The sequence below is a fragment of the Nitrospira marina genome, from assembly GCF_059568365.1.
Genome location: NZ_JCANTH010000001.1, coordinates 3,517,959 through 3,575,629 on the forward strand (window position 1 = coordinate 3,517,959; position 57,671 = coordinate 3,575,629).

Annotated in this window: 47 protein-coding genes, 1 tRNA gene and 1 riboswitch (1 of these 49 only partly in view); of the genes, 16 read left to right on the forward strand and 32 right to left on the reverse strand. The window is 50.9% G+C overall.

The annotated features are described in order from the left end of the window. The 8 genes from LX98_RS15010 to LX98_RS15045 form a co-directional block, all read right to left on the reverse strand. Positions 1-100: the 5' end (the start) of a hypothetical protein gene (locus LX98_RS15010; protein ID WP_496429674.1), read on the reverse strand. 329 nt of this gene lie to the left of the window's left edge; only the first 100 of its 429 coding nucleotides appear in the window; its start codon is at positions 98-100; its stop codon lies beyond the left edge, outside the window. A gap of 26 nt (positions 101-126) precedes the next feature. Beyond that, entirely contained in the window at positions 127-1,626 is a 1,500-nt protein-coding gene (locus LX98_RS15015) for a secretin GspD/PilQ domain-containing protein (RefSeq protein ID WP_496429675.1), read from the reverse strand. A gap of 46 nt (positions 1,627-1,672) precedes the next feature. Continuing rightward, positions 1,673-2,515 carry a Flp pilus assembly protein CpaB gene (gene cpaB, locus LX98_RS15020; RefSeq protein ID WP_496429676.1) on the reverse strand — a complete coding sequence of 281 codons (843 nt, stop codon included), beginning with the start codon at positions 2,513-2,515 and terminating at the stop codon, positions 1,673-1,675. Positions 2,516-2,694: 179 nt separating this feature from the next. Continuing rightward, positions 2,695-3,222 carry a prepilin peptidase gene (locus LX98_RS15025; RefSeq protein WP_496429677.1) on the reverse strand — a complete coding sequence of 176 codons (528 nt, stop codon included), beginning with the start codon at positions 3,220-3,222 and terminating at the stop codon, positions 2,695-2,697. A gap of 1,113 nt (positions 3,223-4,335) precedes the next feature. Then, positions 4,336-5,445 carry a TadG family pilus assembly protein gene (locus LX98_RS15030; RefSeq protein ID WP_496429678.1) on the reverse strand — a complete coding sequence of 370 codons (1,110 nt, stop codon included), beginning with the start codon at positions 5,443-5,445 and terminating at the stop codon, positions 4,336-4,338. A 50-nt stretch (positions 5,446-5,495) separates the two neighbouring features. Further along, the gene (locus LX98_RS15035) at positions 5,496-5,921 is read right to left on the reverse strand and encodes a TadE/TadG family type IV pilus assembly protein (protein ID WP_496429679.1); all 426 of its coding nucleotides are present in this window, start codon (positions 5,919-5,921) and stop codon (positions 5,496-5,498) included. A 330-nt stretch (positions 5,922-6,251) separates the two neighbouring features. Then, the gene (locus LX98_RS15040) at positions 6,252-6,455 is read right to left on the reverse strand and encodes a Flp family type IVb pilin (RefSeq protein WP_496429680.1); all 204 of its coding nucleotides are present in this window, start codon (positions 6,453-6,455) and stop codon (positions 6,252-6,254) included. Between the two features lie 121 nt (positions 6,456-6,576). Beyond that, positions 6,577-6,747 (reverse strand): Flp family type IVb pilin, encoded by a 171-nt coding sequence (locus LX98_RS15045; protein ID WP_496429681.1) that lies wholly within the window; start codon positions 6,745-6,747, stop codon positions 6,577-6,579. Between the two features lie 95 nt (positions 6,748-6,842). Next, a riboswitch (cyclic di-GMP riboswitch) is annotated at positions 6,843-6,923 on the reverse strand. Between the two features lie 543 nt (positions 6,924-7,466). On the opposite strand from LX98_RS15045, the gene LX98_RS15050 reads away from it, so the two are divergent. Next, positions 7,467-8,390, forward strand: coding sequence for a hypothetical protein (locus LX98_RS15050; RefSeq protein ID WP_496429682.1), 924 nt, complete (start codon positions 7,467-7,469; stop codon positions 8,388-8,390). Next, complete coding sequence (locus LX98_RS15055; protein ID WP_496429683.1) at positions 8,387-9,430, forward strand: DUF362 domain-containing protein; 1,044 nt, start codon at positions 8,387-8,389, stop codon at positions 9,428-9,430. The genes LX98_RS15050 and LX98_RS15055 overlap by 4 nt, the downstream gene beginning before the upstream one ends. Positions 9,431-9,707: 277 nt before the next feature. Here the strand turns inward: LX98_RS15055 and LX98_RS15060 are convergent, their stop codons facing one another. The 6 genes from LX98_RS15060 to LX98_RS15085 form a co-directional block, all read right to left on the reverse strand. Continuing rightward, on the reverse strand, positions 9,708-10,850 hold the full coding sequence (locus tag LX98_RS15060; protein ID WP_496429684.1) for an acyltransferase family protein: 1,143 nt from the start codon (positions 10,848-10,850) through the stop codon (positions 9,708-9,710). A 290-nt stretch (positions 10,851-11,140) separates the two neighbouring features. Beyond that, positions 11,141-12,571, reverse strand: a complete 1,431-nt coding sequence (gene ybgF, locus LX98_RS15065; RefSeq protein WP_496429685.1) for a tol-pal system protein YbgF — start codon at positions 12,569-12,571, stop codon at positions 11,141-11,143. Between the two features lie 54 nt (positions 12,572-12,625). Continuing rightward, positions 12,626-13,372, reverse strand: coding sequence for an OmpA family protein (locus LX98_RS15070; protein WP_496429686.1), 747 nt, complete (start codon positions 13,370-13,372; stop codon positions 12,626-12,628). A gap of 624 nt (positions 13,373-13,996) precedes the next feature. Beyond that, entirely contained in the window at positions 13,997-15,943 is a 1,947-nt protein-coding gene (locus LX98_RS15075) for a diguanylate cyclase domain-containing protein (protein WP_496429687.1), read from the reverse strand. A 213-nt stretch (positions 15,944-16,156) separates the two neighbouring features. Continuing rightward, the gene (locus tag LX98_RS15080) at positions 16,157-16,882 is read right to left on the reverse strand and encodes a sugar phosphate nucleotidyltransferase (protein ID WP_496429688.1); all 726 of its coding nucleotides are present in this window, start codon (positions 16,880-16,882) and stop codon (positions 16,157-16,159) included. Positions 16,883-16,901: 19 nt separating this feature from the next. Further along, complete coding sequence (locus LX98_RS15085; protein WP_496429689.1) at positions 16,902-18,011, reverse strand: phosphotransferase; 1,110 nt, start codon at positions 18,009-18,011, stop codon at positions 16,902-16,904. A gap of 341 nt (positions 18,012-18,352) precedes the next feature. On the opposite strand from LX98_RS15085, the gene LX98_RS15090 reads away from it, so the two are divergent. The 4 genes from LX98_RS15090 (at position 18,353) to zwf (ending at position 23,194) form a co-directional block, all read left to right on the forward strand. Beyond that, on the forward strand, positions 18,353-18,550 hold the full coding sequence (locus LX98_RS15090; protein WP_496429690.1) for a hypothetical protein: 198 nt from the start codon (positions 18,353-18,355) through the stop codon (positions 18,548-18,550). Between the two features lie 264 nt (positions 18,551-18,814). Continuing rightward, positions 18,815-20,665 carry a glycoside hydrolase family 15 protein gene (locus LX98_RS15095; protein WP_496429691.1) on the forward strand — a complete coding sequence of 617 codons (1,851 nt, stop codon included), beginning with the start codon at positions 18,815-18,817 and terminating at the stop codon, positions 20,663-20,665. Positions 20,666-20,728: 63 nt separating this feature from the next. After that, the gene (gene gnd, locus LX98_RS15100) at positions 20,729-21,622 is read left to right on the forward strand and encodes a phosphogluconate dehydrogenase (NAD(+)-dependent, decarboxylating) (RefSeq protein ID WP_496429692.1); all 894 of its coding nucleotides are present in this window, start codon (positions 20,729-20,731) and stop codon (positions 21,620-21,622) included. Positions 21,623-21,643: 21 nt separating this feature from the next. Next, on the forward strand, positions 21,644-23,194 hold the full coding sequence (gene zwf, locus LX98_RS15105) for a glucose-6-phosphate dehydrogenase (protein ID WP_496429693.1): 1,551 nt from the start codon (positions 21,644-21,646) through the stop codon (positions 23,192-23,194). Positions 23,195-23,354: 160 nt separating this feature from the next. Here the strand turns inward: zwf and LX98_RS15110 are convergent, their stop codons facing one another. Continuing rightward, complete coding sequence (locus tag LX98_RS15110; RefSeq protein WP_496429694.1) at positions 23,355-26,216, reverse strand: bifunctional transaldolase/phosoglucose isomerase; 2,862 nt, start codon at positions 26,214-26,216, stop codon at positions 23,355-23,357. Between the two features lie 34 nt (positions 26,217-26,250). Continuing rightward, positions 26,251-28,332, reverse strand: a complete 2,082-nt coding sequence (gene tkt, locus LX98_RS15115; RefSeq protein WP_496429695.1) for a transketolase — start codon at positions 28,330-28,332, stop codon at positions 26,251-26,253. 242 nt (positions 28,333-28,574) lie between these two features. On the opposite strand from tkt, the gene LX98_RS15120 reads away from it, so the two are divergent. Then, positions 28,575-28,769, forward strand: a complete 195-nt coding sequence (locus LX98_RS15120) for a MoaD/ThiS family protein (protein WP_312744649.1) — start codon at positions 28,575-28,577, stop codon at positions 28,767-28,769. A gap of 4 nt (positions 28,770-28,773) precedes the next feature. After that, entirely contained in the window at positions 28,774-29,709 is a 936-nt protein-coding gene (locus LX98_RS15125) for a PP-loop family protein (RefSeq protein ID WP_496429696.1), read from the forward strand. 225 nt (positions 29,710-29,934) lie between these two features. Here the strand turns inward: LX98_RS15125 and LX98_RS15130 are convergent, their stop codons facing one another. From LX98_RS15130 to LX98_RS15160, 7 genes are all read right to left on the reverse strand, one after another. Continuing rightward, on the reverse strand, positions 29,935-30,369 hold the full coding sequence (locus LX98_RS15130; RefSeq protein WP_496429697.1) for a hypothetical protein: 435 nt from the start codon (positions 30,367-30,369) through the stop codon (positions 29,935-29,937). A gap of 123 nt (positions 30,370-30,492) precedes the next feature. Continuing rightward, positions 30,493-31,473, reverse strand: a complete 981-nt coding sequence (locus LX98_RS15135; protein WP_496429698.1) for a flippase-like domain-containing protein — start codon at positions 31,471-31,473, stop codon at positions 30,493-30,495. Continuing rightward, a complete protein-coding gene (locus tag LX98_RS15140) occupies positions 31,466-32,950 on the reverse strand; it encodes a CDP-alcohol phosphatidyltransferase family protein (RefSeq protein WP_496429699.1) in 1,485 nt (494 codons plus the stop codon). Before LX98_RS15140 ends, LX98_RS15135 begins: the two co-directional genes overlap by 8 nt. A 10-nt stretch (positions 32,951-32,960) precedes the next feature. Continuing rightward, a complete protein-coding gene (locus tag LX98_RS15145; protein WP_496429700.1) occupies positions 32,961-33,722 on the reverse strand; it encodes an NTP transferase domain-containing protein in 762 nt (253 codons plus the stop codon). Then, positions 33,719-34,807, reverse strand: coding sequence for an aminotransferase class V-fold PLP-dependent enzyme (locus LX98_RS15150; protein WP_496429701.1), 1,089 nt, complete (start codon positions 34,805-34,807; stop codon positions 33,719-33,721). The genes LX98_RS15145 and LX98_RS15150 overlap by 4 nt, the downstream gene beginning before the upstream one ends. 63 nt (positions 34,808-34,870) lie before the next feature. Further along, positions 34,871-35,452 carry a thiamine pyrophosphate-dependent enzyme gene (locus tag LX98_RS15155; protein ID WP_496429702.1) on the reverse strand — a complete coding sequence of 194 codons (582 nt, stop codon included), beginning with the start codon at positions 35,450-35,452 and terminating at the stop codon, positions 34,871-34,873. A 151-nt stretch (positions 35,453-35,603) separates the two neighbouring features. Further along, the gene (locus LX98_RS15160; RefSeq protein ID WP_496429703.1) at positions 35,604-36,116 is read right to left on the reverse strand and encodes a thiamine pyrophosphate-binding protein; all 513 of its coding nucleotides are present in this window, start codon (positions 36,114-36,116) and stop codon (positions 35,604-35,606) included. 261 nt (positions 36,117-36,377) lie between these two features. On the opposite strand from LX98_RS15160, the gene queF reads away from it, so the two are divergent. Next, positions 36,378-36,782 carry a preQ(1) synthase gene (queF, locus tag LX98_RS15165; protein WP_496429704.1) on the forward strand — a complete coding sequence of 135 codons (405 nt, stop codon included), beginning with the start codon at positions 36,378-36,380 and terminating at the stop codon, positions 36,780-36,782. Between the two features lie 59 nt (positions 36,783-36,841). Here queF and LX98_RS15170 read toward each other — a convergent pair whose 3' ends face one another. The 3 genes from LX98_RS15170 to LX98_RS15180 form a co-directional block, all read right to left on the reverse strand. Further along, the gene (locus LX98_RS15170; protein WP_496429705.1) at positions 36,842-37,960 is read right to left on the reverse strand and encodes a DegT/DnrJ/EryC1/StrS family aminotransferase; all 1,119 of its coding nucleotides are present in this window, start codon (positions 37,958-37,960) and stop codon (positions 36,842-36,844) included. Between the two features lie 143 nt (positions 37,961-38,103). After that, positions 38,104-38,541 carry a YqaA family protein gene (locus tag LX98_RS15175; protein ID WP_496429706.1) on the reverse strand — a complete coding sequence of 146 codons (438 nt, stop codon included), beginning with the start codon at positions 38,539-38,541 and terminating at the stop codon, positions 38,104-38,106. An 11-nt stretch (positions 38,542-38,552) separates the two neighbouring features. Beyond that, a complete protein-coding gene (locus tag LX98_RS15180) occupies positions 38,553-38,783 on the reverse strand; it encodes a DUF2835 family protein (protein WP_496429707.1) in 231 nt (76 codons plus the stop codon). Positions 38,784-39,005: 222 nt separating this feature from the next. Here LX98_RS15180 and LX98_RS15185 point away from each other — a divergent pair, with 222 nt between their 5' ends. Both LX98_RS15185 and LX98_RS15190 read left to right on the forward strand, forming a co-directional pair. Then, on the forward strand, positions 39,006-39,794 hold the full coding sequence (locus LX98_RS15185; RefSeq protein ID WP_496429708.1) for an inositol monophosphatase family protein: 789 nt from the start codon (positions 39,006-39,008) through the stop codon (positions 39,792-39,794). A 367-nt stretch (positions 39,795-40,161) separates the two neighbouring features. Then, entirely contained in the window at positions 40,162-40,614 is a 453-nt protein-coding gene (locus LX98_RS15190; RefSeq protein ID WP_496429709.1) for a response regulator, read from the forward strand. Here the strand turns inward: LX98_RS15190 and LX98_RS15195 are convergent. The 5 genes from LX98_RS15195 to LX98_RS15215 all read right to left on the reverse strand — a co-directional run bounded on the left by LX98_RS15195 (position 40,607) and on the right by LX98_RS15215 (position 45,501). Further along, positions 40,607-41,794, reverse strand: a complete 1,188-nt coding sequence (locus tag LX98_RS15195) for a THUMP domain-containing protein (RefSeq protein WP_496429710.1) — start codon at positions 41,792-41,794, stop codon at positions 40,607-40,609. The genes LX98_RS15190 and LX98_RS15195 overlap by 8 nt on opposite strands. 109 nt (positions 41,795-41,903) lie before the next feature. Beyond that, a complete protein-coding gene (locus LX98_RS15200; protein ID WP_312646569.1) occupies positions 41,904-42,215 on the reverse strand; it encodes a HesB/IscA family protein in 312 nt (103 codons plus the stop codon). Positions 42,216-42,325: 110 nt separating this feature from the next. Further along, on the reverse strand, positions 42,326-43,432 hold the full coding sequence (locus LX98_RS15205; protein WP_496429711.1) for an NAD(P)-dependent oxidoreductase: 1,107 nt from the start codon (positions 43,430-43,432) through the stop codon (positions 42,326-42,328). A 54-nt stretch (positions 43,433-43,486) separates the two neighbouring features. After that, positions 43,487-44,491 (reverse strand): calcium:cation antiporter family protein, encoded by a 1,005-nt coding sequence (locus tag LX98_RS15210; protein WP_496429712.1) that lies wholly within the window; start codon positions 44,489-44,491, stop codon positions 43,487-43,489. 236 nt (positions 44,492-44,727) lie between these two features. Continuing rightward, positions 44,728-45,501, reverse strand: coding sequence for a SprT-like domain-containing protein (locus LX98_RS15215; protein ID WP_496429713.1), 774 nt, complete (start codon positions 45,499-45,501; stop codon positions 44,728-44,730). A gap of 121 nt (positions 45,502-45,622) precedes the next feature. On the opposite strand from LX98_RS15215, the gene tadA reads away from it, so the two are divergent. From tadA to LX98_RS15240, 5 genes are all read left to right on the forward strand, one after another. Further along, entirely contained in the window at positions 45,623-46,111 is a 489-nt protein-coding gene (gene tadA / locus LX98_RS15220) for a tRNA adenosine(34) deaminase TadA (RefSeq protein ID WP_496429714.1), read from the forward strand. A 13-nt stretch (positions 46,112-46,124) separates the two neighbouring features. After that, positions 46,125-46,213 (forward strand) — tRNA-Ser (locus LX98_RS15225). A gap of 267 nt (positions 46,214-46,480) precedes the next feature. Continuing rightward, positions 46,481-47,131, forward strand: coding sequence for an IS6 family transposase (locus tag LX98_RS15230; RefSeq protein WP_496429715.1), 651 nt, complete (start codon positions 46,481-46,483; stop codon positions 47,129-47,131). Positions 47,132-47,227: 96 nt separating this feature from the next. Continuing rightward, positions 47,228-51,604: a hypothetical protein gene (locus LX98_RS15235; protein WP_496429716.1), complete on the forward strand. Its 4,377-nt coding sequence runs from the start codon at positions 47,228-47,230 to the stop codon at positions 51,602-51,604. A gap of 32 nt (positions 51,605-51,636) precedes the next feature. Continuing rightward, positions 51,637-54,738, forward strand: a complete 3,102-nt coding sequence (locus LX98_RS15240) for a pentapeptide repeat-containing protein (protein ID WP_496429717.1) — start codon at positions 51,637-51,639, stop codon at positions 54,736-54,738. Positions 54,739-55,671: 933 nt separating this feature from the next. On the opposite strand, the gene LX98_RS15245 is transcribed toward LX98_RS15240, so the two are convergent. After that, a complete protein-coding gene (locus LX98_RS15245) occupies positions 55,672-56,760 on the reverse strand; it encodes a class I SAM-dependent methyltransferase (protein WP_496429718.1) in 1,089 nt (362 codons plus the stop codon). Positions 56,761-57,671: the final 911 nt, after the last annotated feature.

Sequence of the window (57,671 nt, forward strand, 5' to 3'; positions counted from 1 at the left end):
CATTCTCCTCCGTCATGACCGGCCATACACCACAGCCCCCCATCCCCACCAGAATCAGGCCGATCAAACCGGCCATTGTCACAATTGATTGGCGTTGCATGCTCTGCTCCTTTTTCATCAAATTTCCTATGGGGCCAGATGGCCAAACATCCCTTCCATCCCACCTTTACGGTACGGCATTCTTCCTGCCACCCTCGGTGACTCAAGCGTGTAGGCCTCGCTCGGCCTGGCGACATTTGGTTCTGGAAACACCCCTTCCATATAGCCCATCAGCATCAGCTCAAAATCATTGGGTTCTAAATAATGATCCGTGGGCAAGGTCTGTTTCACCATGTCCAGAGGTTTCACCAAATGAGGGGTCACAATCACAATCAGTTCGGTCTCATTTTTTTGGAATGCGGTGCTCCGGAATAAGGCTCCCAAAATCGGAACATCACCGAGGACCGGGTATTTCGAAACCGTTTCCTTGATATTTTCCTGGAGAAGACCCGCAATGGCAAAACTTTGTCCATCACCTAATTCCACTACGGTCTTCACCCGTCGAGTGGTCAAAGCGGGAATCTGAAATCCTTGTATGACAATACCATTGGCAAAATCTAATTCTGACACCTCAGGGTTCACAATCACTGAGATACGACCCTCAGAAAGAACAGTAGGGGTAAATTTCAATCCAACACCGTACTCTTTAAATTTCACCGTCACCTGGCCAAGTTGTTGCGGAATTGGAATTGGATATTCTCCCCCAACCAGGAATTCGGCGGCTTGTCCACTCTCGGCAATCAACGTCGGTTCGGCCAAGGTTTTCGAGAGAGAATGTTCCTTCAGCAGGTCTAAGAAGAGGGTCCATAAATCATCACCAATCCCGAATCCTAAAATGAGGTTCGAGGCCAGGGTTCTCACACTCGGAAACTCCAGTGTTGTAGTTTGTGAGGATTGGGCATGTGCAAATGGGTCGAAGGCATCAACCGTGGACAAATCATTAATGAGTCCAATGGAAAAATCACGGTGATTTTTTTGAGCCCGTTTGAAATTGACTCCGAGACGCTTCATCAGCCCGCGCTGCATTTCCGCGACTTTGACTTCCATCATCACCTGTTGCACCCCACCTACCTGAATCAGATTAATAATTTTATTCGGGGCATAGGGCTCGGCCAGGGTGAGGGCTTTGGCCAAGGACTCCATATTGGTGACATTGCCGGCCAGAGTAATATGTTCATGACTGTTCATCACTTGAATGCCGGGCTCATGAGGCAACATCGTATAAAGCTGCTCCTTCAAGCGAGTCACATCGGGAGAAACTTGGACTTGAAAAACATTTGCCACCTGACCATCTTGCCCCCATAGGGTCAAGGTCGTGGTCCCGACTTCAATCCCGGTCAGATAAATTTGCTTACTGGAGAGCACAATTTGATCCGCCACTTTAGGATTGGCGACCGACGCACGTTTAAACGCCGTCTCCCGTTCAACAATTTTTGATTCCCCGACCGTGAGTCGTAGGTTTTGAGGCTCATTGACGTGGATCGCCTGAGTGGTGAGACCTTCCCCCAAGGCTCCCGTGTAGCCCACAAGGACCAGGCCTAGAGCCAACACCATGCTCCTGAATGGAAAACCGTGAGTCTGATTCATATCCTTACCTTTCCTAACGATCATCGCGTCACTCTCGACGACCCTCTTAAAATTTCATCGTTTTTCGCGCTGTCCCCTGGATCACCTCAACTTGCTCTTTCGGCTTTCCCCCTCTAGGCGGCGGCGGAATGAGTTGGTGGGAACGCATCAAATCCTTAAAGTCGGCACCTTTGGTTTTCTTCACCTCAGGATTCAGTGGACTCCGTAAGGCCAATCGTAACTTCCCACCATTTTCGGCCATGGCCAACCTTTCGGCTTCCTCCAAGGACACCTCCAGCGTAATGACTTTTACGGGAGTGGGCTTTTCCTCCCCAGCCGATCGTTCCATTTGCGTATCGATGGCCAACACGAGTGTGTTCTCCAGGACGACCTTGGTTACTTCCTCTTTCGCACCGCCATTACCTTTCTTTTTAGCTCTGGGATCCTCAAAGGTCGCCATCACATCGACGCGATCACCTGGCTGCACAAAACCCGGAAGCCCGACCACTTCATTCACTTTTACGGCCATCGCCCGTTTATTGGGATCCATGACCGCGGATACTCCGCCCGTTTTCACATCAATAGGAGCCAATTTCGATTCTAATATGGGCTCATTTTTTTTCAGATTCGTCAGCACTACTCGACCATTTAAGGAAGCCGTATCCTTAAAGTGTCCCACGGGGACGCCTTCTTCAGGGTACATCATCACTCGAACGGCTTTTTCACCAAGTGGGGTCCCCCAGGGGATATCGGCACTGGCCACTGCGACACTCACACCCTCCATCACCACTTCGGGGGCATCGACTTCGATCATCCGTTGTCCCTGTAGCCACCGATACACCATGACGGTGGTCACCAGGGCAATAATCATCGCAATTCCTAAAAATACGAGTGGCCGTTTTTGTCCCATGAGACTTCCTCCCCCTTCTTCACCAAATCCAGAACAAAATTTTTATTCATGTTTATCAATCCTGAGGTTTCAATTTGTCTACCTCTGCATATCGGATGGCAAATGCCATTCTTAATAGACAACGAAAAGAATCTTCGCTGATTGCTCATTTTCGACTCGTAGACCTACACAAACACGAGTTACAACACATCATAATAGAACAACGTTTTGGCGATCACGGTTCCCAGTCCTAAAACGAGGGCATACCGTAACTTAGGTTCGTTGGGAAATGGTGCATCAGAAACCGGCATCGTCCTGGTCACCTTAAGGGTTGACAGAAGGAGAAACATCCGATCCCAGGCATGGCGCATGCCACCCTGATTGGACAATAGAGCCAGGCTATACAGCCCACCCAACATGGCTGCAAATGCAAAGGCAAAGACCACCTGTCCCGGACCCAGGATTGTTCCAATGGCTCCAAGCAATTTCACATCTCCGGCGCCCATCCCCCCTTTTAAATAAAAAAATATCAAGCAGACCAACCCCATGATCAGACCTCCGAGACCGAATAGGAAGCCGTCCCAACCATACTCCAGACTATTCACTCCAATTCCAAAGACTGCCAGCGACCCCGTCAGCCAATTGGGAATCCGCCCTTCCCGAACATCAATGACCGCTGCCACCACTAAACCTATCGCTAATCCAAATAATGGAAGAAAGGTCTCCATAATCAATGAACCCTAATTTAGGTTTCTATCAGGTCATCTACTGTAACGAGAAGAGTGACTCATGGACGGGATATGTCGCTTTTCATTCATGTTAGAAGCATTGAAGAACCACGATTACACAAACAGTTCCTGTTTCGGTCAGTTTCCCGACTTTCTGAAGGTTTGTGCCCGAAAGGTATCCATAAACCCTAGGAGAGTTGAATTTCATTTATTAAAACTTTGATTTCACGTTTCAGACATTGAACGAACACGTAAGGTCTCAGTGATGCTCTCACACCCGGACCTATATACCTCATTGCCTGTCCGCCCTTTTCCCGACAGTTTCTGAAACATGGAACTCAGTCATTTTCTTTTGTGTTGAACGGAGGGAAAGGATGTTGAACAACCACGTCGTGAATTTTTGACACGTTTTCTTTTGTGTGTGAAATAACAAAGTCCTTCCCTAGTCATACTCGACTTTGATCCTTTAGAATCCATCTTGTTTTCCTCCATAAACTTTCCTTCTCGTCATTCTCACGGTCACTCAACGGGAAGCACTCTCCCTTACGTCAGACGGGCGCCTTTCTTGCATCGCTCAACCCTCTCCATTCCCTTCGCCGGTGATTACCGAGGATCCATCAGAAGTGGGGTAAAATAGGCTCCGATTACAAATGTCGTGGCTGATGGGAGCAGATGAATTCCCGATTAACGATGTCGGGAAATAACGACACAGAATGTTGAGTATTAAGCGAGGGGTCAGGAATTGAATTGGAAAGAGTCACACTCTGAGTTCTTTCTCACCACTTTCAGTTTTTTCCCGGGCAATAATGCGGCAAAAGAGATTCATCGACTCTGCGAGTAGGAATGCCCACATAAGCGAGAATGATGGGAAGGATAGAGACTTTGACGTTGTAATTTTCTCGTGACCAACAAGTGAACGACAATGAGTTTTCCGCCAGATGATTTTTCAGGAAGGATGCGCATGTGGCATACATGCGGAGACTCACGGTTTGACTCTTGAAAAGCATGGAGAAGGGTACCCAAAAAACCTCGGTCGGCCGGCCTTGCCTTCTCCGGTCACGGGGACACAAGTACCTGAGAGCCCCTCTCAGGCTCCCCTCTATTCACCGATCATCACAACACTAATCTTGGATATACCGATAAGGGCTGAAGCGCCCCAGCCCCCCCACCAGCCTGGTTGGGATTTGGCGTTCCATCAAAGAAACCATCACATTTCACTTCCGCTTGAATATCCTTTTTCTTGACGTTTGTCACCACCGCTTTAGCATACCCCACGATGGTGATAGAACCACTGGGATTACTACAAGACCCTCCATCTTGATATACGGGTAGATTGATATCCCATTCATACCGTCCATTATCACTATTCCATTGTTTCTTCGCATCCCAGAGATCGATCAGATTGGGAAAAGCGGAGGCCACTTCTCCGCCGGTAAAGGAAAATTGAGTCTGCCCCGGTATAATCCCTGGACTTTGATAACTTCCATCATTTAACCCATCAATAGTATTACGGAGTGTATTCGCATTGGCCGGGTTCTGATCAAAAACGTGCCATCCCGCACAGCCATTCGGCCCAGTCGGAGAAAATTGGATACCCCCATCGCAGTTAGCAACTCCGTTGAACCAGTTAGTGGAAATTGCAAACGGCACATCGGCCACTCCCGGTGGGACAGGTCCTCCTGAAGTTCCCAATGCGGCAATCGAACTGGTCGAAATATTCATGGTACTCACACCCAGCATACCTGCAAAAAATGTCGGCATCGCACCATTTGCCGCACCATCACGTCGGACAGTCGCGCGAATGGCATTCGGCCGGTTCACCGTCGGGTTGAACGTCTGCGCATTGAAATCCCATATGCCAAACTCAACATCTCCCTGCGAAAGAGACAAGTTACTGACATCTGAAGCACTGTTGGCGAATGCCGCAGCTGTCGCCTGAGCAGTTACTTGTGATTGTTCATTGCCAGTGAGTGCCCGCCCCATGTCCTGCTGCTCAGCGATGGGCAAGGTAAGATAAGTCACACCCAATTGTCTCGCAGCGGCCAGCGCGGCGGCATCCGAGGCATTGTGCAATTCATTTTGTGTGAGTAAGGCATGCCCGACATCAATCGTCACACCTGCCATGATGCCCATTGTGACCGCCATAAATGCCCCGTTAATAGCCGCAATGCCCCGTTGATTCAAGAGCGGTGAGACAATGGACCATCGTTGTTTTTTCCACATATTTGTTTCTCCGTCACATTGAAGATTTGAACAAGACATTCCACCTCGCCTTATTCCATCATCATGGTTACAGAGGCTTGTAGGTTAGGAGTCGAAATCGCAGGAATGAGTTTATCGATGACAAAATAATTCCAGGGGATGGTAGACACCACATTTAACGGCTGTCCCTGTGGGCTTCCGACCCCATTTACCACCACCGAGAGCCCTGATGGATCCACCCCTCCCGCATCAAGAGAAGCCGTGATGGCTGCTTCAATTTCTGCCTGGCCATTGCCCGAAGCAAATAATGTCCCCTGGCGCGCTCCCACACGGGTGGCATTCACCAAAACTTCCTTAAACCACAACATGCGCCCAAAATCGATCGCTCCAAATGCAAGTGACGCAAGAATCGGTAGAATGAGGGCAAACTCCACCGCCGTCGAGCCGCGCTCGGATTGTCTTAAACTGGGAAACCGTTGACTTGGACGTGTTTTCATAAAAACCGTGCCTCTCCCAGGCTAAATGGTTTTGAGGTAGCGACCAGACCGTGTCTCCCAATTACACTAACAGGCAGTTCAAAAGCGATCAGATCCCGCACCAGCCATTGTTAAGGGATCTACAAAGAGTTGAACAACTTAAATGTTGGGAAAACGCAGTCCCCAAGAGCACTGCTGACTGTCTCTCACAGGCAGCGTAGTATTTTTTAATAAGTTAGCCCCCAGCGAGGACGACAAGGTGTATAGGTAGGTCAATGAGGAGTGGGAGTGAGAAACTTTCCGATGGAAATCCCATCAACCTCGCTCACGGGAGGCATGACAAGTATCAATTTAGCTCCCCAACGCTCCGTTGATGATCCCCATGGCGTCCACATACATCGTATTGACCGCGTTTCCCAAGGCAGCCTGAGCCGTTAACACCGTGGCGCCAATAAGTGCGGCCATGAGGCCGTATTCAATAGCTGTCGCGCCCTCCTCATCCTGAAGAAAATGCTTTAACCAGTGATGATAGGGATTCAGGAGTATTGTCTGCATGATGCTGGCCTCCTCTATCATTTTATCTGAACTTCACTCATCACATTCCGCCGAAGCGCCGCCCCGACACGCTGTATCGGGAACGGCACTTCAACATACCTTTGCGGAAAGAAGCTTTTCCTTAGCTGGACGCTACATCACTAGAAATCTGGTTGAACGTATTGCTAAGCGTGGTCCCTACAGCCGTCACGGCCGTGACAATCACTGCGGCAATCAAAGCAGCCAACAAGCCGTACTCAATAGCAGTGGCTCCCTCTTCATCATTCACGAAACGCATTGCTTGGTTAACCATAGCGCATCTCCTTAACGGGCGAAGGTAAATACTTTCGTTACGCCAGACTGCCCGGAAAATTCTGACGCAAACGTTGCCCCTTGGCTCTCCGTGCCTTCGGCAACCCGGCTATCAGGGACCAACCCTGACCCGTGGTTTTGCGCCCACGCCTTTCGACGTGTTCGCCCTTATCGGGAAGGGGCACCCGACCGAACCCATGTTTCATGGTCATGATTAAATGTTCGTAGACCCAAGAAATTTTTCCATTTCGTTTTCTGTGGCTCTTCGTTTTCATGCTTCATTATCGACCTCCACAGGAAAAACTTGCCGAAGATTTTTGAAGAATATCTTTCAAATTGGTTCACAATAGGATGGGTTAACGGACTTTATTGATCAAGGAGGATAGTTTTTATAATACCTTCAAAATTCCCGGAGAGGCATTGCCAAAAAGCTGCGTCTTGCAGCGAACAACATTCAATGAACCTGCAATTCTCCTTTCCACCATCAGGAAGCGCTTGGCGTCTTACCAACTAGCGTTTCTTCAACTAGCAGACAGAATCGGTTTAAGGGTCCCAGAATAAAGACGAGTGTCATGATCTCTCTAGAGAATCCGCGAAAACCCTCAAGCGGAGAAAGCAAAGTCGCAAGGCCTGGGAATTTTAAGGTTCTTCCTGTTCAAACCGAACAACATGGGAAGTCGCATCTTTACTGAATGGCTTCAGAAGGTGACCTTTCCTTTTATGAATCAAAACCCATTTCATCATTTCCTTGAACTTCTCCAATCCGGGCAACAACCAAATGGAGGATTTCCCTATCACTCGGGAGAAAAGTCCAGACCCGATGCAACCGCTTGGGCTGTTTTGGCACTGTCTTCCTATGCCTTCCGTCATGAAAGCTGCAACCGGGGAAGAGCGTATTTAGCTTCCCAACAGGCGAACGACGGACGCGTGACCATTTCTCCCTCACACCCAGAAGCCTCTTGGCCAACACCTCTCGCCATCTTAGCTTGGGAAGGCGACTCCCAGTATCAAGAAACGCAATCACGCGCTGTGGACTATCTGATAGGGTTTACGGGACGACATTTTTCTAATCCCGTCTCATCAATTATTGGACACGACACCGCCATCCGGGGCTGGCCATGGATTGCTGACACCCACAGCTGGGTCGTACCCACGGCTCTCGCCGTCCTGGCCTTGCAGAAGGTGGGGTTAGGCACCCACCCTCGTGCCATAGCCGGGCAACAGATGCTTCTCAATCGTCAATTGCCCAGCGGTGGATGGAATTACGGAAGTACCACCGTCTTCAACCGGGAACTGCGTCCCCTCCCAGAATGCACGGCCATTGCCTTACAGGCGTTGGCCGGGGACACCCCATTTCACACAATTGAACGAAGCCTCCAGTATCTCTCACATGAGCTTCCACACCTCCGAACTCCCATTTCACTCGGCTGGACACTTCTGGGCCTCGGGGCTTGGAAATTAAAACCCACAAATACCGAGGAATTGGTCTCAGACTGCTTTCAACGTCAAGAGCGATACGGGTCCTATTCCCTTCCCTCATTGGCATTGCTCTTATGCGGTGCGAAAGCGGAACAAGGACTAAACTCATTATTCCCAGCATCATTACCACAAAAATCCGCTTCGTTTGCACACCATCAAGAATGAAAAAGTTGCCTGCCATGACCACCGCTCCCATGCAAACGGATCAACTTAGGCTTACGAGAAGACAACTCCTGCAGGCTTGTTTGCTTGGAGGGGGTTTGGCGGTCTCAGGATTCTCCCTTCTTCATTGGCTTATGGGTCCACGTTTGACCGCGCAGACCTTCATTGGTCAAGCACGAACATACGAGGCTGATTTGGCGATCCTCATTCGCCAAGGATTGCAAGAATTGGGAATCACCACATCAGAGATCAAGGGAAAACGCATTTTGTTAAAACCGAATTTGGTTGAGCCACATCAGTCGTTATCGCATATCAATACCCATCCCCTGGTCGTACGAGGAGCCGTCGAGGCGTTCCTTTCCCTGGGTGCGACGTCTGTCGTCGTGGCTGAAGGGCCCGGACATCGCCACGATACTCTTTTAGTCTTGGAGGAATCCGGCTTGGCAGATGTGCTGTACGAAGATCACATCCCCTTTCAAGATCTGAACACAATGGAAGGGGTGGTCATGCCTAATCTGGGGGGGCAGACGAGGATGACCACATTGACCCTTCCTCAAATAGTCAAGGAAGTCGATTGGGTTGTCTCGCTGGCCAAGATGAAAACGCACCATTGGGCCGGAGCGACCCTATCCATGAAAAATTTTTTTGGCGTGATGCCTGGAAATTATTATGGTTGGCCGAAGAATGTGTTACACCAGGCTGGAATCCCGCAGTCCATTTTGGATATCAATGCGACTCTTAAACCTCACTTTGCCATTGTCGACGGTATTATCGGAATGGAAGGGGATGGTCCAATAATGGGGACACCTGTCCAATCGGGCGTCCTGGTCATGGGGAGGAATCTTCCGGCCGTCGATGCCACTTGTTGCCGGATTATGGGAATTAATCCACATAAAATCGAATATCTTCGCAAAGCCGACCAGTGGTTAGGTCCCATTCACCAATCGTTGATTGAACAACGGGGAGAATCCTGGGAACACGCATACCACCCTTTCGCCCTGATCCCGGAGATTCCCGCCCACCAAGGCATTCGTCTCACCTAGCGAACACCTCAACATTTTCGGGAGATCATTAAGTTCTTGCCAACTCTGGCTCGGGTTTCCTCATTAAGACAAATGTGAGCTCTACCCTCATGCCGGAATGACGAACGGGCACATCAAAGAGCATCAACAATCCCAGCATGCAAGACGTCACCGATTACTCAATCACAAGACTGCCGCTCAATTGTCAACATGTCGGACAACCGGCTCTTGTCCGTCTAGGAAAGATCGCGCAACTCGTTTTGGAAAAACAAGTCTGCTGCTCTAGGCATAGGGCACTTTATCCATCGACACTTTGAGGCAGTAATGGGTGGAGCTTTATTTTTCGATCAACTAATTTCCGTTTGAGATATTCCCTGCTAGGCTTCTCAATCCAGAAATAGCACAAGGAGGCAACCGCAATCACCAAAACGAGAATTCCACCTAAATGAATCCACAACAGAGGTTGATGAAGTTCAGAATTCACTCCTGAATAGTATTCATTGAGTACGTATCGAACAATTTCCAATACCGGATAGTGAACCATGTAAATCCCAAATGAGATGGTTCCCAAAAATACAACAATCTTATTCCGGAATACTCGGGCAATTCCCGTTTGTGCATTTGCTAGTGTCACGATAATACACGGAATAAGGGGATATAGAAATACGATTTGAAGTCTCAATACCAGGAGGACCATAAATACCAACACAAAAGCCAGGCACCAGCGAGATGCGCGCAAGGAATCGTTATAGATGTCGAAATGCTTCTGAACACCAAACATCATGCACCCTAATATAAATCCATTCAACACACGGGCCACGGCAACCCAGCTATAATGCCATTCCCATTGCCATTGGAAGAACTGAATGCTCATCGGATACACGGTAACCAAGAAGAAGATGGCCAGGAATTGAAAGTCTCTTCTTTGGATCGGAACCAACAGTTTTATGATGATCGGAAAACAAAGATAGGCGAACCATTCCGCACTCACAGACCAAGCAGGAGTATTCAACGAAGGATCAACCCACATATTGGTGAGTGTGATATTGCGAAGGACATCCCCATACGAAATCACCTTCTGATCCCAAATCCCAAGGGCGGCGGCTCCGATGAGTACCACGACGACAACTAGGTGCATGGGATAAATTCTTGCCAATCGAAGCGAAAGAAATTTCCCGATTCCATGCACGGTCAATCGGGTTTCAAATTCGTGACGATGCACATACGTCAGAATGAATCCGCTGAGGACAAAAAATATATCAACAGCATAGACTCCTTGGAGAATAATATTTCTTCCTAACCCCCATTGAATTTTTTCATAGAATCCCGGCAAGTACCCATCTGCTTCCCCAAAACACACGTGAAACAGCACTACCCATATCGCGGCAATCCCCCTGAGGCCTGTTAACGTCTGAATATTTTCCCTGCTCTGAGATAGCATAATCTTATCAATCACAATTGCTATATCACCGTAAGCGAAGCTTCGGTTTCTGAAGGGAATTTCTTGAATTGGGTGCTCGGGAACCTGGTCTGTTAAACACGAAGTTGGAGGGGGGAGGATTCATTGATAATTTACAGAATCCCAGGCAATTCTTACTGGAATTATAACAGGGACGAGATGGCGAGATTCGTTTGCCCCTGAACAGACAAAGACATGCGCCCAATGAAATAAATCAGGTATAGGCTATGTGAGACAGGATGAAATAAAACGATACATAGGAGATTGGAAGTTTAGGAAGGATTATCGAGGAAGGCATTCACTTCTTGAAGTCGACCATACGCTTTCTCGGCTTCTGGGCTTTGGGGATGGGTCCTTACAAGTTGTTGAAAGACTGACCGAGCCATAGGTAATTCGCGCAATTCCATATGCGAATAGGCGATTTTCAGTAGAGATGCCGGCACTTTATTGCTGGAAGGGTAAAAGGCAAATACTCGTTCAAATTCATCAATGGCTTCCTGGAACCGTCTTTCGCCGTAATAACATTCACCCAACCAATATTGTGCATTGGAGGCCAAAGGAGAGTCAGCAAATGTCCGCAAAAATGTCGAAAACCCGGTGGAAGCTTCGGCAAAGTTTCCCTGACGAAGAAGCGACATCGCCCGGTCGTATAGCACCTGAGCGTTTCGCGTATCGACATGACCGGAAGAACCCGCCTCTGAAGTCCCTACCGGAGCCGGCAACGTCCTCGATAGTTGGGATGAGGGAGCATACGCGGCCACCGACCCGGTCACCACTGGACGTGAGCTTTCCTTGGAAGATTGTGAGGCAGTCATCGCATCCGACCGAGGCGATAGTGGAGTGCGTTGAGAAAGGAAATCTCGGGTTATCCCTGCCCTTATCGACGGATCGATGTTTTCGTGCATATAAGCATTTGAGGAAAGGGGGCTCCCGGGTTGTCCAGTCATGCGAGAGAGTTTTTGCTCGTGTTCATCCAATCGCCCTCCGAATGTGACACTAAATTTTTCTAACGTCCCTACCACCGACTGTATACTTCGCCGAACCTCTTCAAAATTCGCCCCAACTTGCTGCAACTGGGCATCACGTTGTTGAGATTTGAGATCAAGTTGTTTGCGTAAATCTGCCACCTGCTGTTCCTGTTGGGTAACTTGTTGGCGAAGGGAAGATAGCACCTGTTGGTACTCCACCAGCGAAGTCCGGAATTCGCCTAATTTACCTCCTTGCTCTGTCAGGAGGTGCTCTTCCCCTGCTAAACGATCTCGAAGTTGATGGACCAGAGGCTCAGATTGTTGAAGCTGGGTTTTGACTTCCTTCATATCTGCGTCATACCGCGCCATTTTTTTGGTTAATTCGTTGACCTGGTTCTGATTGCTTTCAAGCCCTCCACGAACCTGGGAGAGGTCCGTCTCCTTTAAGGTAGCAACTTGGTCCATCACTTCGGCACGAGCATGCAGCAACTCCTGAATCTCAACCCGCTGTTTGGCAATAAGGGAATTCGCTTTCTCCAAGGCCGTATTGGCTTCACTCACCGCTTGCTGAAGTGATGTTTTGCTCTTGTCCAACTGGCCGATCTTGGCGTCCAATTCCCGCTTGATTCGTACCACATCCGCCTGTTGAGCCACACACCCTCCCAAGGTCACACTCAACCCCACAATGACAAATTGAACGCTCAAACGATACAAAAATGAATGAGGGCTTAGCATAGTCTTTTTATTCCTCTCAGGAACCATTAACGGGCCATGCCCGGCAACAAACCTCTACCAATCCCGGCGGTCGGCGACATAGGGCATTGGGGTCGAGGCCACACTGATATCTAGAACGAGATGAGCGCGCCGATTCTTTTGAAAACACGGTTCGGTTGAATCCCAACAGGCCGGATTCTCCTTGCCGAACGACATCACATGAAGTCGCTCTGCGGGGACTCCCAAACTGGTGAGGTAGGTTTTGGTGCGAATGGCACGCTTCTCACCTAAAACATGATTATAGGAAGCCGTACCGCGATCATCGCAATGTCCTTCAATGGTAATCTCCGCATACGGATGGGCTTTTAGCCATTCCGCGTTGGCCATTAACGTCGCCTTAGCTTGTTCATTGAGTTGAAAGCTATCAAATTCAAAATGCACATCTCGCAAGCCGCTTTGTGCGGTCAATTGTTCGGCACGGGTTCGATTACCCCAATAATCATTGGGAGAGTCAGAAGGCGTGAGACCTGACTCGAATGTGTGGTCCTCCCGAATCAAGGGATCTTCCGCAAGAAGGTCGGACAAAGCTCCTGCCCCTTCAGGAAAATACCCTTCTCCAATGGGTGTCTCTTTGTTTAATGCTTGTTCCGGGGATCCCGTTGAAAAATCTCCCTGTGAGGCGACCAAAGTTGGCGCACCGGATTTTTTGCCATATTTATGAACTCCATGTGTGGACCGATGGGCACAGCCGGTGGCCAGCAACATCATCAGGATCACTATTCCCCAAACAAAGATTCTGCGGGTCGATGAATGAACAGTCATATTACGAACTCCTTGTTCAACAGCTACTCCGAACAAACCATGAAATATCTCTTAAAGATCGTCCACAACAATAAAAATTGCAAAAACAAGGCCAGGGGAAATCCCGAAAACAAGAAGAACTACTCGTCGGAGGTCACGGTGACGGAAAACTCAACATTTCCGAACAGCCCGAAGAAAAGTGACCATACCAATTACCTCAAATTTCATAGATCTACTGCAGAGTTAGAGATTTCACGGCATGATCCGGCTAAGAACCATCTTTAATTCCTCCTCACAATGCGGCACAGGACTCAGGGGAGTGTTAAATGAGGATTACAAAAAAGCCAATACAACGAGGAGAGGAGGGTGCAGAACTGAAGCAGCATTTACTCAACAATCGTGGCATTTCCTCAACGCTTTTGAGGGGCGCCTAGAGATGAGAGATGCCTGGGCGGAATAATCATGCCTAGGTTCAATGAATTGATTTTGAAGGAGACATAACAGGCACTGTCACATTGACACAGGCATGAACAAGATCCAATTTTGGGGGAGCTACCTTTATGAGATACAAGAAAAATACTTTCTAGAATATCGCTGGATTTTAGCTTTCTGGACGACAGGAGGGGCGAAACACCATAACAACGCTTATTCATCATTCCATTCAGGAGTGGCAAAATACCAGCACTGTCCGCCACGTTCTTTGGCCCGATACATCGCCTGATCGGCAATTTCTACCAACCGATGGGGATCTGTGGAATCCTTGGGATAGACGGAAATCCCAATACTAATCTGTATAGGGATTTTTTCCTTTCCCAATCGAATGGGCGGAATAAGACATTCTAAAATTTTCAGGGCCACTTGACGAATATCCTGAATATGTTCAAGTCCTTGAAGGATCACGGTAAATTCATCCCCGCACAAACGCGCGACGGTGTCGGTTGATCGCACACAAGTTGCCAACCGCTCCGCCACGATACGCAATACACGGTCTCCGGTTTGATGTCCATGATAATCATTGATAGTTTTAAAATTATCGAGATCCAAAAAGAATAATGCCAGTAAGGTCCCATTTCGCCTGGCTTGCGCCAACGACTGTTCTAGGCGGTCTTTAAACATAATTCGATTCGGGAGATCAGTTAACGGATCGTAATAGGCATGATGCTTCATCAGGAGTTCTTGTGTCTTTCGAGCGGTCACATCATGCAAAATCACAACAAAATGTATTGGGTCCCCCTTCTCATTGAGCAAAGGAGTAACCACTTGCTCGAAAACCAGAGATTGGCCATTGCTTCCCGTTTGCATGATCTCAGTCTTCAGGCAACTGAACTCTTGGGCAGATGGATCTGACAGGGACATTCTGTCTCGGAGTTCCTCATGAGGGAACGAATTCAACGGAGAACCCAACATCGATTGAATCGAGGAACCACGCAAAGCCGCATAGGCATTATTCCCCCATTCCAAACGGCCCTGCGCATCTGTCACACAGACGGGATTAAATACGGAGCCCATAGCCACACTTTGCAATCGCCAGAGATCCAGCTGTCTTCCACGTGCCATCAACCGTTCGATCTCACAACCTAATACTTGCAACCATCCAAGCACCGACGGATCAACCGGGTGTGGATCTTCAGAACACACCACCAGCATACCGAAACAATCTTCATCCAAAGCCAGTGGAACACCCCAGGTTTGATGACACCGGAATCCAGGCGGAGACCAGGCCATGGGACTTGTGGACGGACAACCCGAAGAAAGTAGTGATATTTCAGAACCCTCGCAGGCCTGAATTAACTCACCTTGCTGCGAAACCTGGCTCCACCACAGAGCTCCTTGCATCTCCCAATCAAACTCCCCTGTCATCGCATGTGCGCGTAACTGGGGCACACATCCCTTTCCCCTAGTGGTCAGCCACACAAAGGCAAAACCAAAAACCCGTACAAGGCCATCACAAATCTGCGTCAGACACACATCCACACTCTGACCGGCAATTAGTTGGGATTCGAGACTCTGCACCAATTGGATCAAAGGCTGAACGGAAGAGGATTTCGCCTCCGGAGTCAATCCCCAATGCCACGCAACCACCTTCTGCGAGTGATCCAACATGGGCACGACCACACATAGGATCTTTTGCGATGGTCTCCCTGTTGGGACAATTGTCAACACTCTATTCAGGATCTTCGGAGGAACATCAATCGCACAAAGTTGGCTTCGAAGAATCTTCCATTCCTCATGAGCAACATAATTGGCAATGGACACCTGCCCTATATCAGCCAGGTCCATCCCCAGGATAGTACTCCCCACCTCATTTGCCATGAGGATCATACCATCACACGAAGTCACGAAATGGATCTGAGATGACTCTGTGAGAGTAACCGGAGCCGGGAGCGAAACCGTCTGATCGCGAACCGGAAGTAAATTGGCAATAGGTGGTGGGTCGGAAGTTGTCGAAAGAATTTGGGTGAGTCGGCCCTTCAATCGGTGAAGTGCCTGGGTGAGTTCCTGCTCTTGCGTATCGGAAAGGTCACTCGATTCAGCTTGAAAATCTCTCAAGGACTGTTCGAGCAAGTGATGGAGTCGTTCAAAAGTGGCCACAATTACCTTCACCCTGCCGCAAAAATGGGAAAAACCACAGGGAGTGTTTAGATAATAAACCCGATATCGATATCTTTTGGCAAGGTTTCCCTGACGTCAACCCTTCAAAAGCGGGGCGATTATTGGCGCCACTTCCTCACCAACGCACTCACAGCACCAGCCAGACAACTCTTCATGGGGGGGAATTCTGTACAGCCTAACAGACGACCCTTCTTAGGTCTTTGGGAAGATCACTCCGGCCTGGGCATCGGCTTGCGCCTGAGCATAACGTGCCACTGTTCCAATATCGGACCAATAGTCGGTATGAAGAAATCCAAATATTTTTGAACCCCGCGCAAGCTCATTCGTATAGGAGTCGATGATGGAAAACTCCCTATCCGCAGGGGCATCGTGGAGGACAGAAGGATGGAGAATATGAACGCCCGCAAACATCCGTTGAACCAGGGGGTCAGGCAATTCAGCTTGGCTCATTCCCCGACCATTTATTCTGAAAATACGATTTTGTGCGTCCGAATCTACGGCTCCCCATTGAGCGGCTTGCGGATCGTCGCGAAGCACTAACGTGGCCACACCACCATGAGTCCGATGAAACTCTACCAATCTCTTCACATCCAACTCGATCAACGTATCCCCATTAATGACCAAAAACGGGTGTTGCTCAAAAAACCACCCAGCCGCTTTTAATCCTCCACCCGTTCCTAAAAGGATTGATTCATGGGAATATTTCACCTGCATGTCCCAGCGGGATCCGTCCCCGATCGCTTCTTCGATCATATTCCCTAAATAATGCAGATTGATGATGACGTCGCGTATTCCATGTGTTCGCAATAACAACAAATTCCAAATAATGAGCGGCGTCCCCGCAACCGGCAATAACGGTTTGGGAATCGTGTTGGTCAAGGGACGAAGGCGAGTGCCAAGACCCGCGGCCAAAATCATGGCCTTCATATGCAAGAAGCTAACGCCATTCAGAGATATACGGAGACAGATGGGTGAGCAGTCGATGGAGTTGAGGATATTTTTCCAAATTGGCACGAACATTCTTTAATGTCTGGGGAATTGAGGCCAAAAAGCTTGAATTACCTTTTACTCGATCAATATACACAAACCGACCGGCAGCCTTCAGATTGCGCTGAATACTCGTGAAGTCAAACAGCCGGCGAAACGCTTCAGGATCATGGAATAGCATAGCCGATTGTTGCGAAAATGAGAGATTCTTGCGCATGGCTTCTACGTAACGAGCAAGAAGACGATCGATTACCCCTTCATCGAGAGCGATGTAGGAATCTCTCAGCAGAGAGGCCAAATCATATGTCACGGGTCCCATCAAGGCATCTTGAAAATCAATGACACCAAGCCGTTCCCCATCCACCATCAAGTTACGGGAATGATAATCACGATGGGTAAAAACCTGCGGTTGCGAGGCTAACCATTCGGCCATCTTCTGAAATTCCTCTCGAACCGGAACTTGATCGTCGACACACATAGGCCGCTCTCTCGCCACAATGCCATATTCTAAAAAATGCTCAAACTCCCAGAGATACAGGGGAACATCAAAGGACCTTGTCAACGCCACACAGGGAACACTGGAATGATGTGAGGCCTGGAGATGAAGCTGAACGAGCTGATCAACAGCCTTACAGTATAGATCCTCCGCGATAGCCGGGGCAGATTCCTGCCATGCCTGGGCCAGCGTCACGTCTCCAAAATCCTCGAGATAAAGCAAGCCGCAGGATTCATCGTAAAAATATAACGCGGGAACCTGAACACCCTTCTCCTGCAGATGTTTCAGAATATTCGTGAACGGCAATTCAGTGATGTCTCCCCCGACTCCACTTACGGCCTCCTCAGAAGCTTTAAACCCCTCCGGATCGGCTAACTTCATCAGAACCACAGAGGAAACGGGAGCCATGGACAGGTGCAAACGGTAATAACGACGATTCGAGGCATCCCCCGCCAACGGGACGCATCGCTCTAGTTCGGCAGTGAACGGAAGATGTTTACGGAGAGTAGAGGACACACCCGAGAGATCGAGGCCCATCAAAGACAGGGAAGTTTGAGGCGTCATTGTTTTCGATTATACGGGCATACCACCTTCTTGTCATCAAGGGGAAATTGGAGACACTCATTTTGATAACTGAAATTTCCTGTTTAGGTTACAATGACTTAGCTCCGCGGAACGGAAGAAAAAGCCCGCACATCAACAAAGGACGACCTGCCTACCTGCTTGCGCGTCGAAGCCGTTTTAACGCAAAAGGGCAAAGTCTCTCTGAGGAGGTGGGAACAGTGCAGGCAACATTTTTCTTTCTATACCTCAATTTAAGATTGAGAACGTTTTGACGATAAGTAGTATTAAGAGAGGGAAAATTCTCACAATTCACCATAATCACCCACAATGGAAGGTGCTCTATGGAAATCACCAATCCACCCCAGCCAACTCTCTCCGCCCCTCAATCTACCTCCTCGGTCCAGGATGGAGATGTGGGCCAAAAAGGAAGTTTTTATAGCCGCAATAGAAAAAAACAACAAAAGGATATTGAGCAACACTCGGAAGAACCACCACCCCGCAAAGATCGCTCGACAGGCCTCATTGATATCCGCGTGTAACACTGATTAATTCCTGAATTTTCATGTCTTCTACGCGCCGAAGCATTAACGTCCCTTCAGGTTTTGATCTCAGAATTAAATATTCTGCTGTTGCGCTGCTGATGAATGATCATTTTGGGGACCCCCGTCCTATCTAAAGCAAAATCTAAATATTGAGCCTTATCGATAAATTTATCGCTATATATAGTGTTTATTGTTCAATTTTTGGGTATATTGGCTTTTGTTTTTCTTAATTTAGCCATTTTCACCTAATGAGAAGCGGACATGAGTTATAAAAATATCGGTGATTACGGCATTATTGGAGATCTCCACACCATTGCCCTTGTTGGGATCGATGGATCGATTGATTGGTGCTGCCTCCCACGATTTGACTCCCCTAGCCTGTTTGGAGCCATTCTTGATCACAAAATTGGAGGGTATTTCAAGATTGCTCCCGTCACAAATGGCAACACCCGACAAATGTACCTGCCGGAAACCAATATTCTGCTGACCCGGTTTCTGCAACATGATGGTGTTGGCGAACTCACTGACTTCATGCCCATCGAATCGGACGAAGCCGGATACCGGCCTCGCCGCCACCAAATAATCCGAATGCTCTCAGTGGTCCGTGGAACCGTCACCTTTCGACTTGAATGCGCACCCGCTTTTAATTTCGGCCGGGACCCTCATGACATCGAGACCAGACCGAAAGGCATCATCTTTCAGTCCGGAGATCAATCCGTGGGATTGGTCAGCCCGATTCCCCTTCATACGCGGGAAAATTTCGCGTATCAAGAATTCACACTCCATCAGGGCGAAAGCCTGACGTTTTTTTTGGAATACCTAGAAGGCAAAAACGGCGACCAGCTGTTATCCACCCCTGAATCCGGCGACGAAGCCTTTCGAAATACATCCGCCTTCTGGCAGCGCTGGCTGGCACAATGCCAATACGATGGGCGATGGCGGGAAGTGGTTCACCGTTCCGCCTTAGCCCTCAAACTGCTGACCTATGCCCCCACCGGAGCCATTGTGGCGGCTCCCACAACCAGTCTTCCGGAAAATATCGGAGGTCCCCGAAATTGGGACTATCGTTATACCTGGATTCGGGATGCAGCCTTTTCTATATACGGGCTATTACGCCTGGGATTTACGGTGGAAGCCAGTCGATTCATGGATTGGCTCAATGCCCGTTGTTGCGAACTCAATCCGGACGGATCCATCCAATTGATGTATGGCATCGACGGTCGTCGTAATCTGACCGAAGAAGAATTGCCCCATCTGGATGGCCACCGCAGTTCCCGCCCTGTACGCATCGGCAATGGAGCCGCGTCTCAACTGCAAATGGATATGTACGGCGCACTGATGGACGCGGTATATCTCTATAATAAACACGGCGCGTCCATTTCCTATGATCTCTGGGTAAACCTTTGCCGCCTCTTGGATTTTGTCTGCGACAATTGGGAGCAACCGGATGAAGGCATCTGGGAAGTCAGAGGAGGACGCCGTCATTTTGTCTATTCCAAAGTCATGTGTTGGGTGGCCTTAGATCGCGGCATTCGTCTGGCCGACAAACGAGGTTTTCCAGGCAACCGGGCCCGATGGATGGAGGAACGCGACCGGATCTACCGGGAAATTATGGCACGGGGTTGGAATGCCGAAATTGGAGCCTTCGTACAATCCTACGATAGCGAAGCGTTGGATGCCGCCAACCTGATTATGCCTCTGGTCTTTTTTGTGTCTCCAACTGATCCTCGAATGCTCTCAACCATTGACCGCACACTCGAGCAACTGTCATTAGGGAGCCTCGTCTATCGTTATGAAAACGGGAAGGCCGCCTCAGATGGCCTGGACAGCGATGAAGGCACCTTTAGCATGTGTACCTTTTGGTTAGTCGAAGCCCTGACAAAAGCGGGGCGATTGACCGAAGCACGACTGATCTTTGAAAAAATGTTAAGTTATGGTAATCATCTTCGTTTATATGCCGAGGAAGTCTCACACTCGGGTGAACAATTAGGAAATTTCCCGCAGGCCTTTACACATTTTGGCCTCATAACGGCGGCGTGCAATCTTGATCTGGCTCTCAATACGAAACGTGCCGCCCACACTGTCGTGAGGCGTAACCGACCATCAGTATGACCCTCACGCCAGGCTCAATGACGACTGAAAGAACCACCACTCGACATCACAGGAGGATCGCATATGGATATCGGTTTCATTGGACTTGGCAAAATGGGAATGAACATGGTCACCCGGTTGAGCCAAGGAGGACATCGGGTCGTTGCCTACGACCGGTCGGCCGCCCTGATCAGTGAGGCCGAAACAAAGGGCGCAAACCCGTCTTCATCCTTGGAAGACCTGATCACCAAATTACCGAAACCGCGAGTTGTCTGGGTCATGGTCCCCTCAGGTCAACCCACCGAAGAAACCGTACAACATCTCGGAAAAATTTTAGAGGCCAACGATATCATCATCGATGGAGGCAATACGAAATTTCATGATGACGTTCGCCGGGCGGCCGACCTTCACACCCGTGGCATCCAGTATATTGATGCCGGAACCAGTGGAGGTATTTGGGGATTGCAAATCGGCTATTGCTTGATGGTCGGTGGGAAACAGGAACCCGTTAAGCGATTGGCCCCGATCTTCACAACCTTGGCTCCGGAAAATGGATGGGCCCATGTTGGGGGACATGGCGCTGGACATTATGTGAAGATGGTTCACAATGGCATTGAATACAGTATGATGCAGGGATACGCGGAAGGGTTCGAACTGATGTCCAAGAGTGACTATAACCTGAATCTCGCCACAATCGCCGACCTCTGGATGCATGGCAGCGTGGTCAGGTCCTGGCTGCTTGAACTAGCCGCCGGAGCGCTCAAAAAAGATCCTAAGCTGGAACAATTACAAGGCTACGTCCAGGATTCCGGCGAGGGACGGTGGATGATAATGGATGCCATTGAAAAGGACGTACCGGTTCCCACTCTGACGACCGCTTTATTCACCCGATTCCGCTCGCGGCAGGATACCTCCTTCGCGGAAAAAATGTTAGCAGCCCTGCGGAAGGCTTTTGGCGGACATAGCGTCCGACCATAACCGGATTCTTGCGAGGTCGACATGTCACCCATTGAATCTTCTCCTAGGACCGAAGCCCCCGTCCCGACCAACCGAACCGCAGCAACTCAACCGTGCACGATTGTTATTTTCGGTGCCTCGGGCGATCTGACCCAGCGTAAACTTCTGCCGGCCCTCTACAACCTCCTCCTGGACGGCTTGTTACCGGACAATTTCGCCGTATTGGGATTAGGCCGGAAGCCTCTTTCGGATGAGGCTTTTCGCGGGATTGCCCGTGAAGGCATTGAACAATTTTCCCGGCAAACACTTGAACCCGACAAGTGGAAAACATTTCAAAGTCGATTGTTTTATTGTGCAGGAGATATTTCCGCCTCCGACTATTACGGGCAAATCCATGACCGGCTGAAGGACATTGAATCACCATTTAAACTACCAGGCAATCGCATTTTTTATTTAGCTATCCCGCCAACCTCCTTTGCACCCGCATGCGAGGGGCTCCAAAAGGCCGGGTTAGTGGCAGTCCCCGATCAAGCGGACACGTACTCTCGTGTCATTGTGGAAAAACCGATTGGACACGATTTGTCTTCTGCTCGAGAGATTAATACGGCCATCGGGAATGTCTTCGATGAATCGCAAATTTATCGCATCGATCATTATCTGGGGAAAGAGACCGTGCAGAATATAATGGTCATGCGGTTTGCCAACTCCATCTTTGAACCGCTATGGAACCATAAATACATCGACCACGTGCAATTGACCGTCAGCGAAGCCGTCACCCTCGGTACCCGAGCCACCTATTACGAAACAGCAGGAGCCCTTCGAGACATGGTGCAAAATCACATTTTGCAACTGCTCTGCCTGATCGCGATGGAACCCCCCTACTCGCTGGATCCGGATGTGGTACGGAATGCTCGGATGGATGTGTTACGGGGACTGCGCCCCATTCGCGGACAAGACGTCGAAAAGATGACCGTTCGCGCCCAGTATGCCCATGGCAACATCAAGGGCCAGGAAGTCCCTGGCTATCGACGAGAGGAAGGGGTCCAACCTGATTCCACTACGGAGACATATGTGGCCTTAAAAGTTTTTGTGGAAAACTGGCGCTGGGCCGGAGTCCCATTCTACATTCGCACGGGGAAAGCCATGCCGACACGCGCCAGCGAAATCGCCGTCCAATTCAAGGACATTCCCCAGATTTTATTTAATGCCAATCCGCAAATTCCCCAGGCTCCCAATCTGCTCACCCTTCGTATTCAACCCGAAGAGGGCATGGCCCTTCGCATTATTTCAAAAGTACCGGGGACTAAAGCCCAAACGCATCCGGTTGATATGGACTTTCACTACGGTGATGCCTTTAAGGCACCTTCTCCGGAAGCCTATGAACGATTGCTGTTGGATGTCATGGCGGGGGATACGTCCTTGTTCATGCGACGGGATGCCGTTGAGGCTTCGTGGAGATGGGTCACGGATATCCTCGAAGGGTGGAGTGCCTATGAAACCAAATGGTTACCCGAATATCCAGCCGGTAGCTGGGGGCCCGTCGAGGCCGATCGACTGATTCATGCGGGCGGGCACCATTGGCGAAAAATCTAGGCCATCCCTGCTCTTAAGTTTTCTTGCACAAATGGCTCAACGGGAGAAAAGTAAGTCCACTTCCCTGTCCACCAACCCGGTTCAACGTCCTCCTACCTGAGCGTGACTAGGGGTGAACCGATTGGCACATGTGCAACTGACTCCGAAGTCCGGCAGGCTCCTAGTGAGCATGCGAACCGATGCTGGCTTCAATTAATTGCTCCAGGCGAGACAACCCCTTTTCAACATCGGCCTCCAGGTGAAGGCGAATGACCCGTCGTTGACGACTACTCAGGCTTTGCATATCGCCCAATGCTTGCGCGGCTTTCAACACGCCAAACGAATATGGTTCACCAGGAATGGAAAGATCTTCCCGATCATCACATGTTACCTGAATAAAAACTCCAGAATTGGGTCCACCCTTATGCAATTGCCCCGTGGAATGGAGAAATCGTGGGCCATATCCTAAAGTGGTTGCAACCTGTTTGTTCTCACGAATGTTGGTGCGCATGCGTTGAAAAATTGCATGAACCGGATCGGTACGTTCCACGTAGGCATTGATGGCCAAATAATCCCCTGATTGGATACGAGCGAGATGCGCGCCCAGCACGGCTTCTAATGAAGCCTTGCCTTTAAGGACAGAGGCGTTCTGTTCATCGGTATAGACGGTTACATTGCCGTCGGTAAGGAATGAGGGGGAATCCGGCAAGGTGCCGTTCCGGGTGAAGGCTTCTAAATATTTCTTTGTGTAATCCTTACTTTCCTGAACATTTGGCTGATCGAACGGATTTATCTCTAACAAAGCTCCGGCCACCGCCGTAGCCATTTCCCATAAGAAAAATTGCTCACCAAGATTAATCAAATCGGCGACGTTGATGCGAATCACCGGATGCCCGGCTTGTTCAAGTGCCTTGACCTTAGCTTCCTGGGTGGCATCAATCTCTTGTTCATATCGGATATAGGCAAAGACCCGGTCCTGGTCGTAGACCTCAGGGTCTCCTAAGGACTCCCCATCAATGGGAATGATTCCCTTTCCTTCTTTCCCCGTGCTTTCAGCCACCAATTGTTCTAACCACGCACCCAAATCCCATAGTTCCGGCGAGGTCACAAACGTCAATTTGTCCTTTCCAGCCTTGGCACATATACCCAGGACCGTCCCGAGGATCACACCTGGATTATCCTGAGGGGGCACGCTGGCCCCACAGGAATGACGCATGCGTTCCGCCCGATACAAGAAATGCTCAATATTCACGCCCATTAATGCGGCAGGGACCATGCCAAAATTAGAAAGAGCCGAATATCGCCCGCCAATTTCTGGAACCCCGGGCAGAATATGTCGGAAACGCAGCTCCTTGGCCAGTTGCTCCAGCAACGAGCCAGGATCGGTAATGGCCACAAAATGATTGCCCGCCTTCTCTCCGACAACCTGCCGCATACGCTCAAAGAAATATTTTTGAAACACGAGGGGTTCGGTCGTGGATCCCGATTTACTGGCTACCACACACAACGTTTTTGCCAATTCGACCCGATGCTCAAATGCCCGCACCTGCGAGGGTACCGTGCTATCCAAAACATGTAATTCGGGATATCCGGAAATTAAGCCAAAGGTCATCCGGCAGACTTCCGGACACAAGCTGCTTCCCCCCATACCCAGGATCAGAACATGTTGAAACCCTGCTTCCTTGATCTCTTTTGCCAAAGCCAGCAATCGGGGTATCGAGGAAAGTTGTTGTTCTGTGATTCGCAACCACCCCAAAGCATTCCGAATGATCTCCTGATGAGCAGGGTCATGATGCCAGACAGTAGGATCTTTGCCCCACAAACGGCGAACCAGATTGGTATGCTGAAATTCGTTGAGCGCCTCATCAATCTTCGGCCGCAGAAGGCCAACCGAATAGGCGACCCGATCCACTTTTTCCCCCAAGATGATGGCCCGTTTCCGGCTAATCACGCCCATTAATTGATCAAAGGCATCCAAAAATAATTGCGCGCCATCCTTCAGGAGAGTGTCGGTGACCTCTTCCATTGAAATTCCAGCTTCGGCCAATTGCTGCATGGTTTTTTTCGCTTCAGCGAGGCCCTCCTGAATCGTATTCTTCACGGTTCCGCGTGTCCGGAATGCTGAAAACGTCGCTTCAGGCATCGTGTTCACGGTATCCGGACCGATGAGATTATCAACATAATAGGTATCCGGGTACTTGGGGTTTTTCGTCCCGGTGCTGGCCCAAAGCACCCGCTGGACTCGTGCGCCTTCTGCTTTGAGGGGTTGAAATTCTGAGCTCGCAAAGACGTCCTGAAAGATTTGATAGGCCAGCTTGGCATTGGCAATGGCGACCTTTCCCAAAAGACTTTCCATCATCGCTCGTTGGGCAGGACGGGATTCTTTTGAGATTTTCGCCGCTAATTTTTTATCAATCAGAGTATCAATTCGACTGACGAAAAAGCTGGCCACCGAGGCGATACGATGCAAATTCCCTTTATGCGCCGCTAACCGTTTCAACCCACGGATATAACTCCAGGCCACCTGCTCATACATCACCACACTGAATAACAGAGTCACATTGATGTTGATGCCTTGGGACAGCAGCTCCTCAATAGCGGGTAACCCCTGAGGGGTTCCAGGCACTTTAATCATGACATTGTCCCGGGCAACGGTTTGCCACAAACGGACCGCTTCATCGATGGTGCCTTGTGTATCGAACGCCAAATCCGGAGAGACCTCCAAGCTCACATAGCCATCACGACCGTCCGAGGTTTCATAAACTGTCCGCATAAGATCGGCTGCATCCTGGATGTCTCGAATGGCTACTCCCTCATAAATCTGTTTGACGCTCGTCACCTGAGACGCGACCTGTGCAATCGCTTCATCATAGTCCGCACTCCCCGCAATCGCTTTTTCAAAAATCGAGGGATTCGAGGTCATGCCCATGAGGCCGTCCTTCTCAATAAGGGTCTGGAGGTCCCCAGAGGTGATCAAACCACGACGTATATAGTCATACCAGGGACTTTGCCCCATCTCACGAAGTTGGACGAGTGGATTCATGGTGAGATTCTCCTTGAAAGGATGAAGTTAGCGGTCAGCGGTGGGCATGAGCTTGATGCCGTGCAATCTGCGCCTTGGCCGCTGCCACCACATGCTCAACCGTAAAACCAAATTTTTTAGCTAATTCTTTGAGCGGAGCCGAGGCGCCGAACGATTTCATCCCTATCGAATGGCCCTGGGTTCCAACATAATTCCCCCATCCAAAGACAGAGGCTTGCTCAACCGATACCCGCGCGGTGACATCGGGGGGAATGACCGAGCGTCGATAGTCTTCCGACTGTTGTTCGAACAGTTCCCAGGATGGCATACTGACGACTCGGCTTTTTATCCCTTCGAGCCCCATTTGCTCATGGGCTTGCACGCACAATGGGACTTCGCTTCCCGTCCCGAGCAATAAGACCTCTGGGCACCCATCTGGAGAATCCGCCAGTATATAAGCGCCTTTGGCCACGCCGGACGCAGCCGCGTATTTCGTGCGATCCAATGTGGGAATCGCCTGCCTCGAGACGATCATAATCACCGGTTCGTGCCGCAATTCCATAATCACCTTCCAGGCCTCGACAATCTCGTTGGCATCTCCAGGACGAAACACCATTAACCCGGGAATGGCGCGAAGCGAAGAGATTTGTTCAATGGGCTGGTGGGTCGGACCATCTTCCCCGACCCCAATGGAATCATGGGTAAAGATATGGACGACGGGAATTTCCATCAAGGCACTTAATCGGATAGCCGGTCTGGCATAATCGCTAAAGATAAGAAATCCTGAGCCATAGGGGCGAACTTTTGACAAAGACAGGCCATTCAAAATAGCGCCCATCGCATGCTCCCGAACCCCAAAATGGATATTTCGTCCTGATGGATTGCTGCCAGTCAAATCCCCGGCTCCCTCAAAAGTTAATCGAGTCTTCGTGGAGGGAGCCAGGTCTGCGGCCCCACCGAAGAACCAGGGAATAGTGGTCGCCAAGGCATTCAAGACGATTCCCGACACCTCCCGTCCGGCAAGTCCCTTGGCATCGGGCGGAAAAACAGGAACTTTACGGTCCCAGCCATCGGGCAATTGTCTATGTTGCATTTGATACAAGTGGCCAGCCAATTCCGGATATTTGGCTTGATAGTCTGCAAAGCCGGCCATCCATGCGGTCCGCAACTCTTTGCCTCGTTTCCCGATACCCTGTTGGAAATGAGCCGGCACCTCCTCGGGCACAAGAAATCGTGCGTCTTCCGGCCAACCATAATAGCGTTTAGCCAACCTGATTTCGTCTTCACCTAATGGTTCACCATGAGCGGAATGCGTATCCTGCTTATTCGGAGCGCCATACCCGATATGGCTATCCACAATGATTAACGTTGGACGCTCTGATTCCTTTAAAAACGTCCCAAAAGCGCGATCCAGCATCTTGAGATCATTCGCATCACCCACACGGGTCACATTCCAACCGTAGGCGATAAATCTGGTAGCCACATCTTCGCTAAAGGCCAAGTCCGTAGGGCCTTCAATCGTGATCTTATTGTTGTCATAGATCCAACAGAGATTTGATAACTTGAGATGTCCGGCAAGAGACGCGGCCTCGGATGACACGCCTTCCATGAGACACCCATCACCACAAATGGCATACACATTATAGTTAAACATTTCAAAATCCGGCCGATTGAAATACCCGGCCATCCATCGTTGCGCAATCGCCATGCCCACACTGGTTGCGACACCCTGACCTAAGGGACCGGTTGTCGTTTCGATACCCGATGTCCAACGATACTCAGGATGACCTGGGCATTTACTCTCTAATTGCCGGAACCGTTTAATATCCTCCAACGTCACCGAAAGTTCACCCAATTGCTCATATTGCCCGTTCACGGATTTCACGCCACAGAGATGCAACAGGGAATACAGCAACATTGACGCATGCCCGGCCGAGAGAACAAACCGATCCCGATTCGGCCAGATGGGATCGTCTGGATCAGAACGCAAGATCCGGTTCCAGAGCCAATAGGCGACAGGAGCCAAGGCCATCGGGGTTCCGGGATGCCCGGAATTCGCGGCTTGCACCGCATCCATCGATAAGGTGCGAATGGTGTTAATACAAAGCTGGTCCAGCGAATCACATGCGGGTTTCATTCTTGCTCCTTGGTTATCCATAATAAGTGCGCTATCTCGCGTGACGGGTTTTCATTTGTGAGAAAGGTAAGTATCTGCATCCTATCATAGGTCATCCTTTCACTCTACATTGTGGCCCATAAGGTTGTTCGGCAAACGGACTTGCTGTAAAGCAATAAAAATCTTCCCTCTGGCGAAGACAACAAGTCGCATAATTTAAATGAGTTGCCAATCCCATGAACCTGTCTTTATGATTCGAACCTATGAAAGTCCATCTTAGCCATCCCACTCGTGACCTGGTCATCCAAGGCCCCAAACGGGTTGCCGACATTTTCAAAGAACTCAATTTAATCCCTGAGGCTTTCCTGATCATACGCGGGCAGGATCTCATGACCGAAGACGAAACCGTAGCGGATGGGGATAGCATTGAAATCCGCCCGGTCATATCCGGAGGATAAACTTATGCGCTGCCGAAAATGTCCAAAACGGGCGGTGCTGGGACTACCAAGGCACAATACGGCGTTTTGTGGGGACTGTCTCACTGAATTTGTCCGAACCCAGGTGCAACGAGCCATTAAGGCTCAACAGATGTTTTCCCCTGAAGATCGCGTCCTGGTTGCCGTTTCCGGAGGGAAAGACAGCCTGACCCTATGGGAAATTCTCCTGAAATTAGGGTATCGGGTCGATGCCTTGTATGTTGATTTAGGCATTCCGGGTTATTCCAGCCGGTCAAAAGAAAAAGTCGAACAGTTTGCCAAAGTGGTGGCTGAACCCTGCGGATCCCAACTGACGATTCATACCGTGGAAGAAGATGCAGGAGCCGGTATTAAAGAATTGGCTAATCTGATCAAGCGCCCCACATGCTCCGCCTGTGGCACGATTAAACGATATCAGTTTAATCGGGTGGCCTGGCAAAACCACTACGACGTAATGGCCACCGGCCATAATTTAGATGATGAGGCGGCCAGACTTCTGGGCAATGTCCTGCAGTGGCAGGAAGAATATTTGCAGAAACAATCGCCAACCCTTCCCGCCTCCGTTGAAGGCTTTGCGAAAAAAGTAAAACCGCTCTACCGCATGACCGAACGGGAAATTGCGGCCTATGCCGTGGTCAACCGGATTGACTATCTAGTCGAAGAATGCCCGATGTCCAAAGGCGCAAAGATGTTGGTATATAAAGACGCGCTTAATCGCTTAGAAGCGGAATCCCCGGGAACCAAGCAACGGTTTTATTGGGGATTCCTTGATAGACAGGAAAAATCAACTTCTGTGGCCCCATCTATGAGCCAGATTGACCAAACCACCTTGCAACCCTGTACCGTGTGCAGCCAACCCACGACTGCGGGAACCTGCTCCTTTTGTCGCATGATGGCCCGCGCCAAAACGGCAGTGAAGTAACCTCACTTTTTGACATGGCCATTCTCAATGGCCTTCAGAACCTCGACGGCAGTTTGGCCACGACCGCAGAAACCCGCTTCCGGATGCTCACCTAACATTTAGGCTCAACCACAAAAGAAAAATGTACTTGGCTTCACAAGCCGGGAACTATTTCCATGGTCTTACCTCCTACATACCAATTGAGCAAGATGAGCTATAACGAGGGGAACATTTGGCGACGTCGAGTTATTCAGGGAGTTCGATGCTGCCCCCTTCGAGGTCGGCATCGATGCCGGTCAGTTCCATTTTGTTACCAACCCGCCACCAGTCCGGGGAGATTTCAGACAAGGTACCTTTCGAGGTATAAAATTTTGCAGCAGGGATGGCCACAGCTTGGTGGGGCTTTTTGTGGATTTCCATGACGAGGGTCTTCAGAGTCGTATCTTCCACCTTAACCCTATCCGGCAACTCCGTAAGGACAAAACGATCCCCAGGGTTGTGTTCCCAGACGTTGCGTTGCAATTTGGCCACTTCCGTTCCGGTTGGCATAAACACACCCATACTCAATGCCAGCTTTTTCTCCTCTTCCAACCACTCAATACGAAGTTGTTCTTTTCCGTGAGCGATAAAGACGCCATCGGTATTCCGAAGGGTATTCTTTCCCAGTTCAATATCCATCATTCCCTAATCCTTTCTCGGGCAACTAACCGTGAGGGTCCGATTATTCACAATAGACCCGGAGAGTTCAAGTCACCGAATATTTCCACAGAAGAATCCAGTTTGTCCCCTACCGTTTCAACGAGGTCACTGGTCCGGCTCACCACCTCGACCTTTCAAAAACATCAGGCAAACAAGACCAAAGACAATCCAGAGAATTTCTCGCATTCGTCGAATAAGGGCAAAGGTGATTCCCGTCACTTCCGAATAACCAAAAGTCATCAATAGTAAGGTGTATCCCCCTTCTTGTGCACCCAGGCTTCCCGGAATGAAAAATGTTCCGCCTTTAATGAGCACCGTTAGCGCCGCGATTGAGAGGGCTACCCACACATCGATTCTCACACCGAGAAAGTAGAGAATGGCATACACCTCAAGCGTTTCCATCATCCACGCCAAAAAAAATAAGGCCAACGCCGCATAAAAGGTCTGCCGGTGCTGAGCATAAAATCCACGGATCGTGCCGTCCAGCTCCTGGAGTTGTGGTTCCCGTTTTTCAAGAAAGGAGAACCTGATACCGCATGCCCGCAAAAGGCCCAAGCACCCCATACCGAGACCGCGACGTTGGAGCAGCACAAACAGCCCGACGCCAAACGCTAAGACTCCCACACTGACCAGCATCGCCATCCAGGAATGACCTGAATCGCCCAGTATCCAAAAAGCCACTGCCAATCCCAGCAAGATAAAAAGCACTTGGGCGAAGGTCATGGTGGTCTTCGCGGTAATTACGGATGCCAACCCATCCACCATTGGCACCCCGTATCGTTTTAGAAGATAGGCCTTCAGGGGCTCCCCACCGACATAGGCCGTGGGAGTCGTGACATTCACGGTTTCGCCAGCCATCCGGATGGCAAATAACCGCATGAACCCGACATGGCGAGCATGAGAACCCAGAGTAAGTTGCCATCCCAAGGCTTCTAACCCGTATACCAGAATCATGGGAAGGAGGATGAGCCCGAAATGTAGGAGACCTAATTGAGAAACGGTATGCTGAATCGGTTCGAGACCGATGTGGAGAACAATCCCGACCAGGGCCGCAAGGCCGACGACCAGGAAAAGCAGTTTAAGCACGAGGGATGAGACTACGGCGAAGCATCCAGGCCATCGTCATGACAAAGAGCCACGAGCCAATCGCGGCCAGGGCCAAAAACCAGTGCAGGAAGCCAAAACCCGCACTCAGAAGCACCATGATGGAAAAATCGCGATTGGCGACTTTGCCCAACATAAATTCAATATTGGCCCGTTCGTGTTCTGTGAGTTGCCGAATCTCACGAGGACGGGATCGCAATTGCCGCGCATGATTGACTAACAGTAACGACACGACATTCGCTAAAACCGCTGAGGCCCCAAGCAGAAGGGGAAGGTGCGTCTGCTCCCACGGCCCCTGGAGAAACGCCCCACAGGCGATGGCGGCAAACAACACAATGTGCACGACATTATCTGCCCAAATATCGAGTTCTTGCCCAAATTTGGACTCTGAAAAGGTCAGCCGGGCGACCTCCCCATCGCAGCAATCAATGATGACAGACAATTGCAAGATCAGTCCCCCGAGAATGGCCAGTTTCCAGGACCCAGGCACAAAAAGCCCCGCACCCACGAGCCCCACGACCATGGATAGCATCGTTATCATGTTCGGTGACCATCCCAACCGCAAAAACCCATGCGTGAGTAGGCCGGAACATTTACGATTCACATACCGATCCACCAACCCATCCAAACCGCCTTTAATTGTCTGGAGTGCATCCAACAGCGTCCGCTCAGCGAGTTGGGGCCCCTTAGGCCCACGAACATCTCTGAACCAATGAGAAGCTCCGCCAATGGTTTGAATCGTCCCTTCCACTGCCGCTTGCTCCAATGCCAACCGAAGTGGATTAGTGCCATTAGCATGTAACACGCCTGAAATTCCCAAAAGCCTGGCCGGGAGAACTAGAAGATCTCCAACAAGCGGCAAACGGCTTCGATCAGGATTCTGACTTTTCGTTGAAGACTGGGACGTCTGGGATACTGCCTGGTCATGAAAGACCACAGTCGAGGTTGATCGTCCCTCCAGGCCCTCAGGCCGGAACGCCACCCCGGGATTTCCCCGATGATGTCCTTCCTCAGGATGACCAACGACTACGACTGCCTTTCCTTGAGATCCTTCAACTCGCAAGCGCTGGATCAATGCGGGAGAGTACACGGTATGGCAACCCACGATCATACAGGCTCCATTGATTTCCTCCGCAAGCGCTTCCCAGGTCTGAGGGTCATGAGGAGGAAATTCCCGAACCGGCAACCAACGAACGGCGGCCTGTACCCGGCTATCTTCACGAAGTAACTGACGAAGAGCTTGTTCTTCCGGCCCAGCTAACACCCAAATTTGAGAAATTCCGCCTCGCTGCAACGTGAACACCGCCCGTTGAAACAGCGTCATGCCGCCGACACGAGTTAAGGGACTGGGAACCGCATCACCTGTCCCGACGGCCCCGGGATCAAAGACGCCGACCGACGTCAATAAAATTGCCGTATCGACCGCATGGGTGGCTTCTTGTTTAAGTATTCCGTCCATACACTCATTCCTACGGTCTCAGTGTGGTGGCCCTGGTATTCTCCTCTAAGTTTATGACGGCGGGCAAGATCTCAGACTCCGCTCGATTTATATCTTCAGGAAAATCAATTTCTATCCACGGAAGACCCCCGATTTTTTCATATCCCACCGGCACCTTCTCAAAAAACTCTTTTAACGCGTCCTCATATTCCATATCAAGCGCTCCAACTGCAACATAGGTCTGAACCGATTGCAACAGTGCTGGAATATCTCGTTCTTGGACTTTGAGGAACCCGACCCCTTCGCCGGCCTCATCATAGGCAGATGGCAGACTTTTACTTAAGGTGAGGACTCGACCAGCCTTCGCGGCAATCATACACTCTTCCGATTCTTGCTTCACCGTCTCATCCATTAACAAGGCAGTCGGAAAGGGAGAATGAACCAACCGAGCCAGAATCGATGGGACGTAGAGAACATCGGCATCCATGAGCACAACATCATCGTCCATTTCAGACCGTGCCGCCCACAATGACGTTATGCTCCCACGAGTAAACTGTTCATTCACCACCCATCGGACCTCTTGAACAAACGGGTCAGCGGCCATGGCTTTTCGAATATGATCCTGAGCGTACCCCACCACCACCACCACCTGGCACACACCCAATTGCCCCAGAGCTTCGACATGCCGGGATAATAACGTCCTTCCGCCAAGTTCGACCAGGCATTTCGGTCGCCCCTCTGTCACACCTTGCAACCGCTTCCCCACACCCGCTGCAAAAATGATTGCCTTCACGCTCTGGCTCCCGAAAGTATGGACTGAAAAGCGGAGAGGAATCCTTCAATATTCTGATTGGTCAGGGCACCAATATTGGCAATACGGAACACTTTCTCTTCCAATTGTCCCTGCCCGGCATAGATTACGTATCCGGCTCGTTTTAATTCGTCATGCAGCCCTTGGTAGGCACACCCTTCAGGCAGATAAAAGGCGGTTAAGGTATTACTTTGAAGCGTAGGAGCCAGTACCGGCTTGACGCCCCACTCATCCAGACGCGTCCGAATGGTGGTGGCATAGCCCTTAAATCGTTGAATCCGGTTGTCGAGGCCTTCTTCTAAGAGTTCATTGATAGCTTCACGGAAGGCATAATAGACCTGCACGGCTGGAGTAAAGGGAATCGTTCCCTGCTCCTGTTCTTCATAATAATTAGCCAAACTCAAATACCAGGACCGCTTGGGATATTTCATCATCCGCTCCATAAAACCTTTGCGGACCAACACAAACGCGGCACCTGGGAACCCTTGAATACATTTCTGAGCGGCCCCCGCAACCATATATAATTTATTTCCGGCAATATCCAGGGCCTCTCCCCCCAGCCCGCTCACAGAGTCCACCATAAAGACCCGATTATGCCGGTCCACGACCTCCGCAATTTCCTTCACCGGATTAATCAATCCCAGGGTCGTTTCATGATGCACCATAGCGACGCTGTGCACTTCCGGATGTTGCTTCAGCGCCAAATCAATCGTCTGCTGGTCCGGTAGCATTCCCCAGTCATACTTTAAGTCCGGCGTACCCAAACGCTGCATCGCCAGCATGGAAGACATCCGTTGGCCATACACCCCATTGTTAATCACCATCGCCCGCTTGCCGGTAGGGATACTGGACATCAACGCCGCTTCCACGGCCGCCGTGCCAGAACCCGTCAACACGATCGCGGTGTACTCGTCTTCTTCACCCGGAACGAAGACCTTCAACAATTTTTGCCGAATATCTGCTAATAGTTCCGAAAACTCCGACTCTCGATGACAGATATCTGGTTGCAGTAATGCCTGACGAACTCTATCAGACACATTGACGGGACCGGGATTGAATAAAATCATGAATCCTCTTCCTTTACAGGCTTACAGGCTGGCGAGCAGGCTTTCACGCGAATAGGTGTGCCGTTAGGTGATACTCCCCTTAAACCGTTTCGTCAGCTCAGCTGGACTCAAGTCAATGCGATCCGCATCTTCAAGCTGTTCATTCACCTTGACCAACAAAAAACTCGGTCCGTCATCCTCTAACATGGCCTTAAACTCATACACAATATCTTCTCGCTCCCAGACTCGCTCAACATTCTTGTATCCTGCCGCTTTAGCCATTTTATCCAGGCCGACAACCCTGGAATAGGTGGGCTGATTTCCGGTGGTCCCATACACCTCATTATCAAAGACCACATGAATGAGATTTTTCGGTCGCAACGCACTAATCGTGGCCAACGTGCCAAGACTCATCAGCACATTTCCGTCGCCGTCAAAGACTACCACCGTTTTTTCTGGCTGGGCCAGAGCCAATCCTAATCCGATGCCCGCCGTCGCGCCCATCGAGCCAATCATATAAAAATTTTGAGCCCGGTCACGAAGTTTACAGGCCTCACGTGAGGGAAACCCGTTGCACACAATAAGCAGTTGATCGGTCATCAGTTCCAACATGGCCGCCATCGCCTGCGCCCGGCTCTGCATGACCCCTTCTTCTGGTCCAATCATCGTTGCATCTCCAACACAATGGTTATTTCTTCGCGTTGACACCCAACCTGTTGTCCACAGACAAAACTGGAGTGCAGATCCGCTGCTCTTTCCTCACGAAACCAAATCGAGAAATCCGTACCGGGCCATAGGACATTTCTTCATCATCCTATTAGGGCTGAATGGTTTTCACGATGCCCTTTTTCAACAATAAGGCGACAGGGATACGCTTCTCCATAAAGGTTGTGGCTGTCCATTTCAGATCATCCACAATCGTCTTCTGGGACAAGGTCCTGTGGGGGATCCGTACCGTATCCAAGAGCGTCGTCATGGTTTCTCCCATCACCAGGTGTTCAGGTGCGTCTTTGCCTTCGAAGCCGCGCCAGGATACCAACAGCAAACAGGGAATCTGATAAATCAAATTGAGAGAAGCCAGAACATTCAGAGCATTACCTAATCCGGAATTTTGCATCAAGACTACCGGTATTTTCCCACCCAGGTAGGCTCCTGCGGCCATCGCCACAGCCTCATCTTCACGAACTGCCGGGGTATACAACCGTTCTTCCGTCAAATGGGCGATAATGCCCCCCAAAATCGTGTCCGGTACACCGGTAAAAAAATCGAATCCAATACCTTGAAGACCTTTCACAAAATCGTCAGCTTCCAACACCGTGATACTGCTCATCTCCTAGACAGACCTCACAATTCCCCCCCCGTTTTTTCGACACATGAAACCTGCCACATACAGAATCGGGGTCGGGGTACGTTTGAATGGTGATTAACAATCGTCTCGGCAAAATACCAAGCGCGCCACAAATGACACGCGAGTATAGCCCAGGGTAGGGGTATTCTCAAGAAACCGGCGGCATAAGGTTGCGGGGAAATTTCAGAAAAGAGTAGACTGGGAGCCTTGCTGAACCATCCTCAGGAGACGAGCCATCAACGCATGAAAAAATCGCACGATTCTTCAAAGTCAGGCTATTCGGAACGGCATGCCAAGAGCGGGATTGCCGATAAATTGCCAAAAATCGAAACCTGGCCGAACCAATATCCAGGCTACGAAATTACCATTGAAATTCCTGAATATACGGCTATTTGTCCCAAAACAGGACTCCCTGATTTTGGCACAATCCGATTGACCTATGTGCCGGACAAATCCTGTCTTGAGTTAAAATCCCTCAAAACCTATATCCACGCCTATCGAAATCTGGGAATCTTTTATGAAAATGCGGTCAACAAAATTCTGGCCGATTTCGTCAAAGCCTGTCGTCCTGTGTCAGCATGCGTCACCGGAGAGTTTACGGCAAGAGGCGGGCTCCGCAGCATGATTCAAGCCCGCTATCCTCAATAGCGCCTCTCGTTTCCCAATCTGCTTTTCCTCTATTTTTTTATTCTTTGTGATGATCGCCTTTACCGTCGATCAAAAAATAATTTGATCGTGTCGACCACATACTGGAGTTGGTCCTGGGTGAGTTCCGGATAAATGGGAAGAGAAAGCACCTCTTGGGAGAGCTGTTCCGAAACCGGAAAATCGCCTTTATGATACCCGAGATCCTGGTAACATTCCTGAAGATGAAGAGGGACAGGATAATAAATGCGATTGCCTATTCCATGGTGGGTTAGGTAGGCACTGAGTTCGTCTCGCTGCGGGGTGCGAATGGTGAACTGGTTGTAAACATGACTATTGCCGGCTGCCACGATTGGCACGATCACTTGCTCATCAAGACCGTAGGCCTGAAACATCTGTTGGTAAGTGGCCGCATGCGCTTGGCGTTTCGCGGTCCACTCAGCCAAATGCAGAAATTTTACCTGAAGGATGGCCGCTTGCAGCGCATCCAACCGACTGTTCATCCCGATTAAATGATGATGATATTCTGATCGGCTCCCATGCACACGCAAGAGTCGTAGTCGCTCGGCCACCCGCGGGTCTCGCGTCGTAATCAAACCGCCGTCGCCAAACCCCCCTAAATTTTTCGACGGGAAAAAGCTGAAGCCCCCCGTGTGTCCGAAGGCTCCGGCCCGGACACCGTTACGAGCCGAACCGATGGCCTGGCAGGCATCCTCAATAACCGGGATTCCCTGTGCATCGGCGATCTGAAGAATCGTTTCCATATCCGCACATTGTCCAAAGAGATGGACCGGAAGAATGGCTTTGACATCTGAAGTGAGGCTATCCCCTAACCGTGTGGGATCGAGATTAAACGTATCAGGCGTCACATCGACAAACACCGGACGCGCATGAAGCCGGGAAATCACTCCTGCAGACGCGAAAAATGTAAATGGGACCGTCACGACACGATCGCCCGGTTGAACTCCCACCTCCATTAACGACAACAACAACGCATCGCTTCCTGAGGCCACCCCAATCGCATGGTCTGTGCCGATATATGATGCCAGGGTCTGCTCCAAATTCTGAACATGGGCGCCCAAAATGAAACTTTGCTCCGCACACACCTCTCCCAACACCACCTGGATGTCCTGTTTGATGCTGGCAAATTGGGATTTTAAATCAAGAAGGGGAACATTCACGATACCACGACTCCATAAAAGGCTGGGAATTCTAGAGGAATTGGTCGTTTGGACAGCAATTTATCAAAAAGGAGGCAATTGAGAGGCAAGGCCAACCATACCAACAACGTTTTCTGAATGCTATAGGCAGGCGGCTGCGTCGTTCACCCGCCATTGCCGGGTAACAACGCGAACAAAGCCACATACCGGCACCCTTTGCCAATCCCGATACACAATAGGGCACGCCCCCAGCCCATTCGCAACCATCCTGCCGCGATACACAGCGGATCCCCAATGACCGGCACCCAGGACAATAACAGCACCGGACTACCCCACTTTCGGACCCGTTCCACGGCCAAACGGTGGGTCGGCTTGGTAAACTCATGGAGTGGATACCACCACCCGATAAGCCACCCCAAGGCCCAGGAACTCATGCCACCCAGGGTATTGCCTGCCGTCGCCGTAGCGAGCAGACTCCAGGCCGGAAGATGCCCCTGTGCGGACAAAATAACGAAGACGACCTCAGAGCTACCCGGTAATATGGTTGAAGAAAGAAACGCACTCAGAAATAATCCGACAAGGGAATACTCATCTCCAGTCATAGCGGCTGCACTTACCTGTCTTCCTGTGCCAGGCGAATCGAATGAAACTTCAACCCCGCATCGAAGGTGATTTCAAAGGTCCCCTGGATCCCCTGATGCGAGACAAAGGGACGAAGCACTCGGGCGGGAAACTGGATCGTCCGACCATCGATTGACTGTGCCACCACAGATTCCACCACACCCTGGTAATAGGCCTGAAAGCGTTCTGGGGAAATTTTCAGCCTCACGGTCACGGTTTGCATATTTCCCCCCGGAAAGTCTCCCCACGCCTCATTCCATGCACCCGGACCCTTTCATTCCGCCATCCCCCCATACCCTCAATCTAGCCTCAGACGCGCCTCTCATGCTATGAACTGTTACGAGCGATGCCTTAAGCGCCCTCCACACTTAACCGATGGTCTCGGGTACAATATCAAGAGAGAGCATTTACTCCATATTGCCAATGCACCACATCCATTTTGATTATGACTGATTATCGCCAAGAACTCTCCATCATCCGACAAGCCCTGCTCCGCGCACGTGATCGCCTTCACAGAATCCAGTATGAAGGATTAGTTGTCCAGATCAAGCCGGACGGATCGCCAGTGACCAATGCCGATCTGGAAGTCAATCGTATCGTCCAGGAAGCCTTGTCCGCCGTCTATCCTGATGATGGCTGGCTCTCGGAAGAATCGCCAGACAACCCCATCAGACTGAAAAGAAACCGAGTGTGGATCCTGGATCCTATTGATGGGACCAAACCCTTTATTAAAAACCTCCCACAATTTGCGATCTCCCTTGCGCTCATCGACCATGGACAGGCTTCAATCGGAATTATCTTCAATCCCGCCACCCAGGAATATTATTGTGCCGTACGAGGTGAACCGGCGACCGTCAATGGCTACCCCATTCATGTCGGCCAGACTACCGGACACCGCTTGTCGTTCCTGGTAAACACAGGACCCATTGACCGCTCCACCATTCGCACCTGGCGAGAAACCGCCAATTGCCGCAATCTTATGGGTTCCATTGCCTATTCATTAGCACTGGTGGCTGCCGGACAGATTGACGGAGTGATCAATATTGGCACACAAAACGAATGGGATATCGCGGCTGCGCTCCTTCTGGTTCAAGCGGCGGGAGGGGTCGTCCTAGACAGAGACCTGAAATCCATTCAATGCAACCAACCTCATCCCATCGTCAATGGCATCATCGCCGCTCGCCCTGATGCCCTCCCGGTGATCCAACAACTTCTCAGCAGCCTTCCTAGCTAACATGTAAACCAGGCCAAAGGCGTATCTTTATCTCACCCCATAGATGAAAGGGGGTACCCTTTTGCTTAAATGTTTCATGTTTGTTCATCCTGAGTGAGATTTACGCTATTTGGTGGCCTGCTTTTTTAGCTTAATGGGCCTCGATCCATTCTGCAATCAACAGAACATGTTCCAGGCATCGAAATTCTCCTCCTCATTCTTCTTCATCAAAAATCCGTCCCAACTGGTTTTCTCTTAATCTCAGCAAGATTCAACCGAAAAAACAGATAGGCCAACACACGTATTTTCCGTCAGATATCAGACGTTAATCCTTCATCAGACTGAAGTGTGGGCAATCTGCTTCAACCAAGATAATGAGCATCGGATCATGCGCGGAGCCGTCAAAAACACATTTAAGATCCTGACCATCGAGGATGATATCGCTCAGATAGAAGCCCTCAAAGAAGCACTGACGGTGGCCCAAATCATCTGCGTGGAAATTTTTGAGGCGGAAGACGGTGAACAAGGTACAGCCTTTTTAAATCAGGAGTACCCCTTTGTGGATGCCCCACAACCCGACCTGATTTTTCTCTCCAATCATCTCCCCGATATGTCGGGAGAAGAAATTATTAAGGGACTCCAACGCGACCGCCGCTTACAGTTGATTCCGGTGGCCTTGTTTTCGGAAGAGATTCCAAGTCACTCGAAAGATTTTTCTTTCCCTCCCAATTGCCATCTTTTCAAACGACCGAAGACCTGCGACGAATGGATTTATGTATTGCGATGCATTGAAGATGTCTGGGTTTCACTCTTAAACATGGCAGGAAAACCTCTCATTTAAGACCTGGCTTGTTCACTGCCTGTTGCCTGGCCTGCCTTGCTGATTTCCGGTTTCCTCCGTCCACCATCTGAAATTCATACAGCCTCGATTCCAACGGGCCATTGAACAGGGGGATTTTACGTGACGGTGCTAAGTGAATCAGTTTAGGAAGTCGCGAATCGGCCGTGAGGATATAGACATTCCACCCCGCAAACCGCTGCTTCAATAGATTCCCAAATTTCGGATACCACTCCTCCAGCTCCGACCGGTCTCCCATCCTCACTCCATAAGGAGGATTGGTAACCAGAAAACCTTTTGGCCCAGGAGGCGTCACATCCAACACATCCACCTGATCCAATTGAATATCCTCAAGCCCCAAACCCTCAAGATTTCTTCTGGCCATGGCCAAGGCATTCTCATCCTCATCATACCCAACAATAGAAAGACCCGATACGGGGAGCATCGGTTTGATCGACTCTTGGCGTACCTGATCCCAGATCGTGTCATTAAAATTCTGCAGGTGCCGAAAGGCAAATTCCCGCCCACGGCCCGGGGCAATTCCTTTGGCCATCAACGCCGCCTCAATTAAAAATGTGCCCGCGCCACACATCGGATCAAGCAGGACATGCTCGCCAGTCCAACCTGAAAGTCTGAGGATGCCGGCCGCCAAATTTTCTCGTATCGGTGCGTCTCCCGCCACCTTCCGCCATCCACGCTTAAACAGCGGATCTCCGGAGGTGTCGATATACCACACCACATGCTCTGCATCGACAAAGACCACAATTTGAATATCCGGTTGTCGTTTACTTACCTCGGGGCGCGCCTGTGTCGCCCGGACAAATCGGTCACAAATGGCATCTTTCACTCGTAGCGTCGCAAACTCCAGACTCTTCAGTGGAGAATGTTGAGCAATGAGCCGGACTTTAATGTGACAATCCACGGAAAAATATTCCGGCCAGGGAAGACTTGATGCGAGGCGATACAGGTCCTCCTCATCCCGGTACCACCCCTGCCCCACCCGCCACAAAATACGGCTGGCAATCCGACTTTCTAAGTTGAGCCGGTAGCAGAGAGGGAAAGCGCCCTGGCATTCAACGCCGCCAGGTGTCGATCGAATCTCCTGCCCGCCTAATTCCTGAAGTTCGTGGCTCAGAACTTCTTCTAAGCCACGAGGGCAGGTTGCAAAAAATATTTCCATCATAAGAATAATCGCGGAATGTATTGTTACCGGCTAAGCTTAGCAAGAATCATTGATGAAGAATATTCCCGCAATCGGGTTCAGTGGAGACCCAAATCCCGTTCTGTCTGCCTCATTCAGGTAGGATCAGGTTTAATTTATAAGGATCGGGGGGTTCCGGGTGGTGGAAGCTGAATCCAGCAGCCTCCTCATAATCAACCGTGACGCCCTCCAGACGTTGTGCACAGGAGCCGTCTATGGCAATGATGAGGTCTTCAATATCTAAGACCGAATCCTCCTGTGTCACGGCATCTTCAAGAGTAATGGAAAAAACAAGGACTTTGTCATCCCGGTCCCGAACGGCTAAACGCACAATGGGATCCTCGGGGTGCTCTTCGATCAAGGCTTTCAATTTTTCCACGGCCGGGGGTGTGATGTGGATCATGATCTCTCCTCTTGACGAAACCGCCAATCGTCAGATTGACCTGCAATGCCTCCCATATCATCGAGCTCCTTTCCCAGTGTAAATAGTCCTCTACCAATTTTCTTACAGATTCATACCATACCGGTCTCGGAACTGGGTGACACACGGTAGACTTCAGGATTGACACAGTGTGGAAGCGCGTCTCCGCGTAACCCGGCAACGATATTCCCAGCGGCCATGCAGGCCATTCTGGTCCTTGTCGCCACAGACGCACTCCCCAAGTGTGGGATAACCAGACAGTTGGGAAGCGTAAGGAGCGGGTGTGGCACAGGAATGGGCTCAGGATCAGTCACATCTAAGGCTGCCCCACCAATATGGCCATGCACTAAGGCGTGATACAGGGCCTCTGGATCAACCACGCTTCCACGAGCGGTATTGATCAGAATACTTGAAGGCTTCATGATTCGAAACTCGGCTTCCCCAATCATATGATGCGTGTGAGGAGTCAGGGGTACATGCAGACTCACAAAATCCGCCCGGGCTAATGCTTCATGCAGACCAACCTCGTGGAATGACGCCCTTATCGGGTCGCCCTGACTGGTCTTTTCAAAAGAGCCTTTCCGGTGCATGTTTGGTTTCGCAATCGGCTGAGTGCCAGGCTCCATTGAAACCGAAGACTGCAGTGATCCACTCACACCATTCGGTGACGGCACCGCTAGCACATCCATTTGGAATCCTTGCGCGCGCCTGGCCATGGCCTGTCCGATCCTGCCAAATCCCACAATGCCTAATGTCGCACCATGCACATCCTGCCCCAGCAAGAGATCCGGGCTCCAGGTTGTCCACTGTCCCTGTCGCACATACTCAACCCCTTCGACAATTCGTCGGGCTGCAGAAAGGAGCAAGGCAAAAGCCAGATCCGCCGTTGTTTCGGTTAAAATACCCGGCGTGTGTCCAACCGGAATGCCACGAATCGTACATTCTGCAACGTCAATATGATCAAATCCGACGGCCATGGTGCTAATCACCCGAAGCCGTTTCCCGACCTGAAGCACCTCCCGATCAATCCGGTCCGTCAACAGGCAATACAGCCCTTCTGCCTCGGGAAGATGATCCAACAACCATTTCCGCTCAACGGGGCAATCGTGCTCCCAGCACACAAGATCGGCCTGTGCCCCTAATACCTCCCAAGCCTGTTGTGGGAGACGTCGCGTGACAACAACTGTTGGAGGTGCCATCGCTATGCTCTTTTTCTTTTGCTCGGCATGCTTGAACCTCTCAGAGACCGGGCCTTACCAGAAAAGCACCGAAACCACAAACACCACGTAACACAGACCGTTCATAATCAGATGAATGGGCTTCAACACGCCCCGCCGAACCACCCAGGTTAAATAGCAGGCCGCCACCAATGTCATCGCCATTCCCATGAGAATTTCATGTTGCGGCACCCAGGCTGTCAGCATAATTCCCAAGGCCGGCAATAAACTCCCCTGAAAGACCATGGCCCCGGTAATATTCCCGACAGCCAGGGTATCCCGACCGCGCCGGATCCAAATAATGCTGTTAACTTTTTCAGGCAATTCAGTCGCAATTGGAATAATGAGGAGAGACAGGGCTAAGGCCGAAACTCCCCACTTGGGGGCAAGCTGTTCAATCCCATACACAAAACCTTTCGCCCCTAACACAATGAGGCCCAGGCCGCATCCCACTTGGAACAAGATCACCATTAAATTATCGGGAAGCCCTGCTAAGGTCATATAAAGCGGATGATCCGCCTCGGTTCCATGTCCATCATCCACTAAATTGGCTGAAGATCGAATGGTTTGATACAAATACACCACATACAGAATAACCAGGGCGCCCGCAATGGCAGGCCGTGCCCAACCCCACTCCTGGGGAACAAACACGGCAATCACTCCCAGACAAAACGCCCAGTTAAACCAGAGCAGATCACGGGCGAATCCAATTGGCTCAGGATTTAACGTGCCATGCCATCCTCTTTTCCGTGCGGCAAAGAACCCCATCAGAAAGAAGGCCAATGTGGCCAGCATCAGAGGCGCCCCGAGAATAGCCCCCACCCCCACTTCATGCCGCAACGTTTCAGAGCCCGATGACAACAGGATGGCAAAGATAGGCACCAGCGTTTCCGGCAATGCCGTTCCCACCGCCGCAAATACCGAACCGGTAACGCCTTCCGAAATCCCGAGTCGCTCTCCAAAATGTTCTAAACTGTTGGTAAACGCCTCCGCCCCTAATAAAATGACGACCAAGGATGCGAAGAGAATCAGGATGTCCATTTGGAGAACGTACCATCCCTTTTTATTATGAGAAAGTTCAAACGAGCATGCTAAATTTCATAATATTTTCATATAATTACGCACACTAAGGCAACGCGATTTTCCTTCAGGTACCGCCACCCTTCCCAAGATGCCCCCCCACCTTGCCATCTGGAAATTTATTCTTCTACACTCCCTCTATGGACAACATCACAACAGGCTTCTTGCTCGTCCTAAGTACCATTGTGATCTATGCTCTAACCGTTCGTTGGTGGCGCCATCGCCGGGCCGCCAAACTCGCCGATAAACTCCTCGCGGAAGTCATCCGGGGGAAAGACGCCTTTCGTCGATAAGACTTTGCCATCCCTCATTCCAGTCACACAAAATATCTGCACAGCCGATCTATCCTCTGTCCGATGGCCTCCGCGATTCACACCTCCTCCGACCGTCGATTCTTCATGAGTTTTTTGAGTGTGATGTAATTCAACTTCGACAAGTTTTCCTCGACATCGGCTACAAATATGTCGACTCGGAAAAATCGTTCGCCGTTGCCGATGATAAGCCATTCCGCATTGAAGGCACTGCCAGGCATAGCGATGATGTCTCTGAACACCCACATTCAACTGATGGCGAACCGTCACCCCAAGTCCCGCCGCATTCATCCTGTGCATCATTGCACGAAATTCCGCCCCATGGGACGGACGATGCTTCCGAATATCAAACTGCCATTGGTGAATCATTTCATGTGCCAACGTTCGTCGGAGCTCTTCTTCGGGTTGATCGCGAAGCAACGGAGCGGACAACCGAATCACTCGAGCCGCACCTTGTCGATACTCACGTGAGGCCCACCAGCTTCTTGGGCCAATCTGACTCACAAACAACCCGGCCGATGAGGTTAATCGTGTGCTCCACTCAATGGTAATCAGAGGTAACCGATTCTCAAAAAAGTGGTGGGCAAGACTCTGCCACATGGCTTGCACCTTTTCCAAAGGAACGAGCCTCTGACTCACATTACTGGCGGAAGATTTCACCAAGATTTCCAGGTGGGTTGGCTATACATCAGATAGTGGCTATGTTACCATTTTTTTTGCCTTTCGGAACAAAAACTTTCACTCACACCATCATCATTCAACTGTACTTTTTGATATGACCATGGAGGTATTGGATCCAACCACGGATAGTCAATTCATGCGCATGGCGTTGGACTTGGCGCATCAGGCCTTTCGTGCGGAAGAAGTCCCGGTTGGGGCGGTGCTGGTCCAGAATAAAAAAATCCTCGCAACGGGCTTCAATCAACGGGAGAGCACACAAGATCCGACCGCCCATGCCGAACTCATGGCCATTCGATCCGCTTCGATGGCACTGGGGTCCTGGCGTCTGACGGACACCACTCTCTATGTGACATTGGAACCCTGCGCCATGTGTGCAGGAGCCATCATCCAGGCTAGAATTGCCCGTGTCGTATTTGGCACATGGGATCCGAAAGCCGGCGCCTGTGGGTCAATCTGCAATCTCACAGCGGAGACCAGGTTTAATCACCGGGTGAAGGTAGACTCAGATATCCTGGCAGATGATTGTCGAGCAATCTTACAGAATTTTTTTCAGCAACTTCGGAGTACCCAACCAGTTCCTACCGCATAACATAGACGAACACGGAGAGGTGCGAGAGTGGCCGATTCGGACGGTCTCGAAAACCGTTGTCCTCACAAGGGACCGTGGGTTCAAATCCCACCCTCTCCGCCAGCCTTCGCCACAGCAAAAGGACAACAAGCGGAAAGCGGAGCAACCAAACCAGGATCTCACATAAAAGAGGGTGGGATTTGAACAGGGGTTTTGAAGGGGATATTTCCCCTTCATGGGGTGACCGGAGCCATGCGAAGGCACGAGGGGGCATGGCCCCCTAGTGAAAGTGCGGGGCTAGCAGACCCGCACGACTTCAAATCCCCACCCTCTCCGCCAGCCCTTGCCACGGTATTGTCAATTTAACTCGCGTTTGGCAGAGTGGGCTGCATGAACAAGCCAACACCCAGCTACCAACGTCACCGTTTTCCCTCTGAAATAATCAGCCACTCCGTCTGGCTCTACCATAGGTTCTGTCTCAGCTTCCGTGAAGTCGAAGAGCTGCTGGCTGAACGTGGCATCACCGTGACCTTTCAAACCATTCACCAGTGGTGCCAAAAGTTTGGCCCTGTCTATGCCCACAAACTCATTGTCATCATTCAAAGGGAACGCCAGTATCTGTGGCGAGCGGTCGATCAAGACGGTGATGTGATTGATATTCTTGTGCAGCGCCGGGGCGATGGGCGTGCGGCGAAACGCTTCTTCCGCCATCCTCTCAAAGGCCAAGGGTGTGAACCCCGCTGGCTGATCACTGATAAGCCCAAAAGCTATAAGACTGCGCATGGGACGATCATGCCGATGATGCCTCATCTCAATCACGTCTATGCGAATAACCGCATCGAAGTGTCGCATCAATCGATCCGACAACAAGAGTATTATATGCGAGGCTTTTCAACATCGACTCAAGCCCAACGGTTTCTGAATTTGCATGGACTCACGCAAAATCTCTTTCGTCTGGGCCGCCACCTCATGCAGGCGGTCAACTATCGAATTTTGCGGACTCGATCGTTCCAAGTTTGGCAGGACGTGGTGTGCGCATGAGATGCTTGCCTTAGCGGATTCAATTCGTTCTTGTGTCGTTAAGTTGACAATACCATATTCAACGCAACAAATTTAGGACACGGGGAGGAGTACTTCATGTCAGAAACGGAAATCCTTACATTACATTTTGATCTCAACCACATTCCACACGAGGTGGAGTTCACGCTTCGTGCGGGGGGTGGAAGGCAATATATCCTGACTCCCTATTCGACAACTCCCGGAAAACTGGAGGAGCACAAGAAGAAGAATAAGGCCCTCGCCCTCATGCCGGACAGTCGTATCAACCGGCTAACCCATTTTGTCGAACAGGCCCAACTGCCAACGAATCGAGTGTCCGTGCGCTCGGTCACCTTTCCCTCTTTGGATCACCATCCCCTGCCGGAAGTGGCCCTTGAATTTATTCACATACCACCGAAATGCCGCCGTGGCGCTTTCAAGTACAGCTCCTGGCCTTCGGGAAGGATGCCACACCCCTTTGTTCTCAAGCACATGGGAGTCAAACCCTCAGCGGTCAGTGATGAAGACATGGATGAGGTTGTGGTGCATGCGGCAAACATTAAAACTCCTGCGGATACGGCTAAATCGCTTGTTTTTCACCATCCGGATATCGCGACGATTAATGGCAAATTCGTACCAATAATCGAAAAGCATATTACCGAAGGACAGGGTTTCGAAAACCTGGTCGAGTACATTCAGCAAAACGGGCCCGGCACTGAGGATTGCTGGTACGAAAAATCCTGGGTTACCTGGAAAGACCCGGAAACCCATAAAGAACAGCCTATGCCAGCCAGGACTGATCTGTTAGGAAAGAACAAGAAGCCGATTCTATTTCCCGTAAATCCCGCCACCGGCAAGCCCGGCATTCCACAACAGGCACTGCGCGACGGGTTTGTGTCATCTTCCCAGCTCGAAACCTTGGTTTGTAACGTGCTTATCGCCACACAGGCGGATGAGGCCCTGCACGGGGTCCTCTGGTCTAAGCAATCCGGCACGACACAGGTTTCCCAAACACATGTCCCGCCGAGCGGACCGTCCCTGATTTCAAGCCCGGTGGATTCTCCGAGCAAAGGCTGGACCATAAAAAATAAGACCTCGAGTTACGGTCTGGACCTGTACCCGAACCACGTGAAGTATGATCCCAACGGTAAAACGCTTTCCTTTCCGGTCAAGAACTGGCCTAATCGGTGTCTGTATGCCTATGTCGAATATTTTACGTCCGACGGCACGGTCATCGGTCCGCACGAGGTGCCTGACCGAATCCATGATTCCGGCGAACCCCTTCCGGTTTCCGATGGGTCAAGTTCCACCAAGAGACCCATATGTTGGATTCCTTCCGGAAATCAGGTTTTCGGCATTCCCGCCCTCACGAACCCCACCACGCTGGAGTTCTCATGGCCCGATGAGGCCGCTTCGGCCCACGTGCTATTTGGTGGCTTGGGCGCTGCCGAGGGCTTCAAGGATTGGGATGGTGATGTCGACCTATACGGCACGGTGTTAACCGGGTTTATGAACTATGGTATCGCCTTTTTCAGTATGGCTCTGGGAATCTATGTGATTCGCCCGATCAAGTCCATGCTGACCAAAGAGACACTCACTGCGATTTACAAAGTCGCGGGGGCTTTGGGCATCCTGGCTGTTATCGGCGCGAGCATCAAACACACCACCAGGCCTGGCAAACACATCCTGGCTTATCTGGCCAATAAGATGGCAGGGCTCATGATCGGTCGCCTAGCCGAAATACCACTAAAAAAGATTTATAGGACACAAATAGAAGAGCTGATGTATGAGTACTGGAACTTGATCCATGAGGAGGAGGCGTTGGAATGGATCCCTGTGGCGGGACGAGTGTTGCAGCTGGCAAGCGTGGCTGCGGATATCGCCACGTTAGCCTCGACGACCGTTGAGTGCGTATGTTCCCCCGCCACCTACATCATCGAAGTCACCCGCACCATGGACCTCACGGTCACCGTCAAACCCGACCCACAACATGCAAAGGCCTGGCCTTTGGTGAGTGACCATTTCATCATCTCCGTCAGGTATCCGGGCACCAAGGGAAAAGAGGGCGGGACGACCTATCTTCAATCCGGGCCTATGCACGGCCGCGATACACCGATTGCCATAACCTTTGACGGGATCCCGGCCGGTGGCAAATGCGAAGTCGTCGCCAATATTTACTCAAGCAACAATTGGTTGGCAGGCCGCTGGGACAGTGGCTGGATCGAAGCCGTTCCCGATGAGCAGGACCGGCTTTCGGTTTCCGGCCACATCCGCGAAAGACTGGTGCCCCTAACGCCGGACACCACATACCGTCAAAAACAGCGATTGCTCTACGATGGGAAACTCAAAAAACATCTGTGGGGCGCTACTTATTTTTCAATCGATTGCCGCTTTACCGACACATTAGATCGCAAGAAACCGGACCCATTGAGACAGCCGTTTGATCACAACGGGAACACCCTGTCCAGCGACGATACACAAATTGTCATTACGGTCAAAACACCTCGTTGTCAATGGGAACTATTGGACAAAGGGTCAGGGACCACCTACGAGATCGTGCAGAGGGTGACCTACAACTCGAACAATGAGCCCTCCTGCGTGCTGGAGGTCCAAGATACAAGCCACCGGATTCCTCCGATTCCCTCGCAGGTCGCTGACTGCGCCAACGATGGCCATCGGATGTGCAAGCGGGTCAACATCATCAACAATAACAAAGCCTATCAACTCGGATACACGTGGATGGCTTCCGGAATGAACTTGCCGCGCGATCAGGATACCAATCCCGGCAATGACCAGATGTACGCGTTTCAAAGTATCTCGACGCTCGGGGACCCGGAGGACGGCCTCATCGAGCCGTCTCGCGGGTTCTCACAGCAACCGTATCTGGCTTTCGATCAGTTCGGTTTAACGCCGCTGTTCACCATCGACTACACAACCTTTAAGGACACGCTCAACGCCGGGGGGATGGTCTCCCAGAAGCTCGCAGCTCAGTTTGCCGACTACGCCCTCCCTAAAAATGCCCAAATTAAAGTCATCACTCCGGACAGGGAATGGAAAATCGGCACCCCGACCAAGCCAGCTTACGAACTGCGCAGAGCAAATGTATCCGGCGATGGAGCAAAGGTGCCTATCGAGGTCTTTTCCTATCCCGTGCCAAAACTTGACAATTTTTGGCTCGACCCAAGACCAAGACCGCGGCAAAGTTCAAAAGGTCCGTCCCTCGACCTCTACCACTTGCGCGGTGTCACGTTCGGCAAGGGGCGCTCGACCTTCGACTACAACTCCAACAAGAGCTGGGGCGCGTTTACCGTGCCCGATTTCGACGCGATCGCCGTGCACCCCGGCGGTTACGTGGTCGGTGTCGAATGGAGGCATAAACGAGAGAGCCCCAAAATGCACGTGCTGAGGCTTCCGGCCGAGGCGCACGAAGAGGATACCGCGTCCCTGGCAGCCCCTCTTTCGGGATTCGGTCAACGAGAGGGGCTGATGGCACAGCCCGTGGCTATGGGGATCACCGCAGATGGGCGCATTCTCGTTCTCGAACAAGGCAACAGAAGGATTCAGGCCTTTGATATCAAGGCCAATCCGGTGCACTGCTTCACAGGCGCGGTTCGGTTCGAACTCGACTGGAAGTTTATTACCGAGTTGGACGACCGCACGGCAACGACGGAACTGGTACAGACCTACCAGCAGAATGTTTCACCCTGGCCATTTCAAGGCACGCCGCCGGATCCATCCCATCAGAGTCCCATGATGACGGCCCCCATCGTCTTCGGGGACCTGAGCGCGGTACCGGATCTGGATAGCGGAAAGCTCGGCGATGCGTTGAAGAAACAATTCATGGAGAGTGGCTATCTGCTTCCAAAAGACGACAGCCAAATCAGCGTGGTCCTCACCACAAAAAGCGAAATCTGGTTGATGAAAGACAGAGACACCCAAACTACCTACGACATTCGAGTACTCACGGACCCCCAGGGAGAGAAACATCTTTTGGTGTTTCATGCCCCGTCGTTGATGGTCACGGTCCGGGCTCAAGGCCATGAGTGGACGATTTGCGATAAGGCCAATGCCCTGACTTTCGACATTACCTGTCAGTCGGGAAAGAACCCATCGGAATCCAACACAACCTTGTCTGTGCGGCAGCTCATATCCACCATGGACTTGCGCGAGGAAGTCGCAACTAACGTGACCTATCTGGACCTGGCCGTGGAGTCGAAGGGCTACATTTACGTCCTGTCAAAGGCCACCGGTGCCGGCGGCCATCCTGTATATTATCGCCTGGACATTTACAATCCGGACGGATCGGTGCTGCTAACGAATGCCCAGCGAGGGATCAATGCAGAAAAGTTGACGGTGAATCAGTGGCGTTCCTTGTACACGCTGAATCTGGATACGTTGCGGGGACCTGGCGGCCGGACCGAGCCGGGGATCAGCACGTGGGTTCCGTCCACCTCCAGCAGTCCGAAACGCGCCTAGGCGGACGACCGGACACCTGTTGGAACTGATGGGTGAGGAAGGCGAGGGGCCCGTTTGTGGATACGGATGAGGGCCGCCCCATATTTGTTGTCGACCGCGAGCAAAGCACTATGACTAAACCGGTGTTCATCGGGAAGTGGACGTTTCAGTCTACAGGGAATAAGTATTACCGCTTGGGGGAGGAAGACCACATTGTCGTTGACGGCGAGAAGCCGGGAATTCCCGAACAATTTAATGCATATCGTCTTGAGACTAACGATGTCATTCCCCAAGAGATCATTCTGCAATCCGCTGCGAACAGAAAGTATTTGAGCGAAAAAGATATTGGAGAATATTTAGTATTCAATCTGATTGTCGCCGGCAAAGAAGTATTTAGCGTTGAACACGTGTGTCAATTTACGATTGTTGAAGGGGATAAATCGTTACAACTGAAAATGTCTCTAAGATCTTCGCTCCCATATTCTGGTGGGTACGTATACATTGTGGGGCCCATGCCTCAGTCGAAACATGTCGAAAATAATAACTGGCTTGGGGTTATCGACTGTGGAGTTTCGGGAGCAAAATCTTGGTGGAATCGGGTCGGACCTATCGAACGCGAAATCATCACCCCGGGGATCACCGAGATCCTTGCCAATCACGATTGTAGCGGAATTGATCTGACGGGCGTCGACCTATCCGGGGGATTAAACTTTTCCGGCAAGATTCTGCACGGCGCCCTTTTGACGGGAGCCATTCTCGCCGGCGCCATTCTCGATGGCGCCGATCTCACCAACGCCGAATTGTCTGAGACCGACCTCAGCGGCGCTTCTCTCAACGGCACCATTCTGTCTGGCGCGACCATGAGGGGAACGAACTTCACCAAAACCGATACGACCGGCGCTACGTTCAGTACCCCTCCTGCATTTTCCAACGATCCTACCCAGCCGAAGACGAACTTCACCGAGGCTCGGGTTGATTTTGACACGCTTGGCCTGAATTGGAGCTACCTTAACTTAACGAAGACCCAAATCCTGGGGCTTCCAGTAAATGCGAAAGGGCAACCGCAATTAAAGGGTTTAAAAGCGAAATGTGCCAATCTCGTCGAAATCGATCTGGCCAACGCTCACCTTGATCAGGCATCCTTCCTTCGAAGCACCCTCAACGGATGCAACCTTTCGGGTACCAGCTGCCAGAAGATAGACATGTCGGAAACCGTGCTGAAGCGCTGTGACCTTTCAAGGTCGGATATGACATGCGCCAACCTAGCCAAGGCGACCGTCGACAAAACATGCACGCTTGCAAAAGTGCAACTCACACAATCGACACTCACTCAGGCACATCTCGAGGGAACGAGCTTCACGGAAGCCTGTCTCGCCCGGGCTAACCTTTCTAATTGTTACTTAACGAGCGCGGACTTGAAGGACGCATCCCTGAGCCACGCTAAGCTTAAAGATGCAGATCTCAGCGGAGTGAATCTTAATGGGGCGGACCTTGCGGGAGCGGATTTATCCGGGAGTCAGATGGGCGGGATCAAGCTAAGCTTTGATGTAGTGAATACGACAGATGTCCAGCTCCTGAAGACTGCGCTACACAAGCAAGATAGCTCCAGCATCACAGACATGAAGGATATTTTTTCCAAGCACGGCTATACCTTAGACGGCAACCCGACCATTGACCCGCCGAGGAATCCCGGGGATCTGATGTGGACCGTAAATGAAAGCGCCCAGGCATATCGAGTCCGTGTCGATCCGGCCGGAGAGTACATCGGAGTGTATACATCGTGCAATCCGGCCACGTTGATAGACGCCTTCATGAAGGATGCCATTCTCACCGATGCGAACATGTATGGCGTCACTGCAGACCGCGCCCATCTCTACGGCACCGTCCAATTAGACGGCGCAATACTGGCGGGTGCCAGTTTTGTCGGAGCGAATCTTGGCGGCATCAATCTTCAAGACAGCAACCTTCCCAATATCAACTTAAGCGGTGCCGTACTGACCAATGCCACATTGAAAAAAGCCAACCTGTCTGACGCAGATCTGAGTTACGCGAATCTGCAGAACAGCGACTTCAGCGGCGCCAATTTGGATGGCACAAATTTGACAAACACGGCGATGGCAGTTTCGAACAGCACAGATCCGAGTGTAAGCAATGGTGTCTGGTTGTTCGACACGGCGGGTGGGGACTACTCGTCCTATATTGCCGAGCTGGAAGCGGCAGCGGCGAAACAGTTCACGTTGCCTCCGAGCTTGCAGCAACACCTGCCGAAGACTGAGGGTAAAGTGGCGGTGGATGCGGCCGTGATCAGGGCATTCAAGGATCACGGGGTGAGGCTCTCAGCCAAGGCTCAGGCGAACATGCTTCAATCCGAGCCCACGTGGATTATTAGGGATAACTCCACCATCTACCGGATTGACCGGGGTTTCGATGACCAGCCAGCTCCGGCGCTGGTGGTCCATGGCAGTGAATCGGGGGCAACACTCTTTACCATCGCGATGAACTATGAAGGGGACCTAAAAAAAGGCAAGCTAAGTAGCGATATCAAAAAGGCTTTCGAAAGATTTGGGCACCCCTTGTCGGCAACCGCCAGCGTAAAGACAGCGCGTGAACCGGCAGCCTGGCAGATAGAGGATAGACGCGACAGGTATACACTATGGTCAGGCTTCAATCCGTCGGATTCCCTTAAGCCTACCATTTTTGTGCGGCCGGGTATTCCAAAACTTCAGAAGTTGTTTGAAAAACACCACATTACTCTACGAGTGCAGGCCACGGTTGAATCAGTGAACGGGCTGTGGATCGTGAACAATGACAGCGGTAATCCCTGGGATACTCAATTGGGCTACGTGCAGTTCAAATTGGTCGGCGACGCGAAAGACAAGCGGCTGGATGTCTACGGTTGGATTTTTTGCATCTCCCGGCTCAAAAATGAACAACAACTTGAATTTCATCTTATCGTCTGTCAGAAGACTAAGCTTACCAAGGACGACTTATCTGAGAATACGCAATGTGCCAATGGTGAGTACGTAAGGGACAACATAACAAAGGGGTTGTCGTTTGAGGAATGGATGCGCGCCCGCCAGCCCCCTGCACCGCCCACATGCGTTCCCTCTGGAAACTATTATTGCCCGGTTCAGAAAAATTCAACACCATCTTGAATTTTGCGCCAGACTCCGTGCGATTAATTGCTTTAAACCTGTGCATGGCGAATTACTAAATGATGCTGCCAGATGGCCCATGACCGAGTTTTGACCAAGCTGTCTTTATGGTAAAATCTCATCGCCCTTTCCAAAAATGTAATTTAAGGAACCCAATTCCCTGTTAATTCCCTGTTCTTGAAGTCTCCCGTGAAAGGGTGAAAAGTTTAATACCCTGTTTTCAATGAGAGTTATGCCCATTTTGTCAAAAAGTCTCCTTCTTAAACGAAAAAATTTTCCTGTATTGTCCCTGTTATTGATGGAATAAGAAATTTGAGGGTCGTGACTACCCGACTAGGGGTAAGTCAGGGACAAACGAAGGATGGAAGGGGGAAATCAGATAATAGTAGTAGAGAGAGAATTTCGCGGCTGACTGCGCACACCGCCAACACATTAGAAGCCCACTTAGTCCAAGTAGAGCACAAAGATTCTATAATACGGCAAAGACAGAGAGCGGGATTGAATAGAGGTTCTGAAGGTGATACTTCCCCTTCATGGGGTGACCTAAGCCATGCGAAGGCACAAGGAGGTGTGCACCCTAGTGGGAGGGCGGGGCTAACCAGTGCCGCACGACCTCACATGCCCACCCTCTCCGCCAAGCAGCCTGCAGCAACATCGGCTTCTCCCCGCATTTCGGAATATTCCTAACACGTCCGCGAGGTAGGCTCCCTTGGAGCTATGACTGACGCGCTTTCCCGCCATCATCCTTCTCTGATTGTCCCCTTTTTCATGCAGATTTCTCTGACGAGATTTTGGCGGTCCCACTTCGCCTTTGTGTGTGAGACCGAGAGAGCCCATGGCCGGATTGGACTCACCACAGCCATGTTCTCTGGAAAAAATGGTATCGTGACCGACTGTTGGTTTTTTCATGCAGCGCGGTCAGCCAAACCCGCGTTAAATTGACAAAACCCGCGTCAGCAATACACCCAGAGAAATGAAATGAAACTCGTAGCGTTCAGGGTCGGCCGCGAATCGCTTTGTCATTCGGGCGTACAGCTCGTCGATGAGCTGTGGCCGATCCGGGGTGTTGGGCAAGCCGGACGTTACAACAGGTTCCGAGAACGCCCGAATGAACCCGGCGTAGCTTTCCGCCCAAGCGCGCGGGTCCCCACTGCGGGCGAATTCCTCATTGAAGGGGACTCGGCAATCCCGGGCCTCGGCCTTCTCGACGCGGAATGCCGGCGGCTCCCCGTTTTCTCCGGTCGGCGGCAACAACTCCGGAAGCGATCGATAGTAGACGGGGAAGACGAAATTCTCGTAGACGTCGCGCCTCAGGCGACCCTCCTCCACCATGTCAAGCATCGCATCGCTTAGACCGTCAATAATTCCATTTGCGGTGTCGTGTTCGTCGTTGCGTCCGAAGACTTGAACAAGTAGCTTTCCGCCGGGCTTCAGCTCGGCGGCACGAGCCCGATAGAAACTCAGGATGTCTTCATGGGCTTGTTTAGTGAAAGCCGCTCTTTCTTCCTGGCTCACAGAGACCCCCTTGCGAAACGCACGCTGCGCCGGTGGGGAGGGGGAGATAAAACGCGGCAGGCGCGTCTGGGGTAAGACGGACATCCAGCCCACCGCATTGAAGGTCGTCGCGATGTCAAGGCTTGACGCCGGAGCAACCCGCTCGAAGAGCGACCCGCCGACGGCAGCGGGATAGATACCGGCAATGCGACTCGAGGATGTCGCATCGGGAAAAAGGTTGGCAAAAAGTTGATTGAAGTCATTTGTCGGCAAATCATCGAAGAAAGTCCAGATGTCGGCCGAGGTGCGTTCTCGCAGCGCCTCGATGATCGCCCCTACCGCATGAATCGCGTTGGCGCCTTCCGACGAGCCGAGGTCAAGCAGCGCGATCGGCGTGCCGTTTTTCGGCAAGGGCAGATCGGCCATGGCATCTACGATCCAGGGAAGGAACTCGTCCATCGCCGCACGCTGCCCCGATGAGTGCGCATCGTAGAAGCCTCCCCCTCTCATACCAGTTGTGCTTGGCATGCTCAGGTCTCCTGCCCATCACAGGGCATTGTTCAATAACTTGATGTGATCACATTGATAGGGGTTTTTTCTCACCCCTTATGCACACACCGATTCCTTGCAGACCCCAAAGGCTGGCTTCGCAGTAGACGATAATTGACGGCCTGCATTTGAATGCGTCGGAGTTGCACAAGAATATCAATAATATCACCGTCTGGATCCACGGCTCACCGCAAATAGTGTTGTTGTCCTTGAATGTCAAAACACATGTTATCGAGTGGCCAAGTATCATCCGAACGACCTTGTCGTTTCATAAGCTTGCCTGCTTAGACAGGGCAAAATTTTTGACATCATGGGCGAAGGGTTTCATAACTGGGGATAATGCATCGTTTAACCAGAAGCTCTTCCACTTCCCGAAACCTCAGAAAGAATCGATGGTACAGCCACATCACATGACGAATAATTTCGGTCGGAAACGATGGCGTTAATAGCCGGGCGTTACGGAGTTCATGACCCCGAGTGTGCCAAACATGCGTTAAATTGACAATACCTGCAAGAGCCACTGAGTTTGAACACTACATCAAGACCGGTTCGGGGAGCGCGTTCGCTAAGAAAAGGCTTTGGTCATGGGAAAATTTTTCCCTCATGGGCTGACCGCAACTGGCAAAGGCACTATGGGCATGGCCCCCTAGTGGGAGTGCGGGATGAGCCAGACCCGCACGAATTCAAATTCCCACACTCTCCGTCAACCAATCTAATTGAGGACGGCACTCCCACACTTTCAAAACTGGGTCTTGATAGGAAAACTTCTATGGTCGGGCAGCAATGATCGGCCATGCCAAATGCTGTGCGGGAGAGATTGCCACCCGGGAAAAGACCTCCAACAAGCCGCAGCGGGAACAGCAACGGGCGAAGGTGTCAGAAACTTTCCT

Excerpts from the sequence above, each read along its gene's own strand:
- LX98_RS15015 (WP_496429675.1), bottom strand. The coding sequence starts at position 1,626 with ATGAATCAGACTCACGGTTTTCCATTCAGGAGCATGGTGTTGGCTCTA.
- cpaB (WP_496429676.1), bottom strand. The coding sequence starts at position 2,515 with ATGGGACAAAAACGGCCACTCGTATTTTTAGGAATTGCGATGATTATT.
- LX98_RS15025 (WP_496429677.1), bottom strand. The coding sequence starts at position 3,222 with ATGGAGACCTTTCTTCCATTATTTGGATTAGCGATAGGTTTAGTGGTG.
- LX98_RS15030 (WP_496429678.1), bottom strand. The coding sequence starts at position 5,445 with ATGTGGAAAAAACAACGATGGTCCATTGTCTCACCGCTCTTGAATCAA.
- LX98_RS15035 (WP_496429679.1), bottom strand. The coding sequence starts at position 5,921 with ATGAAAACACGTCCAAGTCAACGGTTTCCCAGTTTAAGACAATCCGAG.
- LX98_RS15040 (WP_496429680.1), bottom strand. The coding sequence starts at position 6,455 with ATGCAGACAATACTCCTGAATCCCTATCATCACTGGTTAAAGCATTTT.
- LX98_RS15045 (WP_496429681.1), bottom strand. The coding sequence starts at position 6,747 with ATGGTTAACCAAGCAATGCGTTTCGTGAATGATGAAGAGGGAGCCACT.
- LX98_RS15050 (WP_496429682.1), top strand. The coding sequence starts at position 7,467 with ATGAATCAAAACCCATTTCATCATTTCCTTGAACTTCTCCAATCCGGG.
- LX98_RS15055 (WP_496429683.1), top strand. The coding sequence starts at position 8,387 with ATGAAAAAGTTGCCTGCCATGACCACCGCTCCCATGCAAACGGATCAA.
- LX98_RS15060 (WP_496429684.1), bottom strand. The coding sequence starts at position 10,850 with ATGCTATCTCAGAGCAGGGAAAATATTCAGACGTTAACAGGCCTCAGG.
- ybgF (WP_496429685.1), bottom strand. The coding sequence starts at position 12,571 with ATGCTAAGCCCTCATTCATTTTTGTATCGTTTGAGCGTTCAATTTGTC.
- LX98_RS15070 (WP_496429686.1), bottom strand. The coding sequence starts at position 13,372 with ATGACTGTTCATTCATCGACCCGCAGAATCTTTGTTTGGGGAATAGTG.
- LX98_RS15080 (WP_496429688.1), bottom strand. The coding sequence starts at position 16,882 with ATGATTTTGGCCGCGGGTCTTGGCACTCGCCTTCGTCCCTTGACCAAC.
- LX98_RS15085 (WP_496429689.1), bottom strand. The coding sequence starts at position 18,011 with ATGACGCCTCAAACTTCCCTGTCTTTGATGGGCCTCGATCTCTCGGGT.
- LX98_RS15090 (WP_496429690.1), top strand. The coding sequence starts at position 18,353 with ATGGAAATCACCAATCCACCCCAGCCAACTCTCTCCGCCCCTCAATCT.
- LX98_RS15095 (WP_496429691.1), top strand. The coding sequence starts at position 18,815 with ATGAGTTATAAAAATATCGGTGATTACGGCATTATTGGAGATCTCCAC.
- gnd (WP_496429692.1), top strand. The coding sequence starts at position 20,729 with ATGGATATCGGTTTCATTGGACTTGGCAAAATGGGAATGAACATGGTC.
- zwf (WP_496429693.1), top strand. The coding sequence starts at position 21,644 with ATGTCACCCATTGAATCTTCTCCTAGGACCGAAGCCCCCGTCCCGACC.
- LX98_RS15110 (WP_496429694.1), bottom strand. The coding sequence starts at position 26,216 with ATGAATCCACTCGTCCAACTTCGTGAGATGGGGCAAAGTCCCTGGTAT.
- tkt (WP_496429695.1), bottom strand. The coding sequence starts at position 28,332 with ATGAAACCCGCATGTGATTCGCTGGACCAGCTTTGTATTAACACCATT.
- LX98_RS15120 (WP_312744649.1), top strand. The coding sequence starts at position 28,575 with ATGAAAGTCCATCTTAGCCATCCCACTCGTGACCTGGTCATCCAAGGC.
- LX98_RS15125 (WP_496429696.1), top strand. The coding sequence starts at position 28,774 with ATGCGCTGCCGAAAATGTCCAAAACGGGCGGTGCTGGGACTACCAAGG.
- LX98_RS15130 (WP_496429697.1), bottom strand. The coding sequence starts at position 30,369 with ATGATGGATATTGAACTGGGAAAGAATACCCTTCGGAATACCGATGGC.
- LX98_RS15140 (WP_496429699.1), bottom strand. The coding sequence starts at position 32,950 with ATGGACGGAATACTTAAACAAGAAGCCACCCATGCGGTCGATACGGCA.
- LX98_RS15150 (WP_496429701.1), bottom strand. The coding sequence starts at position 34,807 with ATGATTTTATTCAATCCCGGTCCCGTCAATGTGTCTGATAGAGTTCGT.
- LX98_RS15155 (WP_496429702.1), bottom strand. The coding sequence starts at position 35,452 with ATGATTGGACCAGAAGAAGGGGTCATGCAGAGCCGGGCGCAGGCGATG.
- LX98_RS15160 (WP_496429703.1), bottom strand. The coding sequence starts at position 36,116 with ATGAGCAGTATCACGGTGTTGGAAGCTGACGATTTTGTGAAAGGTCTT.
- queF (WP_496429704.1), top strand. The coding sequence starts at position 36,378 with ATGAAAAAATCGCACGATTCTTCAAAGTCAGGCTATTCGGAACGGCAT.
- LX98_RS15175 (WP_496429706.1), bottom strand. The coding sequence starts at position 38,541 with ATGACTGGAGATGAGTATTCCCTTGTCGGATTATTTCTGAGTGCGTTT.
- LX98_RS15180 (WP_496429707.1), bottom strand. The coding sequence starts at position 38,783 with ATGCAAACCGTGACCGTGAGGCTGAAAATTTCCCCAGAACGCTTTCAG.
- LX98_RS15185 (WP_496429708.1), top strand. The coding sequence starts at position 39,006 with ATGACTGATTATCGCCAAGAACTCTCCATCATCCGACAAGCCCTGCTC.
- LX98_RS15190 (WP_496429709.1), top strand. The coding sequence starts at position 40,162 with ATGCGCGGAGCCGTCAAAAACACATTTAAGATCCTGACCATCGAGGAT.
- LX98_RS15195 (WP_496429710.1), bottom strand. The coding sequence starts at position 41,794 with ATGATGGAAATATTTTTTGCAACCTGCCCTCGTGGCTTAGAAGAAGTT.
- LX98_RS15200 (WP_312646569.1), bottom strand. The coding sequence starts at position 42,215 with ATGATCCACATCACACCCCCGGCCGTGGAAAAATTGAAAGCCTTGATC.
- LX98_RS15205 (WP_496429711.1), bottom strand. The coding sequence starts at position 43,432 with ATGGCACCTCCAACAGTTGTTGTCACGCGACGTCTCCCACAACAGGCT.
- LX98_RS15210 (WP_496429712.1), bottom strand. The coding sequence starts at position 44,491 with ATGGACATCCTGATTCTCTTCGCATCCTTGGTCGTCATTTTATTAGGG.
- tadA (WP_496429714.1), top strand. The coding sequence starts at position 45,623 with ATGGAGGTATTGGATCCAACCACGGATAGTCAATTCATGCGCATGGCG.
- LX98_RS15230 (WP_496429715.1), top strand. The coding sequence starts at position 46,481 with ATGAACAAGCCAACACCCAGCTACCAACGTCACCGTTTTCCCTCTGAA.
- LX98_RS15235 (WP_496429716.1), top strand. The coding sequence starts at position 47,228 with ATGTCAGAAACGGAAATCCTTACATTACATTTTGATCTCAACCACATT.
- LX98_RS15245 (WP_496429718.1), bottom strand. The coding sequence starts at position 56,760 with ATGCCAAGCACAACTGGTATGAGAGGGGGAGGCTTCTACGATGCGCAC.